Source organism: Nocardioides potassii (assembly GCF_021648885.1).
GTDB classification, from domain to species: Bacteria; Actinomycetota; Actinomycetes; order Propionibacteriales; family Nocardioidaceae; genus Nocardioides; species Nocardioides potassii.
Genome location: NZ_JAKJHZ010000005.1, coordinates 954,694 through 998,671 on the forward strand (window position 1 = coordinate 954,694; position 43,978 = coordinate 998,671).

At 72.6% G+C, this 43,978-nt stretch carries 41 protein-coding genes, 1 tRNA gene and 1 rRNA gene (1 of these 43 cut by a window edge); 8 read left to right on the forward strand and 35 right to left on the reverse strand.

Annotation, left to right across the window (positions count from 1 at the left end):
* The 8 genes from L2K70_RS09125 to L2K70_RS09160 all read right to left on the reverse strand — a co-directional run.
* Window positions 1–444 carry the 5' portion of a zinc-ribbon and FHA domain-containing protein gene (locus tag L2K70_RS09125; RefSeq protein ID WP_236401489.1) on the reverse strand. The gene continues 81 nt to the left of window position 1, outside the view, so only the first 444 of its 525 coding nucleotides appear in the window; its start codon is at window positions 442–444; its stop codon lies off the left edge, out of view.
* A 128-nt stretch (window positions 445–572) separates the two neighbouring features.
* A complete protein-coding gene (gcvH, locus tag L2K70_RS09130; protein ID WP_236401490.1) occupies window positions 573–959 on the reverse strand; it encodes a glycine cleavage system protein GcvH in 387 nt (128 codons plus the stop codon).
* Between the two features lie 59 nt (window positions 960–1,018).
* Window positions 1,019–1,780, reverse strand: coding sequence for a DUF881 domain-containing protein (locus L2K70_RS09135; protein WP_236401491.1), 762 nt, complete (start codon window positions 1,778–1,780; stop codon window positions 1,019–1,021).
* Window positions 1,773–2,105 carry a small basic family protein gene (locus L2K70_RS09140; RefSeq protein WP_236401492.1) on the reverse strand — a complete coding sequence of 111 codons (333 nt, stop codon included), beginning with the start codon at window positions 2,103–2,105 and terminating at the stop codon, window positions 1,773–1,775. Before L2K70_RS09140 ends, L2K70_RS09135 begins: the two co-directional genes overlap by 8 nt.
* Entirely contained in the window at window positions 2,102–3,001 is a 900-nt protein-coding gene (locus tag L2K70_RS09145) for a DUF881 domain-containing protein (RefSeq protein ID WP_236401493.1), read from the reverse strand. The genes L2K70_RS09140 and L2K70_RS09145 overlap by 4 nt, the downstream gene beginning before the upstream one ends.
* Window positions 2,994–3,593, reverse strand: coding sequence for a cardiolipin synthase ClsA (gene clsA / locus L2K70_RS09150; RefSeq protein ID WP_372477479.1), 600 nt, complete (start codon window positions 3,591–3,593; stop codon window positions 2,994–2,996). The genes L2K70_RS09145 and clsA overlap by 8 nt, the downstream gene beginning before the upstream one ends.
* Before the next feature lie 20 nt (window positions 3,594–3,613).
* Window positions 3,614–4,678 carry a hemolysin family protein gene (locus L2K70_RS21630; protein ID WP_236401494.1) on the reverse strand — a complete coding sequence of 355 codons (1,065 nt, stop codon included), beginning with the start codon at window positions 4,676–4,678 and terminating at the stop codon, window positions 3,614–3,616.
* The gene (locus L2K70_RS09160; RefSeq protein ID WP_236401495.1) at window positions 4,675–6,069 is read right to left on the reverse strand and encodes a hemolysin family protein; all 1,395 of its coding nucleotides are present in this window, start codon (window positions 6,067–6,069) and stop codon (window positions 4,675–4,677) included. Before L2K70_RS09160 ends, L2K70_RS21630 begins: the two co-directional genes overlap by 4 nt.
* Before the next feature lie 246 nt (window positions 6,070–6,315).
* Here L2K70_RS09160 and L2K70_RS09165 point away from each other — a divergent pair, with 246 nt between their 5' ends.
* From L2K70_RS09165 to L2K70_RS09175, 3 genes are read left to right on the forward strand one after another with little or no spacing between them, the layout of a single operon-like run.
* Complete coding sequence (locus L2K70_RS09165) at window positions 6,316–7,818, forward strand: sulfatase family protein (RefSeq protein WP_236401496.1); 1,503 nt, start codon at window positions 6,316–6,318, stop codon at window positions 7,816–7,818.
* Between the two features lie 33 nt (window positions 7,819–7,851).
* Window positions 7,852–8,937, forward strand: a complete 1,086-nt coding sequence (locus L2K70_RS09170) for an ArsB/NhaD family transporter (protein WP_236401497.1) — start codon at window positions 7,852–7,854, stop codon at window positions 8,935–8,937.
* 34 nt (window positions 8,938–8,971) lie between these two features.
* Window positions 8,972–9,898 carry a threonine/serine dehydratase gene (locus L2K70_RS09175; protein WP_236401498.1) on the forward strand — a complete coding sequence of 309 codons (927 nt, stop codon included), beginning with the start codon at window positions 8,972–8,974 and terminating at the stop codon, window positions 9,896–9,898.
* A 13-nt stretch (window positions 9,899–9,911) separates the two neighbouring features.
* Here L2K70_RS09175 and L2K70_RS09180 read toward each other — a convergent pair whose 3' ends face one another.
* Both L2K70_RS09180 and L2K70_RS09185 read right to left on the reverse strand, forming a co-directional pair.
* Entirely contained in the window at window positions 9,912–10,820 is a 909-nt protein-coding gene (locus L2K70_RS09180; RefSeq protein ID WP_236401499.1) for a calcium-binding protein, read from the reverse strand.
* 154 nt (window positions 10,821–10,974) lie between these two features.
* A tRNA-Pro gene (locus L2K70_RS09185) sits at window positions 10,975–11,048 on the reverse strand.
* A 188-nt stretch (window positions 11,049–11,236) separates the two neighbouring features.
* On the opposite strand from L2K70_RS09185, the gene L2K70_RS09190 reads away from it, so the two are divergent.
* Window positions 11,237–11,911 (forward strand): M23 family metallopeptidase, encoded by a 675-nt coding sequence (locus tag L2K70_RS09190; protein WP_236401500.1) that lies wholly within the window; start codon window positions 11,237–11,239, stop codon window positions 11,909–11,911.
* On the opposite strand, the gene der is transcribed toward L2K70_RS09190, so the two are convergent.
* The 11 genes from der to L2K70_RS09245 form a co-directional block, all read right to left on the reverse strand.
* Window positions 11,908–13,287: a ribosome biogenesis GTPase Der gene (der, locus tag L2K70_RS09195; RefSeq protein ID WP_236401501.1), complete on the reverse strand. Its 1,380-nt coding sequence runs from the start codon at window positions 13,285–13,287 to the stop codon at window positions 11,908–11,910. The genes L2K70_RS09190 and der overlap by 4 nt on opposite strands.
* Entirely contained in the window at window positions 13,280–14,029 is a 750-nt protein-coding gene (locus tag L2K70_RS09200) for a lysophospholipid acyltransferase family protein (protein ID WP_236401502.1), read from the reverse strand. Before L2K70_RS09200 ends, der begins: the two co-directional genes overlap by 8 nt.
* Window positions 14,026–14,688 carry a (d)CMP kinase gene (gene cmk / locus L2K70_RS09205; protein WP_236401503.1) on the reverse strand — a complete coding sequence of 221 codons (663 nt, stop codon included), beginning with the start codon at window positions 14,686–14,688 and terminating at the stop codon, window positions 14,026–14,028. The genes L2K70_RS09200 and cmk overlap by 4 nt, the downstream gene beginning before the upstream one ends.
* Before the next feature lie 11 nt (window positions 14,689–14,699).
* On the reverse strand, window positions 14,700–15,803 hold the full coding sequence (locus tag L2K70_RS09210; RefSeq protein WP_236401504.1) for a prephenate dehydrogenase: 1,104 nt from the start codon (window positions 15,801–15,803) through the stop codon (window positions 14,700–14,702).
* On the reverse strand, window positions 15,796–16,173 hold the full coding sequence (aroH, locus tag L2K70_RS09215; protein ID WP_236401505.1) for a chorismate mutase: 378 nt from the start codon (window positions 16,171–16,173) through the stop codon (window positions 15,796–15,798). The genes L2K70_RS09210 and aroH overlap by 8 nt, the downstream gene beginning before the upstream one ends.
* A 25-nt stretch (window positions 16,174–16,198) precedes the next feature.
* Entirely contained in the window at window positions 16,199–17,002 is an 804-nt protein-coding gene (locus L2K70_RS09220; RefSeq protein WP_236401506.1) for a pseudouridine synthase, read from the reverse strand.
* A complete protein-coding gene (scpB, locus tag L2K70_RS09225; protein ID WP_372477480.1) occupies window positions 16,999–17,781 on the reverse strand; it encodes an SMC-Scp complex subunit ScpB in 783 nt (260 codons plus the stop codon). Before scpB ends, L2K70_RS09220 begins: the two co-directional genes overlap by 4 nt.
* Window positions 17,778–18,716 (reverse strand): segregation and condensation protein A, encoded by a 939-nt coding sequence (locus L2K70_RS09230; RefSeq protein WP_236401507.1) that lies wholly within the window; start codon window positions 18,714–18,716, stop codon window positions 17,778–17,780. The genes scpB and L2K70_RS09230 overlap by 4 nt, the downstream gene beginning before the upstream one ends.
* On the reverse strand, window positions 18,713–19,087 hold the full coding sequence (locus tag L2K70_RS09235) for a hypothetical protein (protein ID WP_236401508.1): 375 nt from the start codon (window positions 19,085–19,087) through the stop codon (window positions 18,713–18,715). Before L2K70_RS09235 ends, L2K70_RS09230 begins: the two co-directional genes overlap by 4 nt.
* Entirely contained in the window at window positions 19,072–19,908 is an 837-nt protein-coding gene (locus L2K70_RS09240; protein WP_236401567.1) for a ParA family protein, read from the reverse strand. Before L2K70_RS09240 ends, L2K70_RS09235 begins: the two co-directional genes overlap by 16 nt.
* 450 nt (window positions 19,909–20,358) lie before the next feature.
* On the reverse strand, window positions 20,359–22,974 hold the full coding sequence (locus L2K70_RS09245) for a DEAD/DEAH box helicase (protein ID WP_236401509.1): 2,616 nt from the start codon (window positions 22,972–22,974) through the stop codon (window positions 20,359–20,361).
* Window positions 22,975–23,056: 82 nt separating this feature from the next.
* Between L2K70_RS09245 and L2K70_RS09250 the strand changes: the two genes are divergently transcribed.
* A complete protein-coding gene (locus L2K70_RS09250; protein WP_236401510.1) occupies window positions 23,057–24,079 on the forward strand; it encodes an ATP-binding cassette domain-containing protein in 1,023 nt (340 codons plus the stop codon).
* On the forward strand, window positions 24,076–24,888 hold the full coding sequence (locus L2K70_RS09255) for an ABC transporter permease (protein ID WP_236401511.1): 813 nt from the start codon (window positions 24,076–24,078) through the stop codon (window positions 24,886–24,888). The genes L2K70_RS09250 and L2K70_RS09255 overlap by 4 nt, the downstream gene beginning before the upstream one ends.
* On the opposite strand, the gene L2K70_RS09260 is transcribed toward L2K70_RS09255, so the two are convergent.
* From L2K70_RS09260 to L2K70_RS09275, 4 genes are all read right to left on the reverse strand, one after another.
* Complete coding sequence (locus L2K70_RS09260; RefSeq protein ID WP_236401512.1) at window positions 24,875–28,003, reverse strand: ATP-binding protein; 3,129 nt, start codon at window positions 28,001–28,003, stop codon at window positions 24,875–24,877. The two genes, L2K70_RS09255 and L2K70_RS09260, sit on opposite strands and share 14 nt — an antisense overlap.
* The gene (gene xerD / locus L2K70_RS09265) at window positions 28,000–28,923 is read right to left on the reverse strand and encodes a site-specific tyrosine recombinase XerD (protein ID WP_236401513.1); all 924 of its coding nucleotides are present in this window, start codon (window positions 28,921–28,923) and stop codon (window positions 28,000–28,002) included. Before xerD ends, L2K70_RS09260 begins: the two co-directional genes overlap by 4 nt.
* A gap of 19 nt (window positions 28,924–28,942) precedes the next feature.
* Entirely contained in the window at window positions 28,943–30,058 is a 1,116-nt protein-coding gene (ald, locus tag L2K70_RS09270) for an alanine dehydrogenase (protein ID WP_236401514.1), read from the reverse strand.
* Between the two features lie 77 nt (window positions 30,059–30,135).
* Window positions 30,136–30,768 carry an NUDIX domain-containing protein gene (locus L2K70_RS09275; RefSeq protein WP_236401515.1) on the reverse strand — a complete coding sequence of 211 codons (633 nt, stop codon included), beginning with the start codon at window positions 30,766–30,768 and terminating at the stop codon, window positions 30,136–30,138.
* Window positions 30,769–30,826: 58 nt separating this feature from the next.
* On the opposite strand from L2K70_RS09275, the gene pepN reads away from it, so the two are divergent.
* On the forward strand, window positions 30,827–33,283 hold the full coding sequence (gene pepN, locus L2K70_RS09280; RefSeq protein WP_236401516.1) for an aminopeptidase N: 2,457 nt from the start codon (window positions 30,827–30,829) through the stop codon (window positions 33,281–33,283).
* 16 nt (window positions 33,284–33,299) lie between these two features.
* Here pepN and pyrG read toward each other — a convergent pair whose 3' ends face one another.
* The 8 genes from pyrG to L2K70_RS09320 are packed head-to-tail and all read right to left on the reverse strand — an operon-like array spanning window position 33,300 to window position 42,086.
* Window positions 33,300–34,991 (reverse strand): CTP synthase, encoded by a 1,692-nt coding sequence (gene pyrG, locus L2K70_RS09285; RefSeq protein ID WP_236401517.1) that lies wholly within the window; start codon window positions 34,989–34,991, stop codon window positions 33,300–33,302.
* 11 nt (window positions 34,992–35,002) lie between these two features.
* Window positions 35,003–35,896: a copper transporter gene (locus tag L2K70_RS09290; RefSeq protein WP_236401518.1), complete on the reverse strand. Its 894-nt coding sequence runs from the start codon at window positions 35,894–35,896 to the stop codon at window positions 35,003–35,005.
* Window positions 35,893–37,092, reverse strand: coding sequence for a putative cytokinetic ring protein SteA (steA, locus tag L2K70_RS09295; protein WP_236401519.1), 1,200 nt, complete (start codon window positions 37,090–37,092; stop codon window positions 35,893–35,895). The genes L2K70_RS09290 and steA overlap by 4 nt, the downstream gene beginning before the upstream one ends.
* A gap of 15 nt (window positions 37,093–37,107) precedes the next feature.
* On the reverse strand, window positions 37,108–38,880 hold the full coding sequence (gene recN, locus L2K70_RS09300) for a DNA repair protein RecN (protein ID WP_236401520.1): 1,773 nt from the start codon (window positions 38,878–38,880) through the stop codon (window positions 37,108–37,110).
* Complete coding sequence (locus L2K70_RS09305) at window positions 38,873–39,856, reverse strand: NAD kinase (protein ID WP_236401521.1); 984 nt, start codon at window positions 39,854–39,856, stop codon at window positions 38,873–38,875. The genes recN and L2K70_RS09305 overlap by 8 nt, the downstream gene beginning before the upstream one ends.
* Entirely contained in the window at window positions 39,853–40,692 is an 840-nt protein-coding gene (locus L2K70_RS09310; protein ID WP_236401522.1) for a TlyA family RNA methyltransferase, read from the reverse strand. The genes L2K70_RS09305 and L2K70_RS09310 overlap by 4 nt, the downstream gene beginning before the upstream one ends.
* A 7-nt stretch (window positions 40,693–40,699) precedes the next feature.
* On the reverse strand, window positions 40,700–41,053 hold the full coding sequence (locus tag L2K70_RS09315) for a hypothetical protein (protein ID WP_236401523.1): 354 nt from the start codon (window positions 41,051–41,053) through the stop codon (window positions 40,700–40,702).
* 10 nt (window positions 41,054–41,063) lie between these two features.
* Window positions 41,064–42,086, reverse strand: a complete 1,023-nt coding sequence (locus tag L2K70_RS09320; protein WP_236401524.1) for an HAD-IIA family hydrolase — start codon at window positions 42,084–42,086, stop codon at window positions 41,064–41,066.
* A gap of 49 nt (window positions 42,087–42,135) precedes the next feature.
* Between L2K70_RS09320 and L2K70_RS09325 the strand changes: the two genes are divergently transcribed.
* The gene (locus L2K70_RS09325; protein WP_236401525.1) at window positions 42,136–43,254 is read left to right on the forward strand and encodes a DUF1015 family protein; all 1,119 of its coding nucleotides are present in this window, start codon (window positions 42,136–42,138) and stop codon (window positions 43,252–43,254) included.
* Here L2K70_RS09325 and L2K70_RS09330 read toward each other — a convergent pair.
* Together L2K70_RS09330 and rrf are read right to left on the reverse strand one after the other, a co-directional pair.
* Window positions 43,229–43,627 carry a single-stranded DNA-binding protein gene (locus L2K70_RS09330; protein ID WP_236401526.1) on the reverse strand — a complete coding sequence of 133 codons (399 nt, stop codon included), beginning with the start codon at window positions 43,625–43,627 and terminating at the stop codon, window positions 43,229–43,231. The two genes, L2K70_RS09325 and L2K70_RS09330, sit on opposite strands and share 26 nt — an antisense overlap.
* A gap of 183 nt (window positions 43,628–43,810) precedes the next feature.
* Window positions 43,811–43,928 (reverse strand): 5S ribosomal RNA (rrf, locus tag L2K70_RS09335).
* Window positions 43,929–43,978 lie beyond the last annotated feature (50 nt).

Below are 43,978 nucleotides of genomic sequence, written 5' to 3' on the forward strand. Positions count from 1 at the left end.
GTCGATCCGGTCGCGGTTGACGTAGGTGCCGTTGAGGCTGCCCACGTCGCTGACGGTGTAGCCGCCGCTCGCGCGGCGGAACTCCGCGTGCCGGCGGGACACGGTCACGTCGTCGAGGAAGATCTCGCTGTCCGGGTGCCGCCCGGCCCCCACGACGTCGGTGTCGAGGAGGAAGCGGCTGCCCGCACTGGGGCCGCGCTGCACGACGAGGAGTGCGTGGCCCTCCGGCAGGGCGTCCACGGCGGCGGCGTCGACCGGGCTCAGCTGGCGGTCGGACGACTCGCGCTGGTCGGGGACGCCGAAGGTGATCGTCGCTGTGGACTCGACCGGGCTGGCCACAGCGGTGGAGCCGGTGTCTTCCCCGGCGAGCAGCTTGGTGCCGCACTGGGCACAGAAGCGTGCGTCGTCGGGGTTCTGCTTGCCACAGGCGGTGCAGAACGGCATGGGTGGACTCCTCGACGGGATCGACGCTCAACCCTCAGCCGAGGGATGAGGTTGACGGTTGCAGCGAACCTATCAGCCGCGCAAGGCCGCGGCCCGACGAACCGGGTGCGAGTCAGCCGGCGCGGACGTCAGCCCGCGACGCTCGACTCGTAGGCGGCGGCATCCATCAGGCCGTCGACCTGCGAGGCGTCGGCGACCTTGACCTCGAAGAGCCAGCCCGCCTCGTAGGGGTCGCTGTTGACCAGCTCGGGGGTCGAGTCGAGGGCGCCGTTGGTCGCCACCACCTCGCCGGAGACCGGCGCATAGATGTCGCTGACCGACTTGGTGGACTCGAGCTCGCCGCAGGTGTCACCGGCCGTGACGGTGTCGCCCACCTGCGGGAGGGAGACGTACACGATGTCGCCGAGGGCGTCCTGGGCGAAGTCGGTGATGCCGACGCGCACCGATCCTTCCGCGTCACCGGGGGTACGGACCCACTCGTGCTCGCTGGTGTACTTCAGGTCGTCCGGATACACGGTGGGGCTCCTCCTGAGATGGGTGTCGCGAGGTGGGGTGGCTGCGCCTGTCCGGCAGGCTACTGGCCGTCGTCGAGCTCCGCATACCCAGGTCGCGACGACTCGCGGACGCTGGTGATCTCGACCTCCTCGAGCTCCTCGACCTCGACGGTGGCGCCGTCCTCGGTCTGCAACGTCTCGATCGGACCGCTCGAGAAGGCGAGCGCGGTCTGGAGCAGGTGGGGGTCGCCGATCACGTCCAGCACGTACGGCGACTCGAGCAGGCGGCCGTCGAGCTCGATGCCGCCGACGGCGTCCTCGAAGTGGCTGTCGGCACCCAGGCGGATCGAGTCGTTGAACTCCATCGCCTCGGCACCTGCGGTGCGGAGCTCCTGCACCGTGTCGAGGAGGGAGCTGACGGCCACCCGGCTGGTGGACTCGGTGATCGTGACACGCAGGCCCTGCCCGGAGACGGGCACCAGGCCGGCGACGATGTTGAGGGTCCGCACCCGCTGCTCGGCCTCGTCGAGCGCGGCCGAGCGGTTGGTCGACTCGTCCAGCAGCTCCTGGCGGCGGGCCTCGAGCCGGTCGACCTCGCGCCGGGCGCGCTCAGCGGTCCCGGTCAGGCCGTCGAGGACCTGGATGAGGTCGCTCTCCCGCACGCCGGAGTAGGTGTCGTTGGCCGCGTTGTCGCGGACCTGCACGACGAACGCGAAACCGAGGACGGCCAGGAGGACCGCCACCACGACCTGCCGGCGCGAGGGATGGGCGAGCGCGGTGCGCATCCGCCCCTCCTGCGGTTCCTGGTCGGGCCGGCGGTGCTCCGGCGCGGTGTCAGGCATGGAACAGGTGCCGGCGGATGGCGGCGACGTTGGAGAAGATGCGGATGCCGAGCACGACGACCACCCCGGTGGTCAGCTGCGCGCCCACGCCGAGCTGGTCGCCCAGGTAGACGATCGCGGCGGCGATGACGACGTTGCTCACGAAGGAGACGACGAAGACCTTGTCGTCGAAGATGCCGTCGAGGTAGGCGCGCAGGCCGCCGAACACCGCGTCGAGGGCGGCCACGACCGCGATCGGCAGGTAGTTCTGCAGGCCGACGGGGACGTCGGGGGCGAAGAGCAGCCCGGCGACGATGCCGACCAGCAGGCCCAGCGCAGCGATCACGGCGCGCTCCCCTCCCCTTCCGGTACGCCTTCGGGATCGGCGTTGAGCTCGATTGCATCACGCAGCGGCCGCTCGGGTGCTGCCGGCAGACGCATGTCGTCGACATTCTCCGCCCGGTAGACCATGTCGAGCCCCTCGACCAGCAGAAACCACGCCTTGCCCTCGCTGGTGCCGAGCAGCCGGGCCTGAAGCGAGCGGGGGTCCCCGATGGCTTGCACGACATAGGGGGCGAGCACCGGTCGGCCGTTGACGTGGACCGCCCGACCGGTGTTGCGGATGCCGCCCAGGGCGTTGATCCGCTGGTCGTTGATCGCCACAGCCTCGGCCCCCGCGGCCCACAGGCCGTCCACCAGGGTCGCGAGGTCCTCGTCGCGGATCTCGTTGTTGACGTCGACGCCCTCGCGGTTGTCGACGGTGATCCGGACGCCCGGACCACGCACCGGGGCGAAGCCGGTGGTGAGCTCGGCCCGGTCGACGCGGGCAGCGATGCCGTCGAGCTGCCCCTGGACGGTGGTGCTGCTGCTCGCCACGTCGCGGTTGGCGCGGGTGAGCTGGCCGACGTCGTGCTGGAGGTCGGCGACCCGGTCGTTCTGCGCGTCGATGCGCTCGACGAGGGCCGCCCTGCTGAGCTCGTTGACCCCGGCCTCCCGGTCGGTCTGCGCAGCCACGACGGCCGCCATGACGCCCAGGGCGACGACCGCGACGACGCTCGCCCAGTGCGGGCGGCCCGCCGACGCCGGGGCCTCCCCCGCCTCGGCCCGCTTGCGGGCGACGTGGGCGTAGTCCTCGTCCATCGACCGGGCGGTGATGAGCGTCAGCAGCGGGGTGGTGACGTGCTCGGGCAGCGGGGCGCCGGACGGCGGGCGCTCCCGGGTGCCAGCCCCACGGTCAGCCATGGTCTGCCGCGGGCGACGTACGTCGGGGGGTGTCGCGCACCAGCGTGCGGACCTGCCACGCGTAGAGCACGCCGGCCCACCAGTAGAGACCTATCCCCCACCACGCGAAGGCCCAGCCGAAGGTGCGCGCGAGGTTGGCGACGATGCCGTCGCCCTCACCGAGCAGCAGGAGCGGGAAGGCGTAGAGGAGGTTGAACGTCGCGGCCTTGCCGAGGAAGTGGACCGGCAGTGCGGAGAAGCCGCGGGTGCGCAGGATGGGCACGAGCCCCCACAGGAGCAGGTCGCGCAGCGGCAGCGCGAGCGCCACCCACCACGGGATGATGTCGCGCAGGTAGAGGCCGACGACGACGGCGAGGATGTAGAGCCGGTCGGCGACCGGGTCGAGGATCTCGCCGAGACGGGAGTACTGGTCGAGCCGCCGGGCGAGCCAGCCGTCGAGGTAGTCGGTGAAGCCCGCGACCATCAGCACCACGAGCGCCCACGCGTCCGCCTCGGGCCCCAGCACCAGCCACAGGAAGAGGGGGACGCCGGCGAGCCGCACCACGCTGATGATGTTGGGCACGGTCCACACGCGCGACGCTTCCTCTGTCACGCCCAGACCCTATCCAGCACTCAGCGTGCGTCGGCGACGGACACGTCGTGGTGCGCGGCGTCGCGGATCTCGCCGACGAGCTCCTCCAGGACGTCCTCCAGCGTCACCAGGCCGACCACCTCACCGTCGCGACGCACGACCCGAGCCATGTGGGCGCCCTTGGCCTGCAGGCTCTCGAGGGCGTCGTGGAGCAGGTCGGTCGGGTTGACCGTCGCGAACGGGCGGATCCACTTGTCCTCGATGACCCGCGAGCGCTTGTCGTCGTCGGACTCGAGCGCGTCCTTGATGTGGAGGTAGCCGAGCAGGGCGCCGTCGGGCGCGGCCACCGGGAAGCGGCTGAAGCCGGTCGAGGCGCACACGGCCTCGACATCGGCGACGGTCGAGCCCGGCGCGACGGTGGCGAGCGTGTCGGGGGTCATGAGGATGGACTCGACGGACTTCTCGGTGAAGCCGAGGGCGCCGGCGAGGCGGTCGTACTCCTCCGCCTCGATGAGCCCCTCGCCGCGCGACTCCTCGACCAGGGCGGCGACCTCCTCGCGCGTGAAGCTCGAGTGGACCTCGTCCTTGGGCTCGATGCGCAGCAGCCGCAGGACGCCGTTGGCGGCCATGTTCATCCCGGCGATCACGGGGCGCAGGACGGTGACGATGACCATCATCGGCGGACTCAGCACCATCGCGGCGCGGTCGGCACCGGCGAGCGCGATGTTCTTGGGGACCATCTCGCCCAGCACGACGTGGAGGTAGACCACGATCGACATCGCGACCACGAAGGAGACCGGGTGGAGCAGGTCCTCGGGCACGTGGGTGGCGTGGAAGAGCGGCTCCAGCAGGTGGGCCACGGCGGGCTCGCCGATCGCACCGAGGCCGAGCGAGCAGACGGTGATCCCGAGCTGGGCGCCGGCCATGACCAGCGAGATGTTCTCCATCGCGCGCAGGGTCGTGCGGGCGGCCCGGGAGCCCTCCTGGGCACGTGGCTCGATCTGGCTGCGGCGGGCCGCGAGCAGCGCGAACTCGGAGCCGACGAAGAACGCGTTGAGCACGAGCAGGACGACGGCGAGGAGGACGCCGAAGAGGTCGCCGTTCACCGGGTACCTCCCTCGGCCGGGGCGGGGGCCGCCCCGGGACCGGACTCCGGTTCGGGCTGGCCGGCCACGACGCGCAGGTCGAGGCGGTCGATGCGCAGGCCGTCCATCCGCTCGACGGTCAGCGTCACCAGCCGCTCCCGCAGCTCGTGGGGGTCGGCGCGGTCGGGCACCGCGACCTCGACACGGTCCCCCGGCTGGGGGATCTTGCCGAGCTCGCGCATGACCAGGCCGCCCACGGTGTCGTAGTCCTCGTGGTCGGGGAGCTCGATCTCGGTGGCGTCCTCGACCTCGTCGGGTCGCAGGAGGCCCGACAGCGTCCAGCTGCCGTCGCGGCGCTGGCGGATGCGCGCGCCCAGGCGGTCGTGCTCGTCGGAGATGTCGCCGACGATCTCCTCGACGACGTCCTCGAGGGTCACGATCCCGGCGTGGCCGCCGTACTCGTCGAGGACGATGGCCATCTGGAAGCCGTCCTGCCGCAGCAGCGCGAGGAGCGGGTCGAGCCGCAGGCTGTCGGGCACGACGACGGGGCGCACCATCACGTGCTTGATCCGCGTGGTCGCACGCTCGTGGACGGGTACGGCGACGGCGTGCTTGACGTGGACCGTGCCGACGACGGTGTCCTCGGTGTCGAGGACCGGGAAGCGGGAGTGGCCGGTCTGGCGGGCGAGGTCGATCACGGCCGAGACGCGGTCGCCGTCCTCGACCGTCGTGGTGCGCACGCGCGGGGTCATGATCTCGCCGGCGGTGCGGGTGCCGAACTCCACCGAGCGCTCGACCAGCTCGGCGGTGTCGGCGTCCAAGGTGCCCTGGTCGGCCGAGCGCTGCACGAGCGAGGCGAGCTCCTGTGAGCTGCGGGCGGACCGGAGCTCCTCCTGCGGCTCGATGCCCAGACGACGCACGATCGCGTTGGCCGAGCCGTTGAGCGCGCGGATGGGGCCCTTCGACAGCGCGGTGAAGGCACGCATGAAGCCCTGCGTCGTGCGGGCGGTGTCGAGGGGGCGGGCGATCGCGATGTTCTTGGGGACCATCTCGCCGAAGATCATCGTGAGCACGGTGCCGAAGGCGAGGCCGAGCGCGAGGGACAGCGGCGTGACGACACCGTCGGGCACGCCGGCGGCCGCCAGCGGGCCGTCGACGAGGTCGGAGATCGCCGGCTCGGCGAGGAAACCGATCGCCAGGTTGGTCACGGTGATGCCGACCTGGGCACCCGAGAGCTGGGTGGACAGCGAGCGCAGCGCGAGCTGGACGCCGCGCGCACCCTCGTCACCGTCGGCGGCGGCGCGCTCGACGCTCGGGCGGTCGACCGTCACGAGCGAGAACTCGGCGGCGACGAAGAGTCCGCAGGCGACCACGAGGGCCAGGGACACGAGGAGCAGGAGCAGGGGGGTCACGACGCGCACCCGACGTTCGGTGCGGTCGTGCGGGGACTTCGACTGCCGTCCATGGCGCTGCTGGTGGTTCCTTCTGTCGGGGCCGGTCCGGGTCGCGGCGAACCCACAGACTACCGGTCGGCGCGGACTTCACCCCAGTCGTCGTGTCGCTTTGGGGAGGGGCCTGCCGGCCACCTACTCTGGGCGCACATCAGGGGTTCGTCATCCGGGACTCCCCTGGTCCGGGGCGGCGAGGAACTTCTGTAGATGCGAGCGTGGGCACAGTCGATCACGGCTGCTCTCCTGGTGGTCCTCGTGGCCGCGCTCGCCACGGTCACCGCCGACGGTGGGTCCCGCGCGTCCGAGGCAGGCTCGGTGCGGATGGTGCAGGGCACCCAGCAGCCGAGCGCGACTCCGCAGCAGCGGCCCAACCTCGTCTTCGTCCTCACCGACGACATGCGCGACGACGACCTCGACCACATGCCGATCACGCGCGCGCTGCTCGCGGACCAGGGCATGGAGTTCACCGACGCGATCTCGCCCCACCCGCTCTGCTGCCCCGCGCGCGCCCAGCTCGCGACCGGCCAGTACGCGCAGAACAACGGCGTCCAGCACAACCGCGGCGTGCACGGCGGGTTCCAGGCGCTCGACCCGACCGAGGAGGCCAGCGTCTGGTTCCGCGACGCGGGCTACCGCACCGCGTTCACGGGCAAGTTCCTCAACGGCTACGGCCCGCACGACGTCCGACCGGCCGGCTGGTCGCGCTGGGACGCCCTGACCCGCGGTGTCTACGACTACGTGAACTTCTCGATGACCGGCGACGGCGACCCGCACCGCTACACCGGCAGCTACATCACCTCGGTGATCGAGGACCACACCAACCGCGCGGTGCGTGACTTCGCCGAGTCCGGCGACCCCTTCGTCGTCTACGCCTGGCACCTCGCGCCGCACTACCGGATCACGCCGGAGGGGGGTCGCGGCCTCCCGCCCGCCGCCCCGCAGGACCAGGACACGTTCCTCGACCAGCGCCCGGCGTCGTTCGACGACCCCGCCTTCAACGAGGCCGACGTCAGCGACCAGCCCGCCTACCTCCGCCACCTCGCGCCCGCCTCGCGCCAGGAGGTGGCCGCCGAGAACACCGCGCGGCTCCAGGCGCTGCAGTCCGTGGACCGCGCCGTCGGGTCGCTCGTCGAGACCCTCGACGAGGAGGGCGTGCTCGACAACACCTACATCGTCTTCTCCTCCGACAACGGCTACTCGCTCGGCGAGCACCGGTTCATCGGCAAGGACGTGCTGACCGACGAGGCGCTCCAGGTCCCCCTGCTCGTCCGGGGCCCGGGGATCGCGCCCGGCAGCACCTCCGCCCTCCCGGTCACCCTTGTCGACCTGCCCGCGACGTTCGCCGCCCTGACCGGTGTCACGCCGCAGTGGTTGGTCGACGGCACCTCGCTGCTGCCGACGCTGCACGGCGAGGACCAGGGCTTCCGCGACACCACGCTCATCCAGACCGGCCGCACGCTCGGCGACGGCTGGTCGCACCGCGGCGTGCGCACCGACCGCTACCTCTACGGCACCGACGGCACGGACGGGTTCCTGTACGACCGGCTCCTCGACCCCGACGAGATGGTCAACCTGATCGACGACCCGGCCTACGAACCGGTGCGTGCCGCCCTCGAGCTCCGCAGGTCCGAGCTCGTCACCTGCGCCGGGTGGACGTGCAACCAGCAGTTCGGGCCCCTGCCCGAGCCGGTGTCCGACGCCGCCCGCTGACCCGTCGCGCGTCCTGTTGCCATGATGTCCGGCGTGCCCGAGGTCCTCCACCCTGTCGTCGTGCAGGTGCTGCCGGTGGCGGTGTTCCTCCTGGCGATCACCGTGACGGCCGAGATCGCCCAGCTGGCCGGCGTCTTCGACGTCGCGGCCCACGCGATGGCGCGCCGCGCCCGGCACCGCGTGGTGCTGCTGTGGCTGCTCTTCGCGGTGCTGGCGATCATCAGCACGATCGTGATGAGCCTCGACACCACGGCCGTGCTGCTCACCCCCGTGGGCCTGGCGATCGCCCAGCAGACCGGCATCGCGCCCATGCCGTTCGCCCTCACCACGCTCTGGCTCGCCAACACCGGCTCCCTCCTCCTGCCCGTGTCGAACCTGACCAACCTCCTGGCCGTCCACCGCTTCGAGGACCTGGGCGCGGGTCACGCCGACTACGTGCGGACGGCGGCGCCGCCCGCCATCGCGGCCATCGTCGCGACCCTGCTGCTCATCGCCGTCCTGCAGCGTCGGTCCCTGCGTGGCACGTACGACGTCGACCCGCCGGCCGAGCCGCACGACAGCGTGCTGCTGGTCGTGGCGGCCGCGGTGTCGCTGGCGATCGGTCCGCTCTTCGCCGTCGGTCTCGAGCCCGCGGTCGTCGCCGTCGCCTCGGCCGCGGTCCTCCTCGTCGCCACGCTGTGGCGCGCACCGGGGCTGCTGCACGAGGTGCGCCCGCCGTGGCTGATGGCGGGCGCCTTCGTGGTGGTCGCCGGCCTGCTCCGCGCCGCCCAGGCCGAGGGCCTGCTGGACTGGCTGGCACCCGCGGTCGGGACCGGCGCCCGGCCCCTCGACCTGCTCCACCTGTCCGGCGCGTCGGCGGTCCTGGCCAACCTCGTCAACAACCTCCCGGCCTACCTGGTCGTCGAGCCCTCCGCCGCCGACGACGTACGTCGTCTCGTGGCCGCGCTCGTCGGTGTCAACGCGGGCGCCCTGGTGACCCCCTGGGCCTCGCTGGCCACCCTGCTGTGGCTCCAGCGCTGCCGGTCGGCCGGGCTGCGGGTGCCCCTGCTGCGGCTCGCGGGCTGGGGCGCCCTGTGCGCGGCCGTCTGCGTGGGCGCGGCGACGCTCGCCATCCGCTGACGACCCCGTCGTGCCCTGGTCCGATACTCCTCCCATGCTCCTCACCCGCGACGACGTGCTCGCTGCCCGGGACCGCGTCGGCGACCGCGTGCGACGTACGCCCCTGCTCGCACCGTCCGGCACGGACCCCGCCTGGCTCAAGCTCGAGCACCTCCAGCACTGCGGCGTCTTCAAGACCCGTGGGGCGTTCAACCGCCAGCTCGCGGCGATCGAGCGCGGCGAGCTCGGTGACGCCGGCATCGTGGTGGCGTCGGGCGGCAACGCGGGACTCGCGCACGCCTTCGCCGCCCGCGCGCTCGGTGTGCGGGCCTCGGTCTTCGTGCCCGAGGCCGCGCCGGAGGTCAAGGTGCAGCGGATCCGCGCCTACGGCGCCGAGGTCGTGCGGACGGGGTCGGAGTACGCCGAGGCGCTCGCGGCCGCGATGCACTTCGGGCAGGCGACCGGCGCCGCCTTCGCCCATGCCTACGACCAGCCCGAGGTGGCCGCCGGCGCCGGCACGCTCGCCGAGGAGGTCCTGGAGGACGAGCCGTCGATCGACACCGTCGTGGTGGCGGTGGGCGGCGGCGGCCTCTACGCCGGCGTCGCTGCCGCGCTCCGCGGACGCGCCCGCATGGTCGCCGTCGAGCCCGCGGCCTGCCCGACGCTGCACCGGGCGATGCGGGCGGGTGAGCCCGTCGATGTCGAGGTCTCAGGCGTCGCCGCCGACTCCCTCGGTGCGCGTCGCGTCGGCGACGTGGCCTTCGCCGCCCAGCGGGCGGAACCGCCCGTGTCCGTGCTCGTCGGCGAGGACGACATCGTCGAGGCACGCCGGCGCCTGTGGGCCGACCACCGGATCGCGTCGGAGCACGGTGCGGCGACGGCGTACGCCGCCCTCCTGTCGGGTGCCTACTCCCCCGCTGTCGGCGAGCGCGTCTGTGTCGTCGTGTGTGGCGCCAACACCGATCCCGCGACGCTGGTCTGAGTCCGGAGCGCCGTCAGCGGCGGTGGCGGGGCGGCAGGTCGAGCGCGCGCGCCTTCGGGAAGATCGTCGACGGGTCCGGGACCGGGCCGTAGGGCCAGCCTTCGGGGAGGTGGTCGATCACCTCCACGATCTCGCAGGTGCCGAAGGGATCCACGACGTCGAGCGGGTCGCGCCACCCGACGAAGTAGACCCGGTCCGCGGTGCCGTTCTCCTGGCCGCCGTCGTCGCAGCGGATCTTGTCGACGAAGCCGTCGGGCAGCACGTAGAACGTGTCGTTGCCCTGCTCCCCGAACGCCTTGTCGGCGCCGGGGCCGAGGAAGAAGGTGTCGTCACCCTCGTCGCCCTTGATCAGCCAGTCGTTGCCCGGGCCGTCGATGAGGACGTCGTTGCCCGGGCCACCCTGGATCGCACCGTCGTCTCCCGGTCCCCCGTCGATCCAGTCGTCGCCGGGTCCGCCAATGTGCTTGTCGGCCCCCTCGCCTCCGAACAGCCGGTCGTTGCCGGGACCGCCGTTGAGGATGTCGTTGCCGTTCTCGCCGTACGCGACGTCGTTGCCCGAGCTGGCGGAGACGATGTCGTCTCCCTCACCGCCGTAGATCGTGTCGTTGCCCGACCCGCCGTCGATCGTGTCGTTGCCGGCACCGCCCGCCACCCAGTCGTCGCCGGGCTGGGCGGTGATCCAGTCGTTCCCGTCGTCGCCGTTGATGGTGTCGTTCCCGTTGCCGCCGTAGATCCGGTCGTCGCCGCCGTACCCGCCGAGCACGTCGTCGCCACCGAGACCCATGATGCGGTCGGACCGGGAGGACCCCATGAGCACGTCCGCCTTCGTCGACCCACGCATGGACTTCGCGACCGCGGCGGGCGAGGAGACGAGGACGGAGACGGCCACGACCGCACCGAGCATCGCTCGCGCACGTCTCACCTGCATCCCCTGTCACTCGTGGTCTGCGACGAAACTAGCGAGGATCTAGGGCATTCGTTGATCTTTCATGCGCCGGGGTCCGAAGGTATGACGCGGTCGCACCCGGGAGGCGACGAGGGCCGCCTCCCGGTGGGAGACGGCCCTCGTCGTTCGGTCGGGCTGACAGGATTTGAACCTGCGACCCCTTGACCCCCAGTCAAGTGCGCTACCAAGCTGCGCCACAGCCCGAATGCCCCCGGCGCAAGGCCCGCGGAGCGAGGGGAACACTACCGCAGCACCGGCGCTGCCCATGAATCGGGCCACCCGGCCTGCGCGTCGACCACACGGGCTGGCCCGAGTGGGCCATTTCCACGCGTTCCGGCTGCGACCGGGGCGCGGCGCGGGGAGCATCGGAGCCCCGACCTGTGGGGGTTCCCATGTCATCACTGCTGCGCCGCACCGGACTGACGGTGGCCGTCGTCGCGCTCGCGACGGGCCTGGCTGTCGCAACGCCGCGCGCCGACGCGGCAACACCCGACACCGTGGTCCGGGCGCCCGGCCACGAGGCCGACGCCGTCGAGCTGGCGGCGCAGGTGCGCGAGCGCCAGCACCGGCTCGCCTCCCTCTACCGGCAGGCCGACGCGCGGGACCGGGCCCTCCTCGGCCGCAAGGCCGTCCTCGCGCAGTACGGCTACCACGGCGACCCGGACGACGTCGTCGCCGTGCTGCCGCTGGCGTCGTACTCGCTCTCGGCGGGATTCGGGCTCACCGGGCCGCTGTGGGAGGCCGAGCACGGCGGCCAGGACTTCGGGACGTACGTCGGTGACCAGATCGTCGCGGTCGCCGCGGGCGTCGTCACCGAGGTGTCGTACGCCGGCCCCTACGGACTGCGGACGATCGTCACGCTGCCCGACGGGACCGAGGTCTGGTACTGCCACCAGACGGCCGTGTCGGTCTGGCTGGGCGAGTCCGTCGACGTCGCCGACCCCATCGGCACGGTCGGGTCCACCGGCAACGCGACCGGTCCGCACCTCCACCTCGAGGTACGGCCCGGCGGCGGCAGCCCGATCGACCCGATGGACTGGCTGCGCGCAGCGGGGCTGGACCCCTAGCGCTTGCGCTTCTCCCGCGGCTTCTGCTGGAGCACGATCGGCGTGCCGACGAAGCCGAACTCCTCGCGCAGCCGGCGCTCGATGAAGCGCTCGTAGGACGCCTCCAGCTTCCCGCTGGTGAACAGCACGAACGTCGGCGGTGCGACCGACGGCTGCGTGCCGAAGAGGATCTTGGGCTGCTTGCCGCTGCGTACGGGGTGCGGGTGCTCGGCGACGAGACGGCCGAGGAAGGTGTTGAGGGCGCCCGTGCCGACGCGCGTCTCCCAGCCCTCGAGGGCCTTGTCGATCGCCGGGACGAGCCGGTCGACGTGCCAGCCGGTGCGGGCGGTGAAGTTGATCCGCGGCGCCCAGCGCACCTGGACGAGGTCGCGCTCGACCTCGCGCTCGAGGTAGTGACGGCGCTCGTCGTCGACGAGGTCCCACTTGTTGAAGGCGATCACCATCGCGCGGCCGGCGTCGCGGATGGTCTGGATGATCCGCATGTCCTGCTCGGAGACCGACTCGCTGGCGTCGAGGACCAGCACGGCCACCTCGGCGCGGTCGATGGCGGTCGAGGTGCGCAGCGAGGCGTAGTACTCGTGGCCGGAGGCCTGGTTGACGCGCTTGCGGATGCCGGCGGTGTCGATGAACCGCCAGGTGCGGTCGCCGAGCTGGATGATCTCGTCGACGGGGTCCACGGTGGTGCCGGCGGCGTTGTCGACGACGACGCGGTCCTCCTTCGCCAGCATGTTGAGCAGGGAGGACTTGCCGACGTTGGGCTTGCCGACGATCGCGATGCGACGCGGCCCGCCGACCTCCTCGAAGGACTGCTCCGGCGTCTCCGGGAGCGCCGCGAGGATCGCATCGAGCATGTCGCCCGACCCACGACCGTGCAGGGCCGAGACCGGGAACGGCTCGCCCAGGCCGAGGTTCCACAGGCCGTAGGCCTCGGCCTCGGTGCGCTGGTCGTCGACCTTGTTGGCAGCCAGCACGACCGGCTTGCCCGACTTGCGCAGGATCCGTACGACGGCCTCGTCGGCGTCGGTGATGCCGACGGTCGCATCGACCACGAACAGGACGGCGTCGGCCAGCGACACGGCCACCTCGGCCTGGCCGGCGATGCGCTCGGCGAGCCCACGGGCGTCCGGGTCCCACCCGCCGGTGTCCACGACGGTGAAGACGCGACCGTTCCAGTCGGCGTCGTAGGAGACGCGGTCGCGGGTCACGCCAGGGCGGTCCTCGACGACGGCCTCGCGGCGACCGATGATCCGGTTGACCAGGGTGGACTTGCCGACGTTGGGCCGGCCGACCACGGCGAGGACGGGAGTCGGGCCGGTGGCCTCGCCGGGCTCGACGGACTCTCCGGGCTCGCCGCTGACGGCGTCGTACTCAGTCATGCGGATGCTCATTTCCATGCTCGACGAGCCCGGTGTCGGGGTCGTCCTCGGATTGTCCCGCAGGAAGGGGCCCGGGCAAGGATCGGCGCGTCTGCGAGAGGGCGCTGTCCAGCTCGGACAGCAGGTGTCCCCGCAACAACACCGAGGTGGCGGCCACCTGTTCCCGCGTGCGGGGCCACGGCTGCTGTGTCGTCTGCCACGCCCGGCCGAAGACGACGTCGATCGTGTCGCCGGGCTCCGGGATCGAGCGGGCGCTCCCGGGGGCGCGCGTGCCGACCAGCGTCACGGGGACAACGGGTGCACCGGTCACCAGCGCGAGGTAGGCCGCGCCGTGGTGGAAGCGGCGGAAGTCGCCGCCGCCACGGGTGCCCTCGGGGAAGATGCCGAGCACTCCCCCGTCGCGCACGACCCGTAGCGCGGTCCGGACCGCACCGATGTCGGTCGCGTAGCGGTCGAGCGGGATCTGCCCGGTCCCGCGGAGGAAGCCCCCCAGCCGGCCGTCGAACATCTCCCGCTTGGTCAGCGCGTGCACCGGACGCGGCGCGAACGCCGCGAGCAGCGGACCGTCGAGGAGCCCGATGTGGTTGGCGGCGAGGATCACGCCGCCGCTCGGGGGCACGCGCTCGGGGTGGTGCACGGTGACCGGCCAGCGCCGACCCATCACCCGCACCGCGACGGGCCGCAGCACCCGCAGCAGGCGCGTGCGAGGGTGCTCGGCGCTGCTGGCGGGGAGGTCGGTCACGGTCGCGCGGACGTGGCCAGCCCGACGATGGTCTCGATGACCTCGTCGAGGGTCAGGTGGGTGCTGTCGACGTGCACGGCGCCGTCGGCCATCGTCAGCGGCGCCGTCGCGCGGCCGGAGTCGATCCGGTCGCGCTCGAGCAGCGACTGCTGCGTGGAGGCGAGGTCGGCGCCGCCCTCCTCGGCCGCGCGGCGCTCGGCGCGGGCGTCGGGGTCTGCGCTGAGGTAGACCTTGACCTCGGCCTGGGGCCACACGACCGAGCCGATGTCGCGACCCTCGACCACGATCCCGCCGTCGCCGATGGCCTCGCGCTGGAGGTCGAGCAGGCGGGCACGCACCTCGGGCACGGCGCTGACCGGGCTGACGGCGGCGTTGACGTCCGCGCTGCGGACCTCGACCGACACGTCGCGGCCGTCGACCGTGATGGTCGGCGCGAGCGGGTCGGTGCCGGACTCGATGCGGGGTCGGCTCGACGCGGCCGCCACGGCAGCGACGTCGTGCACGTCGACACCCTCGCTCAGCAGCCACCACGTCATCGCCCGGAACATCGCCCCGGTGTCGAGGTAGCGCAGCCCCAGCCGCTCGGCCACGCCCCGCGAGGTGCTCGACTTGCCCGAGCCTGAGGTGCCGTCGACGGCGATCACGAGGGAGCTGGTCACGGGCGAGAAGATTACCGGTGGGTCGTCCACCCGCGGGATTCGAGAGCGGCGAGCAGGTGCTCCGCGCGCGCCTGCTCCACGACCAGCTCGGTGAGGCCGACGGGGCGGCCCGGGTCGTGGTCGATGTGGACGTCCTCGATGTTGACGCCGATCTCGCCGGCGTCCCCGAACAGCCGCGCCAGCTCACCGGGGTGGTCGGGCACCGACACGAAGACCGACCGCGTGGGACGCGCCGGACCACCGTGCTTGCCGGGGATCGCCGCCGTGCCGGCATTGCCGCGCTCGAGGATGTCGACCAGGCCGCCGTCGTCGCCTGCACCGGACGCCACCGCCGCCATCAGGGCGTCGAGGTCCGTGCGGACCTCGGCGAGCAGGTCGAGCACGGCGCCGGCGTTGGCCTCCAGGATCTGCTGCCACAGCGTCGGGTCGCTCGCGGCCACCCGGGTGACGTCGCGGACGCCCTGGCCCGAGAGCGCGAGGTGCTCGGCGGGAGCGGCGGCCAGCCTCCCCGCGACCAGTACGGCGGCCAGGTGCGGCAGGTGCGAGATCCGGGCGACCGCCCGGTCGTGCTCCTCCGGCTCGAGCCGCAGCGGCGCCGCGCCACACTCGAGCACCAGCGACTCGACGAGCCCGACGGCTGCGGGGTCGGAGCCGGCGTGCGGGGTGATCGCCCACGGCCGTCCGTCGAAGAGGGCCGCGCTCGCGGCGAGCGGACCGGAGCGCTCGCTGCCCGCCATCGGGTGCGACCCGACGTAGCGGGCGAGCTCGCGCGGCGACACGCGAGCGGCGATCGAGGCCAGGGGCGCCGACTTCACGCTCCCGACGTCGGTCACCACCGCGTCGGTGCGCCCGAGCGCGTCGACGACCGCTCCCGCGATGGCCGACGGGGGCACCGCCACCACGACCAGCTGTGGTCGGTCGCCGGACGTCGCGGCCTGGCCCGCGCCGAGCCCGGTCGCCGTACGCACGTGCTCGGCGGAGGTGTCGCGCAGCAGGACCTCGAGGCCGAGGCGACGGCACACGAGCGCCACCGAGGTGCCGATCAGCCCCGTCCCGACGACCTCGACCGGCCCGACGAGCGCCGGCAGCGAGTCCTCCGGCGCGGAGTCAGTCATGGCTGGTGGTCCGGCTGAGGTCGCGGCGCAGGTTGGCGGCACCGTGGAGGTAGACGTGGGTGACGTCGGCGCGCGGCAGCTCGGTCTCGACGTGGGCCATCAACCGGACGACCCGGGGCATCGACCCCTCGATCTCGAGCTCGCGGGCGCACACCAGCGGCACGTCGGAGAAGCCGAGCTGACGGGCGGCGTAGGCGGGGAACTCGCTGACGAGGTCGCTGGTCGCGGTGAAGATGATCGAGATGAAGTCGTCGACGTCGAGGTCGTTCGCCTCCATCACGTCGGTCACGAGCTCGGCGACCCGGTCGAGCATGTGCTCGCGGGTGTCCTGCTCCAGCTGCGTCGCCCCGCGCACTGCTCTCACTGCCACGGGGACAGGTTAGTGGCGCCGACGCTCAGAGCTGCGCGCTGTCCATCAGCTCACCGAGCTCGGCCATCGTCAGCTCGCGCATCTCCCCCGACCTCAGCCGGGCGAGCGTCACCGGGCCGATCGCGGTCCGGGTGAGCCGCCGCACCGGGTGGCCGACGTGCTCCATCAGCCGCCGCACGATGCGGTTGCGGCCCTCGTGGATGGTCAGCTCGACGATGGAGCGGTTGCTGCCCTCGCGTCGCGGGTCGCCGCCCACCACGCGCGCCTTGCTGACGCTCACCGGCCCGTCGTCGAGCGTCACTCCGGCGAGCAGCTCGCGGATCGTCCGCACGTGCACCTCGCCCTCGACCTCCGCGACGTAGGTCTTGTCGACCTCGTGGGAGGGATGGGCGAGGTGCTGGGCGAAGTCGCCGTCGTTGGTGAGGATGATCAGGCCGTCGGTGTCGGTGTCGAGGCGCCCGACGTGGAAGAGCCGCTCGGGGCGGTCCGCGACGAGGTCGCCGAGGGTGCGCCGGCCCTCCGGGTCGGACATCGTCGAGACGACACCGCGGGGCTTGTTGAGGACGAGGTAGACCTTGTCGCTGATCGGCGGCAACCGCTTCCCCTGCACCCGTACGACGGCGGTGCGGGGGTCGACCTTGGTGCCGAGGCGCGTCACGACCTCGCCGTCGACCTCGACCAGCCCGTCGAGCATGAGCTCCTCGCACTTGCGCCGGCTGGCGACCCCTGACTGGGCGAGCAGCTTCTGGAGCCGGATCAGGCCGTCGTCGTCGACGTCGGGGCGCTGCGAGGCCGGCTGGGGGTTGTCGGGTGCGTCGTGGGGCTTCATGAGACCTCGGTGCCGCCGTCCGGCTCGGTGCCCTGGCCGCTGTGGGGGGACGGGTGCGACGACGGGTGGGCAGCCGCGGGCGGGGTCGCCGGGTCCGGCTCGGCAGCCCCGGGCTCGGCCGCGGGTGCGTCGAGCCCCGCGACGCTGGCGAGCTCGTCCTCGAGGTCGTCCATGTCCGGCAGGTAGGGCGCGAGCTCGGGCAGCTCGTCGAGCGAGGTGATGCCGATGCGCTCGAGGAAGTAGGAGGTCGTGCGGTAGAGGTTGGCGCCGCTCTGCTCGTCCTGGCCGGCCTCCTCGACCAGCCCGCGGGTCAGGAGGGTGCGCATGACGCCGTCCACGTTGACGCCGCGGATCGCGGACACGCGCGCCCGCGAGACCGGCTGCTTGTAGGCGACCACCGACAGCGTCTCCAGCGCCGCCTGCGTCAGGCGGGCCTGCTGGCCGTCGAGGACGAACGACTCGACGACCCCGGCGAACTCCGGGCGCGAGTAGAAGCGCCAGCCGCCGGCGACGGATCGCAGGTCGAAGCCGCGGCCCTGCTCGGCGTACTCCGCGGCGAGCGCCTCCAGGGCCTCCTCGACCTCGCCGACCGGGTGCCCGACGACGGAGGCCAGGCGCACCGCCCCGAGCGGCTCGTCCGAGACCATCAGGATCGCCTCCAGCGCCGGGCGGAGCTCGGCCACGGCGATCGAGAGGGTGTCGACGTCGTCCACCATGTCCACCACGTCCACCGCGTCCACCGCGTCCACCGCGTCCACCGCGTCGGTCCGGTCGCTCACTCGTCCGCTCCCTCGTCGTCCCCGCGGTCGTCCCCGCGGTCGCCTGCCCCGCCGTCCTGCGTCACCCCAGCATCATCGTCGGCCGCGTCGGCGCCGTCGAATTCGTCGGTGATCTCGATGTCACCCTCCTCGGCGCCGGTCCACCGCACGGTGAGCTCACCCAGCGGGCTCACCTGGTCGAACGACACGGCGCCCTCGCGGAACAGCTCCAGCAGGGACAGGAACCGCGCCACGGTGGTGAGCCGGTCGGGCGAGTCGCCGCAGAGCGCACGGAAGGTCATGGTGCCGCTGCGCCGGAGCCGGTCGGCGACGAGCTGCGCCTGCTCGCGCACGCTCACCTTGGCGGCGTGGATGTGCTGGAGCGAGACCTCGAGCACCGGCTTGGGCTCCATCGCCCGCGCCGCGAGCTGCGCGAACTGCTCGAGCCCGATGCCGATCAGCACCTCGGGCAGGAGCGTGGCGAAGCGCTCCTCCAGTCCGACGGCGCGCGGGTGGCGGCGCGACTCCGAGGCGAGGCGCTCCTCGAACACCGACGCCACCTGCTTGAACGCGCGGTACTGCATCAGCCGTGCGAAGAGCAGGTCGCGCGCCTCGAGCAGGGCGAGGTCCTCCTCGTCCTCGACGTCGCCCTGCGGCAGCAGCCGCGCGGCCTTCAGGTCGAGCAGCGTCGCCGCCACGACCAGGAACGACGTCGTCTGCTCGAGGTCCCAGTGGTCGCCGAGGTTCTTCACGTGCGCGATGAACTCGTCGGTGACCTGCGAGAGCGCGACCTCTGTGATGTCGAGCTTGTGCTTGGCGATCAGGCCGAGCAGGAGGTCGAAGGGCCCCTCGAAGTTGTCGAGGCGTACGGCGAACGCCGGCGCCTCGCTCCCCGGCTCGAGGACGGCGGTGCCGCCGGCAGCGGTGTCCGACGCGGGGGTGGGCTCGGGGCTCACTCGTCGAGCAGCCGCTGCACCAGGGCGCTGTCGGTGCCCTGGGCCTCGAGGTCGGCGAGGACCAGGGCGAGCGCCTCGCGCACGAGGCGGCCGCGGTCGACCGCCAGGCCGTGGTGGCGGCGCAGCGTCAGCCGGGCGTGCTCGATGTCGAGCAGCTCGTCCGCGGTGACGTACACCGTCATCTTCTCGTCGTGGCGGACGCGACCGCTGGGGCGCTTGAGCCCGGACTCCTGGGCCTCGGCGTCGGCCGGGGCGTCGTCCGCGACGGCCCGGACGCGGCGGGGACGCCGCTGCTCCGGCGCGGCCTGGTCAGCGCCGGTCGTCGGCCGGAACAGGTCGTCCGCGGCCGGCATGCTCACTCGGCGGGCCACCGGGTGAGCACCTCCTTGGCCAGCTGGCGGTAGGCGCTGGCGCCGGTCGACGACGACGCGTAGGACGTGATCGGCTCGCCGGCGACGGTGGCGTCGGAGAACTTCACGGTGCGGCGGATGACGGTGTGGAAGACGGTGTCGCCCCAGGCCGAGACCAGCCGCTCCATCACCTCGCGGCTGTGGAGCGTACGTCCGTCGAACATGGTGCCGAGCACCCCGTCGATCTCGAGCTTGGGGTTGAGCCGCTCGCGGACCTTGTCGATGGTCGTCTTGAGCAGCGCCACGCCGCGGAGCGCGAAGTACTCGCACTCGAGCGGCACGATCACGCTGTCGGAGGCGGTCAGCGCGTTGACGGTCAGCAGGCCGAGCGAGGGCTGGCAGTCGATGAGGATGACGTCGTAGTGGGCGATCGCCGGAGCGAGCACCCGCTGGAGCGTCTGCTCGCGGGCCACCTCGTGCACCAGCTGCACCTCGGCCGCGGACAGGTCGATGTTGGAGGGCAGCAGGTCCATGCCCTCGATGCCGGACCCGACGATCACCTCGCCGAGCTTGGTCTCGCGGTCCATCAGCAGGTTGTAGATGGAGGCGTCCATCTCGTGGGGGTTGAGCCCCAGGCCGACCGACAGCGAGCCCTGCGGGTCGAAGTCGACGAGCAGGACCTTGCGGCCGAGCTCGGCGAGCGAGGCGCCGAGGTTGATGGTCGTGGTGGTCTTGCCGACGCCGCCCTTCTGGTTGCACATCGAGATCACGCGCGCGTTGCCGTGCTGCTTCACGGGCGGCGGCTCGGGGAAGTGCGGCATGGGGCGGCCGGTCGGACCCATCGGGGCGTCGAGCGGGGTGGCGTCGCTCGGAGCCACGATCGGCTCCTCGACGACGCTGCGCTCGAAGGGAAGGGGCTGGGTCACGGAGGGCTCGTCTCGGGGGAAGGTGGACGGTGCGGGCGAGGTGCGAGGTCGGTACATCGGCGGCATCTCGGAGGCGCTGCTCCCGAACCCGGGACCGCTGAACCCTGCACCACTCATGTCCGCTCCTTGCTGCTCGTCGACCTGGGCTCCGATTGCACCACGCCGGGCTGGCGAAACTTTGTCGACACGTCGACAGTTCGCCGTCGTGTTCCGCAGGGACCCTAGGACTGCCGGAGCGGGGTCACCAACACCTGGCGCCAGTCCCACAGGCAGCCGTCCGAACCTGTGTACGACGCCCCGGTGCCGTGCACAGCCACGGCCGGACCTGTGCACAACTCTGTGCAGGGCCGGGAGTCGCGACGGACCTCAGTCCAGGCGCCGCATCGCGGTCGTGGCGAGCACCAGCTCGCCCGCCTCGTCGGTCGCGTCGCAGTCGACCGTCGCCTCGATCACCCAGTCGTGGTGGCCCTCCGGGTCGTGGATCGTCTGGCGCACGTCGCGCAGCCGGGACGTCGTACCGTCCTCGGCGCCGACGGGCTCACCGGTGCGCTCCTCCCCCACCACGAGCAGGTCGGGACCGCGGGCGTCGCCGTCGGTGAGCACGGTGTCGTGCTCGGCGTAGTAGTCCTCGATCGCCGCGTCCCACACGGAGCGGCCGACCACGACCTGCCGGGGCGGGTCGGTGCGGTCGGCGGCGGCGCGCTCGAGGCGGACCAGCACGTCGAGGTCGTCGCGCGCGACCGCGTCGACGCGCGCCCACATCGCGTTGCGCAGCATCACCCTGAACGGACGCTCCTGCTTCGACAGCGGCCGGGGCGGCGGGGGCGGCTCGTGGTGGGCGACCGCGCTGGAGACGTGGTCGGGGTCCGACAGCGCCTCCCACTCGTCGAGCAGCGAGGAGTCGGTCTGGCGCACCGTCTCCCCCAGCCACTCGATGACGTCCTCGACCTCCGGCGCCCGGTGCGCCTCGGGCACCGAGTGCCGCAGCGTCCGGTAGGCGTCGGTGAGGTAGCGCAGGACCAGGCCCTCGGACCGGGCGAGCTGGTAGCGGCCGACGAAGTCGGTGAACCCCATCCCGTTCTCCCACATCTCGCGCACGATCGACTTGGGGCCGAGCGCGTCGTCGGGGAGCCACGGGTGGGTCTGCCGGTAGGTCTCGTAGAGCGCCTCGAGGAGCTCGCGCAGCGGCTGCGGCCAGGTGATCTCCTCCAGCAGCGCCATCCGCTCGTCGTACTCGATCCCGTCGGCCTTCATCTCACCGATCGCCTCGCCGCGGGCGGCGTGCTGCTGCGCCATCAGGATCTGCCGCGGCGCCTCGAGCACCGACTCGACGACCGAGATGATGTCGAGGCTGTAGGTCTCCGACTCCGGGTCCAGCACGTCGTAGGCCGCCAGCGCGAAGTGCGCCAGCGGCTGGTTGAGCGCGAAGTCCTCCGGCAGGTCGACGGTCAGGACGTAGCGGCGCCCGAAGCGGTCCGGCTCGTCGAGCCGGGTCACGATGCCGGTGCGCACGAGCGAGCGCGAGAGCCGCAGCGCGCGCCGGGCCAGCCGGAGGCGACCGCGCTGCTCCTCGTGCCCCTCCATCAGCAGCCGCCGCATGACGGGGAAGGCGTCCTCCTCGCGGGAGAGGACGTTGACCAGCATCGCGTTGTCGACCTTCATCCGGCTGGTCAGCCGCTCCGGCACGCCGGCGACGAGCTTGTCGAAGGTCTGCTCCGTCCACACCACGGTGCCCTCGGGCGCCTTCTTGAGCTGCACCTTGGACTTCTTCTTGCCGGCCGCCTGCCGCGCCGCGATCTTCGCCTTGGCCTGCTCGTTCTCGATCACGTGCTCCGGGGCCTGTACGACGACGTAGCCGGCCGTGTCGAACCCCGCGCGACCGGCACGGCCGGCGATCTGCTGGAACTCCCGCGTCCGGAGGACCCGCTGCCGGTTGCCGTCGAACTTGGCCAGGCCGGTGAACAGGACCGTGCGGATCGGCACGTTGATGCCGACACCGAGGGTGTCGGTGCCGCAGATGACGCGCAGCAGCCCCGCCTGGGCGAGCGTCTCCACCAGCCGGCGGTACTTCGGCAGCATCCCGGCGTGGTGGACGCCGATGCCGTTGCGCACCAGCCGCGAGAGGGTCTTGCCGAAGCCGGCCCCGAAGCGGAAGGCGCCGATCCGCTCCGCGATCGCGTCCTTGTCGACCTTCAGCCCGCTGGAGCCGAGCCGGGACTTGAGCAGGTTGGTGGCGTGCTCGACGGCCGCCGCCTGCGTGAAGTGGACGACGTAGACCGGGTCCTGGCCGGTCGTCACCAGCTCCTCGAGGGTGTCGTCGAGCGGCTCCATCGACCAGCGGAAGCTCAGCGGGACCGGGCGCTCGGCGTCGTCGACGACGGCGGTGTCGCGACCGGTGCGCTGGTGGAGGTCGTCGACAAAGAAGGAGACGTCGCCCAGGGTCGCGGACATGAGCAGGAACTGCGCGTCGACGAGCTCGAGCAGCGGCACCTGCCACGCCCACCCGCGGTCGTGCTCGGCGTAGAAGTGGAACTCGTCCATCACGACCAGGCCGACGTCGGCGGCCCGGCCCTCTCGCAGCGCGATGTTGGCCAGCACCTCGGCGGTGCAGCAGATGATCGGCGCGTCCGGGTTCACCGCGGCGTCGCCGGTGAGCATGCCGACGTTGTCGGCGCCGAAGACCTCGATGAGCGCGAAGAACTTCTCGCTGACCAGCGCCTTGATCGGCGCGGTGTAGAAGCTCACCTCGTCGCGCGCGAGGGCGGCCGCGTGCGCGCCGATCGCGACCAGCGACTTCCCGGACCCGGTCGGCGTCGCGAGGACCACGTGGTTGCCGCCGAGGAGCTCGATGACCGCCTCGTCCTGGTGCGGGTAGAGGCCCAGGCCCTGGTCGACGACCCACCCGGCGTAGGCGTCGTACACCGCGTCGGGGTCGGCACCCGTGCGGATCCGGGTGTCGAGTCTCGCGGCGGCCTCCGGCATGACCCGATCCAACCATCCGGCGGTTTCACCGCGGGAGGCGGCGCGCAACCGCCGTGAAACCGGGGCGGCCCACGCTTCCACCATGAAGACACCACACACCCAGACGGCCGTCCGGGCGACCGGGCTCGTCAAGACCTTCGGCGACCACCGCGCCGTCGACGGCGTGGACCTCGAGGTCCACCGCGGCGAGGTCTTCGGCGTCCTCGGCCCCAACGGCGCCGGCAAGACCACCATGCTCAAGATGCTCGCGACCCTCCTGCCGATCGACGGCGGGACCGGCGAGGTCTTCGGCCACGACGTCCGCACGGAGCCGCACCTGGTGCGCCAGCTCCTCGGCGTCACCGGGCAGTACGCCTCGGTCGACGAGAACCTCACGGCGACCGAGAACCTCCGGCTCTTCGCCCGCCTGCAGGGCCTCGGTCGCACCGAGGCACGCGAGCGCGGGGCCCACCTGCTCGAGCAGTTCGACCTGACCGAGGCGGCGTCCAAGCCGATCTCGGCGTTCTCGGGCGGCATGCGCCGGCGCCTCGACCTGGCCGCCAGCCTGATCACCCGTCCCCCGCTGATCTTCCTCGACGAGCCGACCACCGGCCTCGACCCGCGCACCCGCGGCCAGATGTGGGACACCATCCGCGAGCTCGTCGCCGAGGGCAGCACCGTGCTGCTCACCACCCAGTACCTCGACGAGGCCGACCAGCTCGCCGACCGGATCGCGGTGATCGACCACGGCCGCAAGGTCGCCGAGGGCACCTCCGACGAGCTGAAGTCGTCGGTGGGCCGCTCGACCCTCCAGCTCCAGCTCGTCGACCCCACCGACCTGCCGGCGGCCACCGCGCTCGCCGAGCAGCTGGTCGGCGAGACACCCACCCTCACGCCCGAGGCGCGACGCGTCACCGTCGCGCTCCAGCGCACCGACCAGTCCGTCGACCTGCTCGTCGCCCTGCGCGACCGCGGTGTGGCGATCGAGTCGGTGACCGTCCAGAAGCCCTCGCTCGACGAGGTCTTCCTCGCCCTCACCGGTCACGACACCGGCACGGACACCGACACCGGCACCGGCACCGACGACACCCGCGACCCCGCCCCGCAGATGGAGGCCTCCCGATGACCACCCTCGCCCCCGAGACCCGACCGACGACCGACCTGGCGCCGCGCGTCAGCCTGGCCGACACCGTCTCGCAGACCCTGACCCTCGCCTGGCGTGCCACCGTCAAGATGCGCCGCAGCCTGGAGGTGATGTTCGACGTCACCATCCAGCCGTTGATCTTCACCGCGATGTTCGCCTACATCTTCGGCGGCGCGATCTCCGGGGACGTCAGCAGCTACCTGCCGCTCATCATCCCCGGCCTGATCGGCCAGACCGTGCTCACGGCGTGCGTCGCCACCGGCGTGCAGCTGCGCACCGACCTCGACTCCGGCGTCTTCGACCGCTTCAAGGTGCTGCCCATCGCCCGCATCGCGCCGCTCGCCGGGCCGATGGTCGCCGACATGCTGCGCTACCTCATCGCCGCGGTGCTCACCTTCGTCGTGGGCATCGTCATCGGCTACCGCCCGGGCGGGGGGTTCGCCGGTGTGGCCGGCGCGATCCTGCTCGCGGTGGTCGCGGGCTGGTCCCTGGCGTGGATCTTCACGTTCTTCGGCCTGGTCGGGCGCAACGCCCAGGGCGTGCAGGGCATCTCGCTGCTCGTGATGTTCCCGCTGACGTTCCTGTCCAACGCGTTCGTCCCCACCGACACGATGCCTCGCCCCCTCGAGGCGTTCGCCGAGGTCAACCCGGTGTCGCTGGTGATCACCGCCCTGCGCGACCTCGCCAACCACGGCCAGGTGACCGGAGCCGTCGGCTGGGCGCTCCTCGGGTGCGCCGTCGTCGTCGCCGTCTTCGCCCCGCTCTCCGTACGGCGCTTCAAGACGATGTGAGCCACCGGCGCCGCAGCCGGTCGACGACCTCGGCGGCGCCGGGCACCAGCTCCGGGCCCGGGCGGCCGGCCAGCTCCGCGACGAGCTCGCCGACCCGCCCGGGCAGCGCCGCGTCAGCGCGGGCGACCACTGGCTCCCACGCCATCACGGGGATGCTGCGGTTGTAGGCCCAGCGGTGCGCCACCGCCAGCAGCCGTACGGCGTCCTCGTGCTGCTCGGCCGGCCCGAAGCGCAACACCCAGGAGCCGAGCGCGACGAGGATCACGCCGTTGAGCGGCAGGTCGGAGAACCAGAGCAACGAGTCGGAGACCCCGCCCGACGCCCCGAGCAGCAGGTCGCGCAGCTCGGAGGCCCGCGGATCGTCGTCGAGGTCGCCGTGGCGGACGCGGGCCACCAGCGCCGAGGACGCGGCGAGCATCAGCCACGGGTTGATCCCGGCGGCGGGGTCGGACTCGACGACCATCCGCACGATGTCGTCATAGCGACCGATCGCACCCGCGTGGTCGCCGCGGGCAAGGGCGAGCTCGGCCTGCGCCGTCAGCCACGTGAGCCGCGCTCCCATCTGCGCGGACTCGCCCTCCGGCTCGCCGAGCGCCTCCAGCATCGACGCTGCACGCTCGACGTCGCCATCGAGCAGCGGCGAGATGATCGTCGCCATCCGCAGGCTGTAGGAGTCCGTCAGCGAGTGCACGCGGGCCAGCAGGGGCCACGCGACCTCGGCGTGGGCCGACGCCCGGTGGTGGTCACCGGTCGCCATCGCGAGCTGGCTCAGCTCGGCGTGCAACGACGCGGTGAGGTAGGGCGGGAGCGGTCCGAGGCCCAGCGCCTGCTCCGCCCGGGCCCGCGCCTCCTCGACGTCACCGATGTTCTCGGCGACGATCGCCGCCCACATCAGCAGCGCGCCGGCGACGGCCGTGGGCTGGGTGGCGGCGAGGCGGGCGAGCCGCTCGGCGGCGTCCGCCGGCTCGGTCGCGACGTGCACGGTGTGGCCGACAAGGCCCCACACCCCCTCGGGCGGCCCGCCCTGGAGCAGCAGGTCGCGCAGCGCGCTCAGGTCGACTCCCGGCATCCAGCTGAGGTGGAGCATCAGCACGCCCGCTGCCTCGTGGGCGTGCGGGACGAGGTCCGGCGGCACCTCCCAGCCGGAGAGCAGCTCGGCCGCCGGGTCGCAGACCGCGAAGATGCGCGGCTGGTCGCCCGTCACCGTCCAGAGGCTGCCCAGCAGCGCCACCAGTCGGGCCGTCACCTCACGGTCGCCGGTCGCCAGTGCGTGTCGCAGCACGTCGGTCAGGTTGTTCTGCTCGCGGACCAGCCGGTCCAGCAGGTCGACCTGGTGGTCGGTGACGACGAGGTCCACCGAGCGGTCCGCGAGCTCCACGGCCCACCGGCGCTGGGCGGCGGTCGCGTCGTCCAGGTCGCCGGCGTCGACCAGCTGCGCCGCGGCGTACTCCCGGATCGTCTCGAGGGCACGGAAGCGCGCGCTGCCGCCGTCCTCCCCCATCACGACCAGCGACTGCTCGACCAGCGCGTCGACCAGGTCGGGGCCGTCGACCCCGAGCACGCTCCGCGCGGTGGATCGGTCGAAGCCGTCCTGGAACACCGACAGCCACGCCAGTGCCCGCTGCTCGTCCGCGGCCAGCAGGTCCCAGGACCAGGCGATGACGGCCTCGAGGGTGCGGTGCCGGTCCGGGGTGCTCCGGTCGCGGCTGCGGAGCGCGGCGAACCGGTCCTCGAGCGCTGCAGCCACCTCCGACACCGTCATCGTGCGCACCCGGGCAGCGGCGAGCTCGACGGCCAGCGGCAGGCCGTCGAGGCGCTCGACGACCTCGCGCACCGCCTCGGGCTCGAGGACCGCGTCGGGGCGGGTGGCGGTGGCCCGCCGGACGAAGAGGTCCGCCGCGTCACCGGCCGACAGCTGGGTCAGCGGCACCGCCCGCTCCGCGGCCAGCCGCAGCGGCGCGCGGCTCGTCGCGAGCACCTGCAGGTCACGGGTGGTGGCGAGCAGGAACGCGACGAGCGTGGCGACCGGCTCGAGGACGTGCTCGCAGTTGTCGAGCACCAGCAGCGTCGGACCGGCGTCGAGCTCGGCCGCGATGCGGCTGCGTACGTCGGCCTGCTGGGCCGGGGTGAGGATGGCCCGTGTCGTCACCGACCCGCGCACGCCGAGGCCGGCACCGACCGCGGCGACGACGTCGTCGCCGGCACCCACGCCGACGAGCTCGACCACCCGCACGTGCGGGAGCACCGACTCCCGGGCGAGCGCCTGGGCGACGCTGGTCTTCCCGATGCCGCCCGGGCCGAGCACCGTCACCAGCCGGGACGAGGCGAGGGCCGACCGCAGGCGCGCGAGGTCGTCGTCGCGCCCGAGCAGGGGCTCGCCGTCGTACCTCAGCCCCGTGCGCACCGGGTCGTCCGCTGCGAGCAGCTCCCGGTGCAGGCGCTGGAGCTCGGGCGCCGGGTCCACCCCCAGCCGCTCGGCGAGGTCCTCGCGGTAGGCCTCGTAGCGACCGAGCGCGACCGCCGGTCCGCCGATGGCCGCCATCGTGCGCAGGAGCTCGGCGAGCACCCCGGCGTCGTCGACCCACCGTGCGGCAGCGGCCTCGAGCAGCGGCAGGGCCTCGGCGTGCCGGCCCTGGTGGGCGAGCGCGCGGCCGAGGACGTCGTCCGCGGCGGCGAGCGTCCGTGCCGCCAGCGACCGCAGTCGGTCCACCGGCCCGGACGCCTCGTCGTCCGCGACCGCTGCCAGCGCCCGGGCGGCCTCGGCCAATTCGGCGGCACGTACGGCGTCGCCCGCCCGCAGCAGCTCGCGCGCCTCGGCGACGTGGAGGCCGAGCGCGAGCGCGTCGACCTCCTCGGGCGGCAGGCCGAGCCGGTATCCGGTCTCCGTCAGCTCGACCACCTCCGAGGCCGTCGCCGACCGCACGCGCGACACGATCACCTGCAGCGCCTTGCCGGGGTTGGCGGGCAGAGCGTCCTCCCACACCTGCTCGACGAGGTGGGTGACGCTCAGCCCGCGCGGCTCGAGGACCAGCGCGGCGAGCAGCGCCTGGGGGCGCGCCCCGACCAGCGGCACGCCGTCCCAGGTGGGCGGCCCGAGCAGCCGCAGCCGGATCATGTGTCGCGGGCCCGCGGGTGCGCGGTCGCGAAGACCTCCCGCAGGTTGTCGACCGTGACGAGCGTGTAGACCTGCGTCGTGGTGACCGACGCGTGCCCCAGCAGCTCCTGCACGACGCGCACGTCGGCGCCGCCGTCGAGCAGGTGGGTCGCGAAGGAGTGGCGCAGCGTGTGCGGCGACACCGACGCCGTCACGCCGGCGCGCTCGGCGGCCCTGACCAGCACCGCCCAGGCGCTCTGACGGGAGAGCCGGCCGCCGCGCGAGTTGAGGAACATCGCCGGCCCGCCGCGACCGGCACCGACGATCTCCGGGCGGGCGCGGGTGAGGTAGGCCGCGACCGCGTCACGTGCGTAGCCGCCCACCGGCACGATCCGCTCCTTGCCCCCCTTGCCGCGCAGCAGGACGGTGCCGTCGACCGCATCGAGGTCGTCGACGTCCAGACCGACCGCCTCGGAGATCCGGGCGCCGGTGCCGTACAGCAGCTCGAGCAACGCCCGGTCACGCAGCGCCAGCACCGTGTCCGGCGCGCCGGCCGCCTCGAGGATCGCCTCCACGTCGGACAACGGCAGCGCCTTGGGCAGCCGCTTCGCCGGGGTGGGCGGCTTGACCGCCGCGGCCGGGTCGGCGACGGCGAGCCCGTCGGAGACGGCGAACTTGTGGAATCCCCGCACCGCCACCACCGTGCGCGCCGCCGACGTCGCGCTCAGCGGCGGGTGCGCCTCGCTGCCCTCACGCAGGCTGACCAGGAACGCGGCCACCGTCTGCTCGGTGACCGCGTCCAGGTCGTCGATGCCCTGGGCCGCGAGGAACTCGTCGTACCTGCCCAGGTCGCGCCGGTAGGAGCTGAGGGTGTTGGCGGCCAGGCCGCGCTCGACCGTGAGGTGGTCGAGGTAGGTGCGGACGGCCCGGCCGAGGCTCACGCCGCCATTCAACAGGCCCTCACGCCAGGACGGTGTCGAGACCCACCGAGTCGATGCCGACGGCGTCGCCGACCGGCCCGTTGGTGAGCTGGCCGGCGTGGGTGTTGAGGCCCAGCGCCAGGCTCTTGTCGTCACGCAGTGCCTGCTGCCAGCCCTTGTCGGCGAGCGCCACCGCGTAGGGCAGCGTCGCGTTGGTGAGGGCGTACGTCGAGGTGTTGGGCACCGCGCCGGGCATGTTGGCCACGCAGTAGAAGACCGAGTCGTGGACCTCGTAGGTCGGGTCGTCGTGCGTGGTCGCGTGCGAGTCCTCGAAGCAGCCGCCCTGGTCGATCGCGATGTCGACGAGCACCGAGCCCGGCTTCATCCGCGAGACCAGGTCGTTGCTGACCAGCTTGGGCGCGGCCGCGCCCGGGATCAGCACCGCACCGATCACCATGTCGGCCTCCATGACCTGCTGCTCGATGGCGAGCTTGGACGAGGCGAGGCCGTGGACCCGGTTGTTGTAGCGCCAGAACGACATGCGCAGCTTGTCGAGGTCGGTGTCGAGCAGCGTCACGTCGGCGCCCATGCCGAGCGCGATGTTGGCGGCGTTCTGACCCGAGACGCCGGCTCCGATGATGACGACCTTGGCGTTGGCGACACCGCCGACGCCACCCATCAGGACACCGCGGCCGCCGTTGGCCTTCATCAGCGAGTACGCGCCGACCTGGGGCGCCAGGCAGCCGGCGACCTCGGACATCGGGTAGAGCAGCGGCAGGCCGCCCGAGGGCAGCTGGACGGTCTCGTAGGCGATGCCGGTGACCTTGCGGGCCATCAGCTCCTCGGTCAGGGGCTTGTCGGCGGCGAGGTGGAGGTAGGTGAAGAGGGTCTGGCCCTCCCGCATCCGTCCGTACTCCTCGGCGATCGGCTCCTTGACCTTGAGGATCATCTCGGCCTCGCCCCACACGTCGTCGGCCGTGTCGAGCATCGTCGCGCCGGCGGCGACGTACTCCTCGTCGGGGATCTGCGAGCCCACGCCCGCGGACTTCTCGATCACGACGTCGTGACCGTGCTGGACCAGCTCGTGCACGCCGATGGGGGTCAGGGCCACGCGGTACTCGCGGTTCTTGACTTCCTTGGGTACGCCGACCTTCATTCCTTGCTCCTAGGGTCAGAGAGGGGCCACGGGCGTGGCTCGCCTCACAGCGGGAGCGAGACTACTCCCGGACACGCTCAGGAGCCGTCGAGGGTGCCGCGCTGCCGGAGCACCTCGTACACCAGCACCGCCTGCACCAGTGGACCCTGCCTGACCCGCCCCTCCAGGGCGGCGTCGAGCAGGTCGCTCATGGGCACCCAGAAGTGCTGCATCTCGGCCTCCTCGTGGCGCATCTCGAAGTCGCCGCGCGGGGCGTGGGACAGCCCGCGCGCCAGGAAGATGTCGTGCACCTCGTCGCTGATGCCCGCGCTGCCGAACGTGCTCAACAGCAGTCGCCAGTCCGTCGCCTCGAGCTCGACCTCCTCGCGCAGCTCGCGCTTCGCGGTCTCCACGGGTGGCTCGTCGCCGGCGTCCTTGAGGCCGGCCGGCAGCTCGACGAACTCGTACCCGCTGGTGTGGCGGTACTGCCGCAGGCACATCACCCGCTCGTCGTCGTCGACCGCCAGGACGACGACCGCGCCCGGGTGCTCCAGGCTGATCCGGCTGAACTGCTCGCTGTGGCCCGGCCGGGTGATCACGTCCTCGCGCAGCGCCACCACCCAGTCGTCGCGGTGCAGGTCGTGGGTCGACACGACCGGCCAGGACATCGGCCGGTCGGCGAGCGGTTCGTCGTCGGACCGGGTGGCAGCGTCTCCGGGGTCGGTGTCCATGTCGTGCACGCTAACCCAGCGGCCCACGCAGGTGGACACGGTGATTAGGGTCACGGGCATGACGTTGTCGACCCTGACCCAGCACGAAGCAGCCACCCGCTCGGCCCTCCTCGAGGTCCAGCGCTACGACATCGCGGTCGACATGACCGGGCTGCTCGAGGGCGAGGTCTTCTCCTCCGTCAGCACCATCACCTTCACCTGCCGGCACCCCGGGGAGACCACCTTCGTCGACGTCGCGATGGACGTCGCGCGAGCCACCCTCAACGGCGAGGACATCGACGTCTCGCAGGCCTCGGACGGCCGCCTGCCGTTGCCCCCGCTCGCGGCCGACAACGTCCTGGTCGTCGAGGCCAGCACGACCAACACCGGCACCGGCGAGGGCATCCTGCGCACCGTCGACCCGACCGACAAGCTCGTCTACGTCTGGACCAGCCTCGAGCCCGACGAGGCCCGACGCGTCTGGGCCTGCTTCGACCAGCCCGACCTCAAGGCTCCCCACCGCTTCGTGGTGACCGCCCCGTCGTCGTGGGTGGTCACCTCCAACGGTGCGCCGGAGTCGGTCGAGGACGCGGATCCCTCGGTGGGCTCGGACGCGCGGGTCTGGACCTACCCGGACACCCCGCGCCTGTCGACGTACGTCGTCGTGGTCAACGCCGGCCCGTTCCACGAGGTGCGGCGCCAGCACGACGGCTACGACCTCGGCTTCTACTGCCGCCAGTCGCTCAGGACCATCCTCGAGCGAGACCTCGACGAGCTCGTCACCCTCACCCGGCAGGGCCTCGCGTTCTTCGGTGAGCAGTTCGGCTACCCGTTCCCGCAGGAGCGCTACGACCAGGTGTTCGTGCCCAACCTCGGCGGAGCGATGGAGAACTGGGGGTGCGTCACCTACGGCGACGGCCAGCTCTTCCGCACTCCCCCGACCCACGCCCAGCGCAGCGTCCGCGCCGAGTTCGTCTTCCACGAGATGGCGCACATGTGGTTCGGCGACCTCGTCACGATGCAGTGGTGGGACGACCTCTGGCTCAACGAGGCGTTCGCGTCCTGGGCGGCCAACTGGGGCATGGCCGGCGCGTCGGAGTTCACCGACCAGTGGGCCACGTTCCTCGCCGTCTCGAAGCGCACGGCCTACGAGATGGACATGAGCCCGGCCCGTCACCCGATCCGCAGCGACGTCGCGGACGTCTCGTCGGCGATGGCCAACTTCGACGCCATCACCTACGTCAAGGGCCAGAGCGTGCTGCACCAGCTCGTCGCCTTCATCGGCGAGGAGGCGTTCGTCGCGGGGCTGCGCGACTACTTCAGCCGCTACGCCTTCACCAACACCAGGCTCGACGACCTGATGGACTGCTACTCCCGCGCCAGCGGCCGTGACCTCTCGGCGTGGACCGCCGCGTGGCTCGACGAGGCCGGGACCGACGTCATCACCCTCGACGGCGACGATCTGGTCGTCGAGACCACCAACGGGGGCGAGCCGCGGCCGCACCGCCTCGACATCGCCGTCTTCGACACCTCCGGCGACGAGCTCGCTCCCGTCGGTCGGTCCTCCCACGAGGTCACCGGCACGCGCACGCCGGTCGAGCTCCCGGCCGGCGACCTGCGGCTGGTCAACGCGGGCGACCTCACCTTCGCCGCCGTACGCCCCGACGCGACCTCGCTGGAGCAGATGCTCACCCGCGTCGACCAGCTCGACGACCCCCTCGACCGGGCGCTCGTCGCCGCCACCGCCGGCCAGCTCCTGCTGCTGGGTCACGTGGCGCCCCGCGACGTGGCCGCAGCGCTCACCCGCGCGCTCGCGACCGAGACCAGCCCGGCCCTCATCGAGCCGTTCCTCGCCCAGGCACTGCTGGTTGCCGACCGGTGGGCGCCGGCCGCGGAGTCACCCGAGCTGCTGCGCCGGCTCGCCGACGCGGTCGTCGGTCTCGTCGAGATCCCCGACGCCCGCCAGGCCGCGCTCCGCACGCTGGCCGCGTCCGCGTCGACCGTTGAGCACTGGAAGGTGCTCGAGGCGGCGGCCGAGCAGGCGACGGACCTCGACCTCGCGTGGCGGATGGCCACGCGTCGCTCCGAGCTGGGTGACTACGACGAGGACGTCGTCCGCCACCTGCTCGAGTCCGACCCCGACCCCGACGCCGGGATGCGCCGTCTCGCCGTCCTCGCGGCCCGCCCCGACGTGGAGGCCAAGGAGGAGGTGTGGCGCGCGTTCTTCGTCGACTACGCCGTCCCGGCCAGCCGCGAGACGCTGGTCCTCGGCTCGACCTTCTGGCGTCCGGGCCAGGCCGAGCTGCTGGCGCCGTTCACGCACCGCTACCTCGAGGAGCTGCACACGCTCAAGGGAGGCCTGCTCAACCAGGGCCTGACGATCCGGGCGATGTACCCCCTCGGTGCCGGCGACGCCTCCTTCCTCGCCGCGGCCGAGGAGGCCGTCCACGACGAGCGCCTCAGCTCCTACGCCCGCAACCAGCTCGGCGCGAACTCCTTCGTCCTCGGCCGGATCCTCCAGGCCCGCCAGCTCTGAGCCGGGCAGCGCGTCGTCAGTCCTCGGCGTCGTCCTTGCGGCGCAGCCCGGACTCGTCGATCGGGAAGCGCTCGGAGCGCTGCCGCTCGATGGCGGCACCGATCAGCCCGGCGAACAGCGGGTGCGGCCGCGTCGGGCGCGAGCGCAGCTCGGGGTGCGCCTGCGTGGCGACGTAGTAGGGGTGCACGTCCACCGGCAGCTCGACGAACTCCACCAGCCCGAGCTCGGGGTTGATGCCGGAGAACACCAGACCGGCCTCGGACAGGGTCTCGCGGTAGGCGTCGTTGAACTCGTAGCGGTGGCGGTGGCGCTCCTCGATCTCCGCGCTGCCGTACGTCGTCCGCACGACGCTGCCCTCCGCGAGGGCCGCCTTCTGCAGGCCCAGGCGCATGGTGCCGCCGAGGTCGCCCGCACCCTCGACGAACTTCTTCTGCTCCTCGATGGTGGAGATGACCGGCTCGACGGTGTCGGGGTCGAACTCGGTGGACCCGGCCTTGCCGAGACCGGCGACGTTGCGGGCGTACTCGATGACCATGCACTGCAGGCCGAGGCAGAGGCCGAGGGTCGGGATGCCGTGCGTCCGGCTGTAGCGGAGCGCGCCGAGCTTGCCCTCGATGCCGCGCACGCCGAACCCGCCGGGCACCAGCATCGCGTCGACGTCGGAGAGGTGCTTGGCCGCGCCCGCCTCGGTCTCGCACTCGTCGGAGGCGACCCAGCGGATGTTGACCTTGGCCTCGTGGGCGAAGCCGCCGGCGCGCAGCGCCTCGCTGACCGAGAGGTAGGCGTCGGGCAGGTCGATGTACTTGCCGACGAGCGCGACGGTCACCTCCTCGGACGGGTGGTGGACCCTGCGGAGGAGGTCGTCCCAGTCCGTCCAGTCGACGTCGCGGAACGGCAGGTCGAGACGCCGTACGACGTAGGCGTCGAGGCCCTCGCGGTGCAGCACCTTCGGGATGTCGTAGATCGACGGCGCGTCGGCCGCCGTCACCACGGCCTCGTCGTCGACGTCGCACATCAGCGCGATCTTGCGCTTGATGCCGGCCGGCAGCTCACGGTCGGCGCGGCAGACGATGGCGTCGGGCTGGATGCCGATGGAGCGCAGCGCGGCCACGGAGTGCTGGGTCGGCTTGGTCTTCAGCTCGCCCGACGGCCCGATGTAGGGCACCAGCGAGACATGGATGAAGAAGCAGTTGTCGCGGCCGATCTCGTGCCGGGTCTGGCGTGCGGCCTCGAGGAACGGCAGCGACTCGATGTCGCCGACGGTGCCGCCGACCTCGGTGATCACCACGTCGATGTCCGGCCCGCCCATGGCGAGGATCCGGTCCTTGATCTCGTTGGTGATGTGCGGGATGACCTGCACCGTGTCGCCGAGGTAGTCGCCGCGGCGCTCCTTGGCGATCACCGTGGAGTACACCTGGCCGGTCGTCACGTTGGCGATCTGGTTCAGGTCGGTGTCGAGGAACCGCTCGTAGTGGCCGATGTCGAGGTCGGTCTCGGCCCCGTCGTTGGTCACGAAGACCTCGCCGTGCTGGAACGGGTTCATCGTGCCCGGGTCCACGTTGAGGTAGGGGTCGAGCTTCTGCATCGTGACGCGCAGGCCGCGCGCCTTGAGCAGGTTGCCCAGGCTGGAGGCGGTGAGCCCCTTGCCGAGTGAGGAGGCGACGCCTCCGGTCACGAAAACGTGCTTGGTCGGCGTGGGGTTCTTCACGGGCTTCGATCCTACCCGAGAGGGACCGGACCGTCCGCACCCGACGCACCGAAGGATCCGCTCGGCGTCGTCAGCGCGCGGGCCAGGGCCATCACGGCGGTGGCTCGTCCGGCCAGCGTGTCGATCCCGTCCACCGTGGTGACGCGTGTCGCGGAAGGGGTGGCGCGGAGGCGGCCGAGCTGACCGGTGTCGCCGTCGGCCAGCGTGCCGGCGACGACCACGCCCATCGCCTGCGACGCGAGTCCGTCGACGAGCCCGGACAGGATCGCGTCGGAGCCCTCGTCGCCCGCGTCGGTGCCCAGCACCAGCAGCACCAGCGGGGCCCTGCGCTGGGCGTCGCCCGGCAGCTCCATCAGGCCGGCGCCGCTGACGGCGTCCGCGATGGCACGCGTGCGGCGCGTGGTGTCCTCGCCGTCCGCCTCCTTGCTCGCGACGGCCAGGCCGATCAGCTGCCCGATCCGGTCGTACGTCGACGCCTCGGCCGGCACGACGCCCTCGGCCTGCTGGGTGAGCAGCTGGCTGCCGAGCGTGTCGACGAGCGACTTCTGGGCCGGGTCGACGAGGTCTGCGCCGAGCGCGTAGCGCCCGGCGACGGTGCCTCCTGCCGCCTCGACCTGCGCGGAGAGGTCGGCGACGACCTGCTCGTCGGCGCCCGGGACGGTGACGAGCACGACCGAGCGGTCAGCCAGCCGGCCGCCGAGCACCGGTGCGGTGAGCGCGGAGACCCAGGCCTCGTCGTAGTCGGCCTGCGCGGTGGTCTGCGGCGGTGCGTCCGAGCGCTCGGTGGCGGCGGTCGTGACGGCCGGTCCGACCCCGGACAACGGGCCGCCGCCCAGGACGATGCCCGCCGCGAGGGCCAGGAACACGGCGACGATGGTCAGGAGGTGGTGGCGCAGGGTGATCACGGGAGGAGTCCTCGGACGTCGTGGGCGAGGTCGGTGGTGGTGCTCGAGATGGCGGGTGCGAGCTCGTCGACCCACTGCTGGCCGACGGGTGTCACGCTGATCGCCGCGGCGACGGCGACCAGCCCGGCGAGCAGCGCACCCAGGAGGTGGCGCGGACGCACGGCGCCGTCGTACAGCCGCGGCAGCGCCGTTGCGTCGACGAGGTCGGGACCGACCTTGAGGCGGGTCAGGAAGGTGCTGGCCAGGCCGGTGCGCCGACGGTCGAGGAACTCGGTCAGGGTCGCGTGCAGCCCGACCCCGACGATGAGGGACGCCTCGTGCGTCGAGGCCAACAGCAGGGCGGCGTCCTCGGGGGTGGCGGTCGTCTCGAAGCGGAGCGGGCGGATGCTGAGGCGTTCGAGGTGCTCGATCGCGCTGCGCGGCGACCCGCGCTCGACCAGCACCACGACGTCGCGCGCCTTGCGCAGCACCGCCGCGCTCGGCAGGTCATCGGCCCCGCTGGTCAGCACGACCACGTCGGGACGGTGCCCGGCCTCGACGAGCGCGTCGGCACCGCGGCCGACGCCGACCAGCACCGGCCGCTGCTCCCGGACGAACGGCCGGATCCCGCGCAGCTCGTCCTCCCAGCCCGGCGTCCGGACGACCACCACGACCGGCCGGCCGGCGACGTCGGTCGCGACGGCGGGGATCCCGTGGCCGTGGAGCAGCAGGTCCTGCTCGCGCCGCAGGAACTCGGTGGTGTTGTGCGTGAAGCTCTCGAGCTGGGCGGCGAGCCCGCTGCGGGCACGCGTCATCTCGGTGTCGACGACGTCGGCTGACACCTCGCGCCCCTCGGCGACGACCCGCTCCCCCACGTGGACGACGCCGCCGTCGATCCGGACGTCGGTGCCCTCCCTGAGGCGGTCGAACACCTCGGGCCCGGCGCGGTCGACGACGAGCACGCCCGCCTGCACCAGCAGCTCGGGGCCGAGGTTGGGGTAGCGGCCGGAGATCATCGGGCTCGCGTTCACGACGGCGACCACGTCGGCGTCGACCAGCGCCTGCGCCGTGTCGCGGTCCATGTCGAGGTGGTCCAGCACCGCGACGTCGCCGGGGTGCAGGCGACCGAGCAGGCTCGCCGTACGCCGGTGCAGCCGGGCGGGGCCGTGGACACCGGGGAGGGCAGGGGCAGGGCGGGAGCGGACGGCGAACTTCATGACCGCGCCATGGTGTCAGCCGCTCGGGGGGCCTTCGTGGAGGCACGCCCGCTCGGGCGCGGCGGCTGCCAGGAGCTCGCGGGCGTGGGCGCGCGCGCTGTCGGAGTCCTCGACGCCGGCGAGCATCCGCGACAGCTCACGCTCGCGGTCGGCCTCGTCGAGCGTCACCAGCCCGGAGGTCGTGACCGATCCGTCGCTGGACTTGTGGACCACCACGTGCCGGTCGGCGTAGGCCGCCACCTGGGGCAGGTGCGTGACGACGAGGACCTGCGAGGTGTGCGCGAGCGCGGCGAGACGACGGCCGACCTCGATGGCCGCCTTGCCACCGACCCCGGCGTCCACCTCGTCGAAGACGAAGGTCGGCACCGTGCCGGTCTCGGCGAGCGACACCTCGAGCGCGAGCATCACGCGCGACAGCTCACCGCCCGACGCGCCCTTGTGCAGCGGGCGCGCATCGGCGCCGGTGTTGGCCGCGAGGAGGAGCTCGACGTCGTCGACGCCGTGCGACCCGGCGCGCAGCCAGCGTCCGTCGACGTGCAGCACGGGGCCGCCGGGCGTCTCGGGGGCCGCGACCTCGTGCTGGGACACCGCGACGGTGACGGTCGCGTGCGGCATCGCGAGCGAGCTGAGCTCGTCGCTGACCGCCGATCCGAGCCGGGTGGCCGCGTCGGTGCGCTGGCTGCTGAGGGTGGCCGCGAGCGTGCCGAGCTCGGCGCGGAGCCGGTCGCGGCGGGCCTCGAGCTCGCCGACCTGGCCGTCGGTGTCCTCGAGGTCGAGGAGCCGCTTGGCGCCGTCCTCGGCCCACGCCAGCACCTCGTCGATCGTCTCGCCGTACTTGCGGGTGAGCGCCGTCAGCGCCGCCCGTCGCTCGGACACGCTCGCCAGCCGCGCCGGGTCGGTCTCGAGGCTGGAGGCGTAGGAGGCCACGTCGCCGGCGACGTCGACCAGGAGGTGGCCGAGCTCGGCGATCCGGTCGGCGAGCTCACCGGCGGTCGCGTCGTGCTCGCGGACGCCGTCGAGGGCCTGCCGTGCGGTGCTGGTCGTGCCCAGCGCGTCGGGTGCGCCCTCCTCGCTCGACAGGGCTTCGCGCGCGGTCTCGGCCGCGGTCCGCAGCGTGTCGGCGAAGCCGAGCCGGGTCTCCTCGGCAGCGAGCTCGACGTCCTCGCCCGGCCGCGGGTCGACCGCCTCGACCTCGCCGAGACCGAACCGGAGCTGGTCGGCCTCGCGGGCGCGTTCGCGCGCGGACCCGAGCACCTCGGCCAGCGTGCGCTCCGTCGCCGCGAGCTCGGCCCACAGGGAGGCGTACGACGCTGCAGTCTCCGCGAGTGCGGCTCCGCCGAAGCGGTCCAGCGACTCGCGCTGGGCACCCGCCCGCAGCAGCCGGTGCTGGTCGGACTGGCCGTGGACCGCGACGAGCGGCTCGGCGAGCTCGGCGAGCGTGGTCACCGGGACCGACGCGCCGCCGACCCAGGCTCGCGAGCGTCCCTGCGCCGCGACGTTGCGGGCCAGCACGACCCGGTCGTGCTCGACCTCGCCACCGGAGTCCTCGACGGCCTCGCGGAAGCCCTCGAGCGCGGCGGTGGAGACGACGCCCTCGACCCGGGCCTGCCGGGCACCGGTGCGGACGGCGCCGGAGTCGGCGCGGCCGCCGAGCAGCAGCCCGAGCGCGGTGACGACCATGGTCTTGCCGGCTCCGGTCTCACCCGTGATGACCGTGAGCCCTGGTCCGAGCTCGAGGGTCGAGGAGTCGATGACGCCGAGCTGGCTGATCCGCAGCTCCTCAAGCATCGCGGTCTCCCCCGTCGGCCTCGCCGTTCTCGCGGCGCCGGCGTTCGGAGGCGCCACGCCAGCCCTCGACCGGCAGGTCGAACTTCGCGACGAGCCGGTCGGTGAACGGCGCGTGGTGCAGCCGGACCAGCCGCACCGGCCGGTCGCCGCGGCGGACCTCGATGCGCGCGCCGGGCGGCAGGTCGACCGACCGTCGTCCGTCGCACCACAGGACGCCGGCGCCCTCGTTGTCGGACAGCACCTCGACGGCGAGCAGGGAGGTCGGCGCGACCACCATCGGGCGGGCGAAGAGGGCGTGCGCGCTCAGCGGCACCATGAGCAGTGCCTCGACCTCGGGCCACACGACGGGGCCGCCGGCGCTGAAGTTGTAGGCGGTCGACCCGGTGGGGGTGGCGCACACGACGCCGTCGCAGCCCCACCGCGACAAGGGGCGTCCGTCGACCTCGACGACGACCTCGAGCATGCGCTCCCGGGCTGCCTTCTCGACGCTGGCCTCGTTGAGCGCGAAGGTCGAGAACAGCACCTCCTTGCCCACCAGCACCCGCACGCCCAGGGTGAGCCGGTCCTCGGCGGTGTAGGCGCGGTCGATGATCGCGGCGATGGTCGACTCGACGTCATCCGGCTCGGCCTCGGCGAGGAAGCCGACGTGCCCGAGGTTGACGCCCAGCAGCGGCGTGCTGGTCTCGTGGGTCAGCTCGGCCGCGCGCAGGATGGAGCCGTCGCCGCCGATGACCAGCACCAGCTCACAGCCCTCCCCCGGCACGTCGTCGGGCAAGGTGGTCTCGACCAGGCCCCCGGAGCCGGAGCCGGCCGCCAGCCCGAGGTCGGCCGCCTCGTCGGCCAGCAGCCGTACGGCGATCCCGTGACCGGTCAGTCGCTGGACGCACTCGCGGGCCACCTCGCGCACCTCGGCGCGGCCCGTGTGGGCGAGCACCAGGACGCGACGTCCGGGCGGCGACGGGTGTGGGGTGGTCACGGATCCACCCTCTCAGACGCCACCCCCAGTGAGGCCGCCCTCTCCACCTCGGCACGGATGTCCGCGGCGTCGATCGCCGGTTCGCCGCGGCGCAGCAGCAGGAAGAACTCGACGTTGCCGGACGGTCCCGGCAGCGGACTCACGGTCACCGCGACCGCTCCCCACCCGCGGGCGGCGGCCAGGTCGGCGATGGTGGTGACGGCCTCCGCACGGAGCCCGAGGTCGCGCACCACGCCGCCCTTGCCGACGCGGTCCTTGCCCACCTCGAACTGGGGCTTCACCATCAGCGCGAGCTCCCCGTCCTCCCGGGTCACCGACAGCAGCGGGTCCAGCACCAGCGCGAGCGAGATGAACGACAGGTCGCCGACCACGAGGTCGACCGGCTCGCCGACGATGTCGGGCGTCAGCTCACGGATGTTGGTGCGGTCGTGCACCTCGACCCGCTCGTCGCTCTGCAGCGACCACGCGAGCTGGCCGTAGCCGACGTCGACGGCGACGACCTGACGGGCACCCGCGCGCAGGAGGACGTCGGTGAAACCGCCGGTCGACGCGCCTGCGTCGAGGCAGCGCTTGCCCTCGACGCTCACGCCGTGCGCGGCGAACGCCTCGAGTGCGCCGGCGAGCTTGTGGCCGCCGCGCGACACGTAGTCGACCGACGTCGGGTCGTCGCGCACGACGATCGCGACGTCCGTCGTCACGCCAGTGGCGGGCTTGGTCGCGGGAGCGCCCGACACCGTCACGCGCCCGGCGGCGACGAGCTCGCTCGCGTGCTCGCGCGACCGGGCGAGCCCGCGACGGACGAGCTCCTGGTCGAGGCGAAGTCGTCGAGGCGGCACGGTCGGTTCAGGTGTCCTGGCGTCGGTCGGGCCGAGGCTCCGGTACGGCGTCGAGAGCACGCCGGAGCTGGTCGTGCGCCCGCTCGAACACCGCGACGTGCTCCGACACTGGAGCGCCCGACACAGCGGCCACGTCGGCGAGGACCCGGTCGACCTCGGCAACGCCGGTGGTCCCGTCGCCCGTCGTGCTGCCTACGCCGTCCTCGAAGTGGTCCTCGACGTGGTCCTCGACGTGGTCCTCGACGTGGTCCTCGACGTGGTCCTCGACGTGGTCTCCAGCCTGACTCTCGGCGTGGTCCTCGGCGTCACCCTCGAGATCGCCCCCGTGGTCTCGCTCGGTGGGCTCGGGCCGCTGATCCATGCCCTCGACCCTACTCGGCGCCGAGCCGGCGGACCGGCCCGGGAGGCGTCGTGTCGCCGAGGTCGACGGGGGTCCCGGACGAGTCGAGGTGCAGCCAGCCCGCGGTCGCGACGACCCGCCACCAGTCGGCGTCGCTGCCGCCTCCGTCCACCGACAGCCGGCCGTCGTCGACCCGTGCGGTCCACCCGCCGAGCTCGACCGCACCGTCGTCCGTCCGGCCGGGCACCGGGTGCGGCTCGAACAGCCCCTCGAGCGTCGGCGAGATGTACGACGGCCGCAGCCCGGGCGTCGCCGCGACGAGGTCCTCGAGCCAGCTGACGCCGGTCAGGACGAGCAGCGAGGGGGCGTCGATCGCGTGCGCGCCCTCGATGTCGGTGTCGAGACGGTCCCCCACCATCAGTGGCCGCTCCCCGCCCACACGGCGGACGGTCTCCTCCATCAGCGGCTTCTCCGGCTTGCCCGCGACCGTCGGCTCGACGCCGGCGAAGCCGGAGATGGTGTGCACGAGCACGCCGTGGCCCGGCGCCAGTCCGTAGGGCGTCGGGATGGTCATGTCGGTGTTGCTGGCGACGTAGGGAAGGCCGTCGCGGACGAGGGTTGCTGCCCGCATGATGTCGCGCCACCGCACGTCGGGGCCGTAGCCGCTCGCGAGAGCGACGGCGCCGTCGGGATCGTCGACCGGTTCGAGACCGGCCTCGCCGAGGGCCACCCGCAGCCCCTCCCCACCGAGCACCAGGATCCGCGCGCCCTCGCCATGCTCCTCGAGCAGCACTCTCGCGGCCGCCTGGGCGGACGTCACCACGTCCTCGGGGGACGCGCTGACACCGACCCCCACGAGCTTCTCGGCCACCTTGTCCGGGGTCCGCGAGGCGTTGTTGGTGACGAACGCGACGTGCGCCCCGGTCGATCGCAGCCGGTCGATCTGCTCCGGTACGCCCTCGATGCCCGTGTCGCCGACGTAGACCACGCCGTCCAGGTCGAACATCACCAGGTCGTGCGCCTCCGCCAGCGGAGTCGTCGACTCCTCGAGCATGCTCCACCCCTTCTCCGGATCGTGACGAGCGTCCCCCTACGATGCTCCGATGGACTTCGCCACCGACGTACCCCCGTACGTCGCGAAGCCCCTCGAGCTGCTGCCGTTCCGCGCCCTGATGCTCGCACCGGCCCGGGTCGGCGACCCGGCGTCCGCGCGGGCGCTCGCGCGACCCTATCGCGACGTCGCTGCCCGCCTGACCGAGTGGATCGAGCAGGGACGTGCGATCGCGGACAGTGCTCCGGCCCTCTACCTCCACGAGTACACAGCCGCGGGGCTCACCGTGCGCGGTCTCGTCGGCGCGCTCGCGATGTCGAGGCGTACGGCGTCGCGTGCCGACCGGGCGGTGTGGCCCCACGAGGGCATCCATCCCGAGCAGGCCGGCGAGCTGGCCGAGCGGATGTACCAGATGGAGCTGAACCCCGCCCCCATCCTCCTCGTGCACCACGGCGATCCGGAGCTGCGCGCGCTCCTCGCGGACGTCACCCGCGCCGAGCCCGAGTGGCGGTACCTGGACCGGAGCGGCCACCGCCAGCGCATCTGGGCGATCCGCGACGTCGACGTCCTCGCCCGGATCGCGACGCTGCTGGGCGGCACGCGCTGCCTGCTGGCCGACGGCCACCACCGGTACGCCGCCTACCTCCGTCTGCAGCAGGAGCACCCGGGGACTGCGTGGGACGCGGGCCTGGCGATGCTGGTCGACCAGGTCGACACACCGCTGTTCCTCGGCGCGATCCACCGCACGCTGCCCGGCACGACCCTCGAGGACCTCGTCGCAGCTGCTCGAGAGGCAGGCGCGGACGTGACGACCGACGAACGGCGCCGAGCCCTCGGGGCGCTCGACAGCACCCACCTCGTGCTGACCGACGGCACCTCATGGCACACCGTCAGCCCGGTCGACCTCGACCGGGACGCGGCGGTGTCGTGGCTGCACCAACGCGTGCTGCCACTGCTGCCTGTTCCCCCGAGGCGCATCGAGCACCACCACAACGTCGAGGACACGCTGGCCGCCACCAGCGACTCGTCGCCGGCCGTCCTGCTGCCGAGTCCCGACTTCGAGCAGGTCCGCGCTCTGGTCGAGTCGGGAGGACTCCTGCCGGAGAAGGCGACCTCCTTCCAGCCCAAGCCCAGCCTCGGCGCGCTCATGCGGCCGATGACCGACGAATGATCCTCGCCGTTGCCGCCTCGACCTCGACGCGCGACCTGGTCGCTCCTCCTGCCTGGTAGAAGCGGCAGCGGACCGAGCCCGACACCTCCACCAGGTCTCCGGCACGCCACGCCAGCACGCTGCGGCGCAGTCGCGGCGTCCAGGCCGTGCAGGGCACGGAGTCGACACGCTGGCCCTTGGCGCCGGTTGCCGATCCTCGGGGCGCGGGTCGCGTCACCGAGATCCTGAAGGTCACGAGCGCGTCCCCGCTCGGGAGCTCGACAACCACTGGGTCGGCCGACAGCCGGCCCACCAGTCGTACGTCGTTGGTCGCGACCTCGAGGTCGCCCGAGTCGATCGGATCGCTCGGCTTGTTCTTCTGTGCAGTGGTCACAGTGCACCTCCTGCGAGGACTCTCGACGCACGGAGCGACAGTGCGACTGCCAACGAGCCCGAGCCTGTGGAAACCTGCGTCCGGCGCAGACCTGTGGACGTTGGATGGCCCGTCCACGACCCGCAGAGCTCCGGAAATGCAGAAGTGGGGCCACCCGAAGGTGACCCCACTTCCACAATGTATGTCCGGCGGCGTCCTACTCTCCCACAACCTCTCGGTTGCAGTACCATCGGCGCTGAAAGGCTTAACTTCCGGGTTCGGTATGGGACCGGGTGTTTCCCGTTTCGCTATGGCCGCCGTAACTCTTTCAACCTCGACAAACCGTGTCGCCCAGCTGGCTGTGGTCAGCCG

Excerpts from the sequence above, each read along its gene's own strand:
- L2K70_RS09135 (WP_236401491.1), bottom strand. The coding sequence starts at position 1,780 with ATGCCTGACACCGCGCCGGAGCACCGCCGGCCCGACCAGGAACCGCAG.
- L2K70_RS09145 (WP_236401493.1), bottom strand. The coding sequence starts at position 3,001 with ATGGCTGACCGTGGGGCTGGCACCCGGGAGCGCCCGCCGTCCGGCGCC.
- L2K70_RS09165 (WP_236401496.1), top strand. The coding sequence starts at position 6,316 with ATGCGAGCGTGGGCACAGTCGATCACGGCTGCTCTCCTGGTGGTCCTC.
- L2K70_RS09175 (WP_236401498.1), top strand. The coding sequence starts at position 8,972 with ATGCTCCTCACCCGCGACGACGTGCTCGCTGCCCGGGACCGCGTCGGC.
- L2K70_RS09190 (WP_236401500.1), top strand. The coding sequence starts at position 11,237 with ATGTCATCACTGCTGCGCCGCACCGGACTGACGGTGGCCGTCGTCGCG.
- der (WP_236401501.1), bottom strand. The coding sequence starts at position 13,287 with ATGACTGAGTACGACGCCGTCAGCGGCGAGCCCGGAGAGTCCGTCGAG.
- L2K70_RS09210 (WP_236401504.1), bottom strand. The coding sequence starts at position 15,803 with ATGACTGACTCCGCGCCGGAGGACTCGCTGCCGGCGCTCGTCGGGCCG.
- L2K70_RS09220 (WP_236401506.1), bottom strand. The coding sequence starts at position 17,002 with ATGAAGCCCCACGACGCACCCGACAACCCCCAGCCGGCCTCGCAGCGC.
- L2K70_RS09240 (WP_236401567.1), bottom strand. The coding sequence starts at position 19,908 with ATGGGTCCGACCGGCCGCCCCATGCCGCACTTCCCCGAGCCGCCGCCC.
- L2K70_RS09245 (WP_236401509.1), bottom strand. The coding sequence starts at position 22,974 with ATGCCGGAGGCCGCCGCGAGACTCGACACCCGGATCCGCACGGGTGCC.
- L2K70_RS09250 (WP_236401510.1), top strand. The coding sequence starts at position 23,057 with ATGAAGACACCACACACCCAGACGGCCGTCCGGGCGACCGGGCTCGTC.
- L2K70_RS09255 (WP_236401511.1), top strand. The coding sequence starts at position 24,076 with ATGACCACCCTCGCCCCCGAGACCCGACCGACGACCGACCTGGCGCCG.
- L2K70_RS09260 (WP_236401512.1), bottom strand. The coding sequence starts at position 28,003 with ATGATCCGGCTGCGGCTGCTCGGGCCGCCCACCTGGGACGGCGTGCCG.
- ald (WP_236401514.1), bottom strand. The coding sequence starts at position 30,058 with ATGAAGGTCGGCGTACCCAAGGAAGTCAAGAACCGCGAGTACCGCGTG.
- L2K70_RS09275 (WP_236401515.1), bottom strand. The coding sequence starts at position 30,768 with ATGGACACCGACCCCGGAGACGCTGCCACCCGGTCCGACGACGAACCG.
- pepN (WP_236401516.1), top strand. The coding sequence starts at position 30,827 with ATGACGTTGTCGACCCTGACCCAGCACGAAGCAGCCACCCGCTCGGCC.
- steA (WP_236401519.1), bottom strand. The coding sequence starts at position 37,092 with ATGAAGTTCGCCGTCCGCTCCCGCCCTGCCCCTGCCCTCCCCGGTGTC.
- recN (WP_236401520.1), bottom strand. The coding sequence starts at position 38,880 with ATGCTTGAGGAGCTGCGGATCAGCCAGCTCGGCGTCATCGACTCCTCG.
- L2K70_RS09315 (WP_236401523.1), bottom strand. The coding sequence starts at position 41,053 with ATGGATCAGCGGCCCGAGCCCACCGAGCGAGACCACGGGGGCGATCTC.
- L2K70_RS09320 (WP_236401524.1), bottom strand. The coding sequence starts at position 42,086 with ATGCTCGAGGAGTCGACGACTCCGCTGGCGGAGGCGCACGACCTGGTG.
- L2K70_RS09325 (WP_236401525.1), top strand. The coding sequence starts at position 42,136 with ATGGACTTCGCCACCGACGTACCCCCGTACGTCGCGAAGCCCCTCGAG.